Below are 51,362 nucleotides of genomic sequence, written 5' to 3' on the forward strand. Positions count from 1 at the left end.
TTGAGGCCAGTGCGAGGCTGTCGGGCGGGGTAAGCGGGCTGTCGGGCGGAGCCGTCAGGTCGAAGTCGTTAAGGTTGGACTTGAGCACGTCGAGACGTCGAAACGTGGCAGCGGCGGGGCTCCAAGTGAAGTTGATCCATAGCGCGCCGCCAACCGCCAGCACCCCGAGGCCCAGCAACAGCGGCGCGGCCCGGCGCCCGGCCAGCCACCACACTCCTGGTAGCGCCGCCGCCACTCCCAGCAGAGCCGCGCTGGGCCGAATCATCCAACTCAGCCCGAAAGCCAGCAGCCCAATGACCAGCGCCCGGCGGGACGGGGCGCGTTGGGCCGCAAACAAAACCCCTGTGCCGGCCAGCAGCACCGGTACGCGCACGTAGTTGAACCAGAAACCGTGTTCGAGCCAGGCCACCAGCCACAGCAGCACCAGCGCGGCCAGCACCAGCGCCGGCCGGCCGTGCGGCCGCAGCAGCGGCCAGAGCACAGCCGCCCCCAGCACGGTGGCGGCGTACAGCAGCGCATAAAGCGTGAGGCCATACCAGGGCACCAGCGGCAAGGCCGCATACAGGCGGCTCCACAAAATTGCGTATCCGTGGAAGTATAGGTACAGGTCGGCCACCGGGGCAGCCACCGACTGGCCCCGCAACAGGCCCACAATGGTCAGGTCGTCGTTGGTTTCAAAGTAGGTGCCCAGCAATACCCCACTGGCTAGCAGCAGCAGCAAGGGTAGCAGCAGCAGAAGAATCCGGGTCCGCATACGGCGCAAGGTAGGCAGGACGCAGGAACGAGGACCCGAATAAATCATTTGCCCGCTACCTTGCGGGCGTGAACCCACTGCCTACCCGCCTGCCAATCTGGACGCTGTTGTTCGTAACAGCTTTGACCGGGGCTTATTTTGTACTGACTCACGAAGGGCTGTACGCCATCGATGATTACTTCTACGCCCAGCATGCCTACCAGCTGTTGCACGGCACCCTGGAGCTAGGGCCCGATCCGCAGGAGCTGCTGCACGACCCGCTGCACGAGCGGTGGCTGATTTTCGGGCCGGTGGCGGTTTTCTTCGCGTTGTTTGGGGTCAATACCATCAGCGCCACCCTTTGGCCGCTGCTGGCCACGCTGGGCTGCGCGGGGCTGACTTACGCGTTGTACGGCCGGCGCGAGCCTGTGGTAGCGGCGGCGGCTATGCTACTGCTGGGCCTGCACTACTTCACACTCAACCTAACCATCTACCTCTACCCCGATAACATCCTCATGTTCTGGTGTCTGGCCGGAGCGGCGGCACTGCTACGGGGCCGCGAGCCGGGCCGCCGGGCCGGGTGGTGGGGACTGGGCTTTGCGCTGCTCAGCTTTGCGGCCCTGCTCAGTAAGGAAACCATTGCCTATTACCTGCCTTTTTATGTGGGTGTGCTGGCCCTTGATGCCATACGCCGGCGACACGGCCGGTTCTGGGTTGTGGCCCTGGCCGCGGGCACGCTACTGCTGGCCGCCTACGGAGCGTTTTACTACGTTGTTACCGATGATGCGCTGTACCGGGTACACCTCATCGAGCAGACCAACCGTTTTCTGAGTGAGGGAAACTATCTGGCCGGCAACCGGGCGGCGCTGCTGGGCCGCATTACGTGGCAGCCGCTGGGCTTTTTCGTGGGTATCGGACTAGGGTTGATGATTACACTAGCCGCCGCCGCCCTGGGCCGGCCAGCCGGTACCCTGGCTCCGGGCGAGGCCATCAGTGAAGCCCCCGACCGGCAGTTCTGGCTAGCTTTGGCGGCTAGCACGCTGGCTTTTTACTGGCTCGGCAGCACCTCTCTCAGCAGCTACAACCCCATCACCTTGCTGCCGCGCATGACTACGCCGCTGCTGCCGCCGCTGGCCCTGGCCGCCGGCTTCGGCCTGCAGCGGCTGGTACGGCAGGCCGGTTTGCGGGCCTTGGTGGTGGGCCTGGTGCTGGTGCTGCTTACCGCCTGGCTGCGCACGGCCGTGGCCGTAGTGTATCTGTTGCCGGGGCTGGCGTTGCTGGCCGTGGGGTTAAGCTCCTGGCTGCCCCGCTGGCCCGCTGCACTACGCCCTGGCCGGCCCGCCTTGGCGGCCGTGGTAGTAGCCGTGCTGGCCTTGGCGCTGGCCGTGCGACCAACATATTTCATGCGCAAGCCGCCTGTTTCGGCCCACGCGGCGCAGGTGCGGGTGCTACGACAGCTGGCCCGCCCGGCGGCACAGGGAACGGTGCTGGTCGATGATTTTCTGTTTGATAATTACGCTTTCAGCTACGGCTTCCGGGTGCCCGAAGACTTGCGCTTCCGCCGCTACTTCGCCCGCGACTCTATCCACATCAGCCCCACGCAACCCGCTTGGCTGCTGCTCAACCGCGCCACAATGGCCAACGATGAACTCACCCGCAAACTCATCCGTTACTCGCCCGATTCGGTGCTCAGCTGGTACCCCAACCGCCGCTTGGTAGCGCAGGATGGGCTGGTAGAGCTATACGAGGTGAGGAAGTGACTAATGGTCAGCGGTTATTGAAGGGACGTCATTCAGAGCGATGCGAAGAATCTCGCGTGAGGTCGATGCGCGGTTGTCGTTCAACGTCAGCACGCGAGATTCTTCGCTTCGCTCTGAATGACGTTTTATAACCAACTGCTACTGTCACCCCAGCACCTTAAACAGGCCCCAATCAACTACTCCAATAGCCCCCAATTCGCCCAGCAGCTGGTATAGTGCGCGGGCTTCTGGGCGGCTACGGTAGCGCAGGGCCTGGCGCAGTTCCCAGCGTACGCGCACGACCAGCGCGGCCCTCTCTTCGGGCGTGCGGCACAGGACCAGGGCCTTGCAGCATACTACGATGGTGGAGGCCAGGTGCGGGTCGTGGCGGCGGTAGCTTTTGGCCGATTTGGAGCGCGGATGCAGGTGTTTCTGGGTGCTGACGATGTCCAGGAACTGAAACTCCCAGTCGCGGCTGGCGCGCACCCAGAAATCGAAGTCTTCGTAGCTCAGGCTTTCATCGTAGCCGCCCAGCGCATCGAGCGTGGCGCGGCGCATGAGCATGGTGGGCGTACTGATGAAGTAGCGTTCCAGCACATCGGCAAACACGAGGCCCGAGGCGGGGCGTGGGTGCAGGCCGCGGGCGTCGCGGCGGTAGTAGTGGCGTACGAAACGGCCCGATTCGTCGAGCAGTTCGGCATCGGTGTACACCATACCGCAGCGCGGGCCAAACCGTTCGAAGGCTGCCACTTGCTGGGTTATGCGCTCGGGCAGTAGCACGTCGTCGGTGGCAAAATCAATGACGAACTCGCCCTTACTCAGCGCCAGGCCGCGGTTGAAGGCGCGGCAGTTGTTCTGGTTTTCGGGCAGTAGCAGCAGTTGCCAGCCAGGGTTTTGGGCGGCGTAGCGGCGCAGAATGTCGGCGCTGCCGTCGGTGCTGGCATCATCTACCAGCACTACCTCCAGGTGCGGGTACGTCTGGGCCAGAATGGAATCCAAGGCCGCCTCCAGAAACCGGGCGTGGTTGTAGCACAGCGCAATAATGGTAACAAGGGGCATCTGTTTCGTGCTTAGTTGATGGAGCTGCGTGCTTAGGCCGTTTCGTTCGTGCTTGGTTGATAGGGCCTGCTGATTGGGCTAGTTACTGGCAGATAGTGAACGGCCTAAACATGAAGCTATATCGACTAAACGCTAAGAAAACACCTCCCGCCGGAAATACCACAGGCTCCAGAGTAGCAGCAGGGCATAGTCGATGGCTAGGGCCCAGGGGGCGGCCAGCAGCCCTAAACGGGGCAATAGCACCACCAGCAACAGGGTATAGAAGGCCGTCGACACAGCCTGGAACGCCACGTAGCGGCCCACCTGGGCACGGGCCGTGAGCAAAAATAGTAGCGTCCAGGACAGAAATTTCAGCCAGTCGGCTAGCAGTTGGGGGCCGAGCAGGTAGCCGGCGGCGGCAAAGCGCGGCTCGAACAGCAGCGGCAGCAGCCAGTCGCGCAGCAGCCACAACAGCGCTAACCCTACGGCCAGCGCCGGGGCCAGCACCAGCAGCATCAGCCGCACAAAGCGCCCCTGCGCAACGGGCAAGCTGCCCAGCGCCGCCAGCCGCGGGTAGTACACGGTGCCCAGCACCGACGACACCACCATGCCATAATTGTCGGAGAGTTTGGCCACCGCCTGCCACAAGTCGGTGGCGGCCAGCCCGAACTGCTGCACCAGCACCTCGCGCAGCACAAAGCTGACGGCCTTGGTAAACAGCAGCGTGCTCAAGGCCATCAATAAAAACTTACCCAACCCCCGCAACGCCCCCCGGCTGATGCGGCCGCGGGGCCAGGGCAGCAGCCCCGCTTGGGCAGCCGCTATGACAGCGGGCAGCAGCAGCAGGCCCTGGGCCAGCAGATAAGCCAGCAGCGCCTGCGGCACTGGGCCACCATGCAGCAGCACGGCCGCCACGGCCAGCGGCCCGGCGGCGCTCAGCCCCACCGTCAGCCACACGTAGGTGCGGATGCGGCCCGCAGCCAGCAGCACTGCCACCGTCAGGGCATAGCCAATCAACAGCAGCAGGCCCAGACCGAGCAGCAGCATTTGGCCCGTTGCCAGCTGCAGCACGCCCACCAACGGACCGGGCATCAGCAGTAGCGCCAGCAGGGCCAGCGCGCCGGCCAGCATGTTCAGCAGCAGTGCGCCTCCCAGCCAGGCCCGGTAACGGCCCGAGCCGGGCCGCAGCGGCGCCAGATATTTTACCGCTCCCACGTGCGTGCCATCGTTGGGCAGCGTGGTGAACAGGGCCATCAGGTTCTGGAAATGGGCCAGCAGCGTGAGGCCGCCTGGCCCACCATACACGGCCAGCAGCTTGTTGAGCACCAGCGCCCCCGCCGTGCGGGCTACCACGGCCACCCCCGAGCCCGCCGCCCCACGCACAAAGCGTCCGATAAGTATGCGGCGGGGTTCGTTCATCAGCCCAGCTCCTTGCTAAACGTCAGCTTGAGGCCCGACACGGCCCCGAGGTGGCGCTTGAAGCGCAGCAGCGACTCATCGACGCCGGTGGGCAGGGCCGAAATGCCCAGATCGAGCAGGCGCATGCCGCTGGCCCGGCCAAAGGCGTGCAGGCCGGCATTGAGCAGCACCATGGGGCTGAGGTGGTTGTAGGCCAGCGGGCTGGCGGGCAGAAAGTGATACAGCACGTCGGGGCGCACCTCAATTACCACCGATACGGCCGCCCACTCGCCGGCCGCGTCACGTACCGAGAACAGAAGCACCTTCCCCGGCAGCGCCCGAAACAGGGCCTGCAGCTGCTCCAGACTCATGTTCAGCGGCTTGCCTTTTTCCTGGCGGCTGCGGGCAATCAGCTCGTAGGCCAGCGGCAGCAGCAGCGGCGGCTCCTGCTCGAAGCGTAGTCCGTGCCGTTCGCATTTGCGCAGCCGCCGCCGCTCCGAAGGGTGCAGACCGGCCTCGAAGTCGCGACTTAGGGGCAGGTAGCTATTCATTTCGATTGGGCCGATCTGGTAGCCCAGCCGGCCGAGCACGGTGGCGAGGCGGGCGCTGGCGGCGGGCTCGTAGGCAAAGGCGTGGGGGCGTAGCGTAAGCCGGCGCACGCCCTGCGCCCGCAGGCTGGTTTCCACGGCTTCCAGAAAGGCTTGCAGCACTGTTTCGGGCAGGTCGGGGGCAGTTTGGACGGCCCCAAACGGTGCCCGGCCGGGGCTGCGGGCGGCGTGGCCATCGGCGCTCAGATACACCGCCAGTTGGGCTACCGTATGGGTTTCGTTTTCCAGAAAGAAATGCAGTACCTCGCCTTCGGTCCAGTGTTGCAGAACCTGATGAGCGGGCCGCAGGTACAGCCAGGGCACATAGGACGGCGGCCGCACCGGCGCAGGCGCAGGCGCAAGGCCCGGCAGCCGCCGCAACGTGTAGCCTGCGCCGGCCAGAGCAGGCAGTGGCAGCAAATGGGCGGCCGCAGCAGAAATAAGGGAGGGCGAAGGCAAGGGCAAAACCGGAATCAGGAGGCGAAAGTACAACGATTTGCGACGGGCATCTGCCGGACAACGGCCAATGCCGCACCCACTTTCCCGGCAAAATCTCGTAAACTGTTTCCGTTCCGCACTTCTGCTTCCCTATGACCCCGCCGCCCACTGCCCGGCCTACCGCGCCCCTGCCCGCCAAGCCGCTTCTTACCACGCCCCCTGCTCATGAGTATGATGATGACAACGATGACGACCAGGAGATGTCGGCGGCCGCTATAGCGGAACTGGAAACAGCCCGCCGGTTGCGCGAGGAGCGCATCGGCCAGCGCCCCGGCACGCTCACCATCCGGCCCGACGCGATGACCCCGCGCCTGCTGCTGACCACGTACGACGAGGATTTTTTCCATGAACAGGAATACGCCAGCTACGACGAGCTGTACGCTTTTTTCGGGCAGCATCCGGATAAAAAGCACTGGCTCGATGTGCGCGGCTACAACGACCTGGCCCTGATAGAGCGGCTGCAGCAGGACTTCAACATTCATCCACTGCAGATGGAGGACGTGCTCAGCGACTACCAGCGGGCCAAGGTGGAGGAAACCGACGACGGCCTGTTCCTGGTGTCGCGCATGACCGAGTTCACCCGCCTGCTCACCATCGAAGACGACCAGCTCTCCATTTTCACCGGCGCCAACTACGTGCTCACGTTTCAGGACGACTACGACGACTGCCTGGAGCCAGTGCGCGTGCGGCTGCGCACGGGCCGCAGCAGCCTGCGCCGCCGCCCGCCACTGTACCTAGCCTACGCCCTCACCGATGTGGTGCTCGACCACTATTACCCCACGATGGCGGCCATCGGTGACTACCTCGAAACGCTGGAGGAGCGCATTTTCCAGGGCCGCGCTGACCGCCGGGTGCTCGCCCGCATTCTACATGTGAAGAAAGACATTGTGCGCTTTCGCCGCCTGGTGTACCCCGAACGCGAGAAAATCGCCGAGCTCCTGCGCATGCCCGACGACGAGGTGCCAGAGGACATCAAGGTGTTCTTCAAGGACTGCTACGACCACGCCATCCAGGCGCTGGATTTAGCCGACAGCTACCGCGAAACCGTCAGCAGCCTCATCGACCTGTACATGTCGGACCAGAGCAACCGGGCCAACGAGGTGATGAAAGTGCTGACCATTATCAGCAGCATTTTTATTCCGCTGAGCTTTGTGGTGGGCCTCTACGGCATGAATTTTCAGCGCGAGGCCCCCGACGGCAGCACCAACCCGCTCAATATGCCGGAGCTCTACAGCCCCTGGGGCTACCCAATACTGCTGGCCCTGCTGGCCCTCATCGTCATCTTCCAACTCATCTACTTCTACCGCAAAGGCTGGCTGACGAATAAGTAATGAAGGGAATGACGTTCTATCTCACTTCTCTGTACTCACCAAAATATCCGTTCTACGCAGCTCGTTGCCGTTCACGCGGAACAGGTGGAACGTGCTGGTGGCGGGGTTATAGGTGAGGTCGACGCGGGGTGTGGTGCTGTCGAAGGGCTTGCCGCCGATGAGGCGAAAGCGGGCGTCGTAGAGGTAGGCTTTGCCGGGGCCGGTTTCAGTGAGCACGTAGGCCTGGCGGCCGGGGCCGAAGTTGAAATACTGCACCGAGCGCGGGGCCGTAGTCAGGAACGACTGGCTAAGCAGCGATTTGCCCTCCGGATCGAAGAGCGTAAGCCGGCTACCATCTTCGCGGCTCACTACGTAGCCCGCCTGCTGCTGGTCGGCAATCAGGCGGAAGCGCGAGGTGCGGCTCCAGGTGGCTACCCGGCGGCGGGCCACCACGTCGCCACTCAAATTGAAGCTCACCCGCTCGCCGTGCTGGTTTACCACCGTCAGGCGCGTGCGGCGCAGGGTGGGGCCGGTTTCGACGAAGGCCGCGCTGGCCAGCCGCGCACCTACGCTCAGCGGAAAGCCCGGGTAGGCTCCGCCGGTTTGGTCGAAGGCATACACGTAGCCGTTTTCGAGCAGCACCAGCACTACGTCGCGCCCATCTACGGTCAGGTATTGCGGTGGGGCGGCCAGCCGGAACTCCAGTTGCTTGGGCTGCCAGCCGGCATAAATGCGGCCTTGGGTGTCATACAAAAACAGGTTGCTGCCGCCGCCGGCCACCAGCAGCTGGCGCGGCGTGCCCTCGCGTGTGGCCGGCGACACGCTCAGCGAGGTAGCCCGCACCGTATCGGGCAGGTTAAGCGGGAAATTGGGCTGGAGTTGACCGCGGTTGTTGTACTCGAACAGCTGCCGGGGCGTAGCCAGCAGAAATCCCGAGGCTCCCGGCAGCCGCACGGTCGGCCCCACCAGCGGGCCGGGCAGCGAATCGGACCAGGCCACCACGTTTTCGGGCGTTACGTAGTGTAGTACATGAGCCGTGTCCTGCACCAGCACGCCCGGCAGCTTGGCCCCCGCTACCAGCACAGCCTCGGGCGAGCTGCTTAGCGGCGTTTTGAAATCGAGCACGCTGCCCGTACCGTCGGCATTTTGGGGGCGGGCTTCGGCGGGGCCTTCGGCCGGGTGGCGCAAAATGAACTGGGTGAAATACTGCGCCCCAGCCTCCTGCTCATTATCGGCGGGCACCCAGTTGAGGGCCACTTGCGGGAAGCGTTTGAACAGGGTTTCGTTGCGCAGCAGCCCGGCCCGGCGCTGCTCCTGCAGGCCCCGCAGCAGCAGGTTCCAGCAGTTGCGCGTGTCGAGCAGCACCCGCAGGCGGGCCAGCGGCGGAGTGTCTTGCAAAAAGGCCACCTGCGTAGGCGAGCGGCTCCAGGTTTCGCCCGCGCCTACATCGGCCAGGTACTGGCGCAGGGCGGCCTCGTCGTCGGCAAATACCACGTAGTTGCCCACCTGCACCACTACCGGCCGCGCCCCAAACCCCGTGAACAGGTCGCCCAGTAACTGCTGGGGTAGCTCGGCTACGCCCGTTTGGTAAAGCTGATAGTTGCCTACTTTACCAAACGAGGGGCTGGTGCCCACCGCCCGCCGCAGCCGGCCTAATAGCGTAGTTACGCGGGCCGGGTTGGCGGTGTAGGCCAGCGCCAGCTTGCCCGGCCGCATCCGTGCCGAGCTTGTGCTCAGGTAGCACAGTGCCACTTCGCGGCCCAGCTGCCCGCGCAGGCTGTCGAGGAGTGGCGGTACGCCCGGAGCGAGCGAGTCGGTGGCGGCCCGGGGTCTGGCGCCGCGCAGGGCCGTTGCCGGTCCCAGGCCCAGATGAACGACCAGCGCTGCCCGTAGCGGCAGCACCTCGGCCATGTGCAGGCGCTGGGCGGGCTGGCCCCTTAGTTGCTGGTGCAGGCTGCCGCTGGCGGTTTCAGGATTAGCAAAGCCCTGGAAAACCACCTTGTTGCCAGCCAGCCGCATTTCGGTCAGCTCGTTGCGGGCCAGGCTGGCCACAGCCGCCATTTCAGACGTCAGTTCGGAGCGGAACAGTACGCCCAGCAGCTGCGGCAGCCGCCGCTGGTTGAGCAGCACCGTGGCATCTACAGCGCGCAGCCGGAAGTAATCGGTGCTTTGAAACTCGGCGGCTACGGTGGGGGCATCGGGGCGGGCCAGGCGGCGGGCCACGGCCTCTACTAGCTGCGGTGTGCTACTGAGCACAAGGTGGTTGCGGTAGTTGAGCAGCGTCAGGCCACCACTCTCCTCCCCTTCCGCGGCTACGCGGCGGCGCACGTCGGTGAGTACCTGGCCCTCATAGTCGCGGGTGGTTACCTTGAAGTCGGGGGCACGGCCCAGGTCTTCCAGCAGCCCACGCACCTGCCGGTATTCGCGCACGCTGCCAATAGGAACCTGAAACAGCAGCCCGAACTGCTGAGGCCCCGTTACGTGCACCGACGTGAGCACCCGCTTGCGCCCCAGAAAGCTCAGCAACACATCGCGCCCCCCCACCAGGCTGTCTACCAGCACCAGGTTTTCCTCGACCTGCTGAAAGTAGCGCACAGCCGTCAGGTTGTCCCAGACCTGGGTTTCCTTGAGGTGGCGCACCAGCGTGGGGTGGTCGCGCGTCATGGCCACCAGCACGGCATCGTCGGGCACCAGGGCCCAGGGGTCGACGGGCACACTGGCCACGGTGCGGCGGTAGTACACGTAGGAGCCCAGCGCCGTGAGCAGCAGCAACAGGGTAAGCCAGACGAGTACGCGGTTGGACATGCAGAAGGAAAGCGGGCCGCGGCAAGGGCGGGGCAGGCAAAAATAGGCAATCGGGCCGGAGCGGACGAGATTCAGCCATAAGCGACGCGAATAATGGAGGAACAATGCCAGAACGTGATGCCGAGCGCCGCAAGGAATGGCGCGTGCAGCCCGGATGGGGAACTGCTGCCACGTCAGCAAGCGCAATTCTTTGCGGTGCTCGGCATCACGTTATTTATTTACCCCCCTTCATTGCCCTTCATCCGCTATCTTCCGGCCCCAACTCCCTTTCTTCACTTTTTATATGTCCGAAAAGCAAGGCCATTTTCAGCGGGCCATTACGCTGTTTGATGCCGTTATGATTGTGTCCGGCAGCATGATTGGCTCCGGTATTTTCATCGTTTCCTCCGATATAAGCCGCAAAGTAGGCTCGACGGGCTGGCTGCTGGTGGTGTGGCTGCTGACGGGCGTGATAACGCTGGCCGGGGCCGTGAGCTACGGCGAGCTGTCGTCGATGTTTCCGAAGGTGGGCGGGCAGTACGTGTACCTGCGCGAGGCTTACAACAAGCTGGTGGCCTTCCTGTATGGCTGGTCGCTGTTTCTCGTCATCCAGACTGGCGTAATTGCGGCCGTGGCCGTGGCCTTTGCCCGGTTTGCCGGCGTACTTTTTCCTTGGTTTTCGGAAGCTAACGTATTGTTCGAGGTGAAGAATATGCTGTGGTTGGGCTCGTTTCGGTTCAGTACGGTGCAGTTGCTGGCCATTGCCATGCTGGTGTTTCTTACCTACATCAACTCGCGCGGCGTGCGGGGCGGCAAGTGGATTTCCAACGTGTTCGGCAGCACCAAGCTCGTGGCGCTGGCGCTGCTCATTCTGTCGGGCCTGTTCTTAGGCATCAAGCAGGAAGCCCTGAGCCAGAACTTCCAGAACGTGTGGCAGGCCGTGAGCTTCGACGCTACCGGCCAGGGTACACCCCTTACGGTAGCAGCTCTGGTTACGGCCATTGGCCTGGCCATGACGGGCTCGTTGTTCAGTTCCGACGCCTGGAACAACATCGGCTTTGCGGGCGACGAAATCGTGAAGCCCGAGCGCACCATTGTGCTGAGCATGGCCCTGGGTACGGGCATCGTAACGGGCCTGTACCTGCTGATAAACATAGTATATCTGCTGGTGCTGCCGCTGCAGGGCGACCCGGCCGCCACCGACGTACTGGGCCGGGGCATCCAGTACGCCACCGACGACCGCGTGGGTACGGCCGCCGCCGAGAGCATTATGGGCCCGGTGGGCGCCTACGTTATGGCCGTGCTGATTATGATCAGCACGTTTAGCGCCAACAACAGCATTCTGCTTTCGGGTGGGCGAGCGTACTACGCCATGGCCCAGGACGGCCTGTTTTTCCGGGGTATGGCCCGCCTGAATAAAGCGGGCGTGCCGGGCGTGGCTTTGTGGGGGCAGTGCGCCTGGGCCTGCCTGCTGTGCCTATCGGGCTCGTATGGCGAGCTACTCAACTACGTGATGTTCTCGGTGATTCTGTTTTACGTCATCACCATTATTGGCATTTTCGTGCTGCGCCGCACCCGCCCCGACGCGCCCCGCCCCTACCGGGCCTGGGGCTACCCGGTGGTGCCACTGCTCTACATCGCGCTGGCCTCCGCGTTCTGCTTCATCCTGCTCACCGACCCCGAAAACTCCAAGTTTGCCCAGCGCGGCCTGCTGCTTGTGGCCCTCGGCGTGCCGGTGTACTACCTGTTCCGCAGCCGGTTCAAGAAACTGGACAGCTGATACCCGCCGTTACGCGGTAACCGAAGCCGTTTAAGCAGAACTGACGCAATAGCGTGCTTTGTAAGCCAGCAGCTCGCGAAGCTGGAGCTTCGCGAGCTGCTGGACGAATACGCAAGGCGCGGCCATCAGCAACGAAAAGCGAAGCAGGAACCTTACGCTACAGCCATTCGGCGTAAGTTTTATTGGAAACGAAAAAAGCCCCTGATGTCAGGGGCTTTTTTCGTTTACTCACTTCTCAACCTACTTCTACCGGCGGCGGCGCTTGACGTCTTCCCGCGGTACGAGCGTAACATTTTGAGTTTTGGTGTTGCGCGAGCGAAGTACCTGGTCTTCGTAGCCGCCGTAACCGTAGAGCAGCGTATTGTCGGCACCGGCGGGCACTTCGAGCGCGTAGTTGCCGTTGGCATCGGTGCTGGTAGCGGCCTTCGAGCCTTTGAGCAGAATGGTGGCGCCAGCCAGCGGACGGCCGTTCTCATCAAGCACCCGGCCATTCAGCTTTAGAGTAGTGGGGGCCAGTTCGGCAGGCTCGGCTACGGCTACGGGGGTAGCGGGCACAACCGGCGCCAGCGCCAGTTCACGCGGCTCATCGGCCTCGGGAGTAGCCGTTGTGGTAGTAGCGGTGGGACGGGTGGCGGCCGCAGTACGGGTGGCAGTTGGAGTCGGTTTGGCTTCCTTTGCGGCAGTGGTGGCGGCATCGGCGGCGGCCGGTGCCTCTTCATCGGGGGTGCGCGTGCCCGTAATCGAAGCCTCGCCCAGCATCATGGTTGGCGTGGGCAACTCGGGGGTACCACCGACGTTGGTTATGGCAGCTGGCAGCAGCAGGTAGCCCGCCAGTACGGCAGCTATAATGCCGCCGGCAATCAGGGCGAGTCGGCCGTTGCCCGACGAGAGTTCTTCCTCGTCCTGGGTCATGGGGGGCGAAAAGTCCTCGTTTTCGGGGGTGGCGGGAGTAAAAGGGTCCATAGGCGCGGCTTGGTAAAAGCAAAAAAAGACACTCGGCCGAGTCGACGAACCAAGACACCAGTTGTTCTACTGTCCTGATCCGATACTATCGGATCCTAAAGATATAGGATTACTGTTGTCTTTTTCAACCCTTTCTGCGGTATAAAAAACAATTTTATCCGAAAGAAGAGTTCTATCAGCTTAGTATTTGCAATAGCCCTCTCCAACAAGCCCATCAGCAAAAGCAGCGGCCCCGCAGGACGTCCGGCTTTCTCCAACCGAATCCGAGGATACGATTAAGAGTAGCCGACCATCCTGCGGGGCCGCTGCTTTTCTGGTTCGCGCTATGCTTTAGTCCTGGGCGGGCTGGGCGGGGCCGCTGGGGGCGTCTTCGCCGAACTTCTGCTCCTGGCTGCGGATGGCGTTGCCCATCTCGTAGCTGCCTTCTACATCGAAGCCCGGGCCGGTGTTGGGCTGGGCCGTGTCGGAGTGGTCGTTGCCACCCTGGGGCACCCCCTCGGCTCCGCCGATGGCCAGGTTTTCGAGCTGGTCCTTTTGGTCGGCGCGTTGGGTGTAGCCGCCGGCACCCACGTTGCGCTGGGCCGAGGGGTCGGAGGCTTCTTTACCGTTGCTCAGCAACTCGTCGTACTCTTTTTTCTGCTGCAGCTGCTCGTTATCGGGAATGGCACTTTGCTGAGCGTTTACCACTTCCTCGTTTGAATTCAGGTCGTTCTGGTTAGGGGTAGCCATGGGGGATAGAAAAGGGGATGAAAGAAGATGCTTGCTCTACGCGGGGTCGGCAGCCGGGGTTAAGCCAGAATTGAGGCTACATTCGTAACTGCACCGTTGTAACTCAACTTTAAAATACCTTGCGGCTGCAAGCAAGGCCGGCGGCCGGCACCTATCGGGCATATAACCACCCAGCCCCGGTTTCGTTTTCATTTGATTGACGCTATGCATCTCGTACTTATCGGCAACGGCATCACCGGCGTAACGTGCGCCCTCACGGCGCGGCAGCTACAACCCGAGGCCCGCATTACGCTCGTATCGGCCGAAAGCGCCCACCACTTCTCGCGGCCTGCCCTGATGTACGTGTACCTGGGTCACATGCGCTACCAGGATATCAAGCCCTACGAGGACTGGTTCTGGGCCGAAAACCGCCTGGAACTGGTGCACGCCACCGCCACCGGCCTCGATACGGACCGCAAAACCGTGCAGCTCGACAACGGCTCAGTCCTGACTTACGACAAGCTGCTGCTGGCCACTGGCTCGCGGGGCCGCCGCGGTTCCTGGCCAGGCTCGGAGCTGGCTGGCGTGCAGACGTTCGTGACGCTGCCCGACCTGGAGCTGCTCACCCGCGATACTCGCCAGGGCGTGCGCGAGGCCGTAATTGTGGGCGGCGGACTGATTGGGGTGGAACTGGCCGAGATGCTGGCCGCCAAGGGTATGGCCGTTACCATGCTCATTCGCGACGCCCGTTACTGGGGGGCCATTCTGCCGGCCGAAGAAGCCGCCCTGGTACAGCGCCAGCTCGATGCCCACCACATCGTTACGCGCTACGAAACCGAGCTAAAGGAAATTCTGGCCGACGAGAACGGCCGGGTGCGGGCCGTGCGCACTACTTCCGACGAGAAGTTGCCCTGCCAGTGGCTGGGCCTGGCTATCGGGGTTGAGCCCAACCTGGATCTGGCCAAGGCCGGGGGCCTCGACACCGATAAAGGCGTACTCGTGAACGAGCATCTGCAAACCAGTGCCCCTGAGGTGTACGCCGCCGGCGACTGCGCCCAGTTGCGCGAATTTGCCAAGGGCGAGCTAGCCGTCGAGCAGCTTTGGTACACTGGCCGTCAGCAGGGCGAAACCGTAGCCTACACCCTCTGCAACGCTACTACGCCCCGCTCCTACCGCCGCGGCCAGTGGTTCAACTCGGCTAAGTTCTTCGACCTCGAATACCAGACTTACGGCCGCGTGCCCGCCGAACCGGCCGCGGGCGAGCACAGCTTCTGCTGGCAGCACCCCACCCGCGACGCCCTGCTGCGCATCAACTTCCGAACGGACACCCTGGCCGTAACGGGCCTAAACGTGTTGGGCCTGCGCCAGCGCCACGACACCTGGGCTGCCTGGCTGCAGGCCGGTACGCCCGTAACCGAGGTGCTGGCCAACCTGGGCGCGGCCAACTTCGACCCCGAGTTTTTCCGCCAGTACGAAAAGGTTATTGTGGCCCAGTTCAACCAGCAGTTTCCGCAGCACACGGTGCAGCTACGCCGCCGAAAGGGGCTGTTCAGCATATAGCCCAGCGGCCTTATCGGCCTTTATCTTCTTTCCTGCATGGATTTCAGCAAACTCTACCATCCCAGCGCCCTCAACAGCTTCCAGTACATTGCCGTGGTGGGCGCCATTATGAGCGGCGGCGCGCAGCTCATCATCCACCTGCTCGACTACCCCCGCCCCGAGGGTTACCTGTACCTGTACTGGTGCTGGCTGGGCCTCTACATTTTCGGCTCCCTGCTCAACCTGTTCGGTAAACCGCCCGAGGGCCATCACCACCATCATTAGTAGTAAGCGTTAGCCAGAACGTCATTCTGAGCGCAGTGGAGTCGAAGAATCTCTACTGCAAATGCTAATCCTAACATTGGGGTTTACTGTAGCGGCAGAGATTCTTCGACTCTGCTACGCTGCGCTCAGAATGACAGTTCTTTTTCATCACCATCCAGCGTTACCAAATGAATTCTGCCCAAACCCTGACTGCTGAAGTGCCCCTGCCTGAGGTGGCGGGCACCGAAAAGCTGCTGCTGACTCTGGTGGCGCTGGGGCTGCTGCTGCTGCTGCCGGCCACCTTCGATGCCGATGCACAGCGGGCCCACTGGTGCTTTTTTGCCGCGCTGGGATTGATTAGTGTGGGTACGTTGGGCTGGGCCGGCTGGAAATACGGCCGCAAGCCGCCCGGCGTGCATCACCACAACCTGTGGCTGCGAGCCAGCACCAGCCGCGGGGCCGTGGCCTGGATTACGGGCATCGTGCTCACGGGCTTCTACGTTATCCTGTACTGGTTCAGCAGCCCCGACGACCAGGGCAATTACGGGCCGCTCAACCAGCTCGTGCACGCCCTCGACCCGTTCAGCCAGTGGCTGCGGAATAAGCCTTCTGACCAATGGTTTTTGTACGGTACCTTCTACACGCTGGCCATTCTGGTGATGGGCGTGCGGGGGCTGCTGAAGTATCGCCACTCGCCTTACCACCTCATCCGCACCGGCTCGCTGATGTTCTTTCAGTTGGGGTTTGCCTTCCTGCTGCCGGGGCTGCTGCTGGCCTTTCAGCGGCCCGAATTCTACTTCAGCTACTTCTGGCCCCTCAAGCAGGACTACCTGTTTCCCGACACCGTGGGCTACCTGCTAAAGGATGGCGGGCCGGCGCTGGGCGTGTTCATGGTGTTCTGGACGGCCGTTATTTCCTTCGTGGGGGTGCCGATGCTCACCTACTTTTTCGGCAAGCGCTGGTACTGCTCGTGGGTGTGCGGCTGTGGCGGGCTGGCCGAAACGGCCGGCGACCCCTACCGCCACCTCTCTGACAAAAGCCGCACCGCCTGGAAATGGGAAGTGCGCATCATCTACACCGTACTGGTGGTAATTGTGCTGCTCACTGCATTGCTTTGGGTGGGCGCCTCGGGCGCGGTGCCAGCCTTGCAGGGCATCACGCAGCCCCTAAGCAAAGCCTATGGGTTTGTTATCGGGGCCTTGTTTGCGGGCGTGATTGGGGTAGGCTTTTACCCTTTAATGGGGGCGCGGGTGTGGTGCCGGTTTGGCTGCCCCATGGCCGCTTACCTGGGTTTGCTTCAAAAGCATTTCTCGCGCTTCCGCATCACCACCAACGGCGCCCAGTGCATTAGTTGCGGCAATTGCTCCAACGTCTGCGAAATGGGCATCGATGTGAAGCAGTACGCCCAGCGCGGCGAGCCCATCATCCGGGCCTCCTGCGTGGGCTGCGGCATGTGCTCCACGGCCTGCCCCCGCGGCGTGCTCAACCTCGAAAACGGCCCCCGCGAAGGCCGCTACCAGGGCTCCCAGCTCATCCACGCCGACTCACTGCGGATATTGAGCTGAGCTATTAGCTTAGCACCATGAAGTTACGGTTTCACGCATTCGCGTTCTACATGCTCATTGCGTGTATCCTGTGGCTCGGCGCCTGTGCCAGCGTAAGGCCCAGTAGCGCACTTCCTGGTGGATATAGTCAGTACACGGGTCTACCTATCATAGGCGCCGTACTATCTTGGCCGAACGAGAATTTTCCTAACGTCCGCTGGGAAAAAATCGGTGTATTAATTGACACAGAAAAGCCGAAGCGGCCAGTTTATCAGGGATTTCACGATAATGAGGTCCTCCGTATGGAGCCTTGCGCTGTGCTCCCCGAGACGCCACTTGCTCGACTGGTCGATCAAACCCAAGCCATTACCGAACAAACGCTCCGGTTCCCCGCCAACCTTGTGCTACCCAACGTCAGCTACCGCCCCGATGAGGCCGAAATTTCCAACATGGAATGGCAGCAATTCATCCGCCGTTTGCAATCTGAAGGAGATTCCGCAATGGCGGCCCGCATGTGGCCTGAGCGAGCCGCGCTACCCGAGCCCAACTACTTCACTGCCCCTTTCTACTTCCTGTATCCGGTAGTCGGCGTCAGCTACGAGCAAGTACAGGCCTACTGCCGCTGGCGCGGCCAGCGCGTGACGGCTTCCTACAACCAAGGACAACCTGGCCGAATTAGCTTACCCCTCGACACGCTACATCCTGATTTCGTGCGTGTCGTTTACCGACTCCCCACGGAAGCCGAGTGGGAATACATGGCTACAGCTGGCACCAGCCAAACCTATTCTATGCCTTGCCTTGAACAACCTGCCCGTGTGAACCCGGCAGCAGCAGCGTACCTAAAACGGCGTTCTGGCACCCCCCAAACTGAGCAGCAGGTCAAGCAGGCCATTGTTGCTTTCAACAGCACTAAGACACCGTTACCAACCATTCGCTACCGCTGGACGAAACCAGATTTTCTTGTTCTCAATACCCCCGATTACGTGTATGGCCTCACGCCTACTCCTTTCGGCCTTTACCATCTAGCTGGTAACGTAGCCGAAATGGTGCAGGAGCGCGGCATTACGAAGGGCGGCAGCTACCTCGACCCACTCGAAGCCTGCACCATAACCTCCCGCGGCACTTACGCCGGCCCTGCCCCGAACGTAGGCTTTCGGTGCGTGAGCCAAGCTTCGTATCCAAACCGCAAGTAACTTAATGGCTTTACCTCAGCTTTTGGCCAGCTTAGCCAGCACCTCCTTGGTCTTACTCACGTGGTCGGCGGCGTTGCTCAGCGAGTTGAAGATGTACTGGATGATGCCCTCCTTATCGATGACAAATGTGACGCGGCCGGGCAGCAGGCCCAGCAGGGCGCGGGGCACCTCGTAGAGCTTGCGCACCTTGCCGTCGGTGTCAGCGAGCAACGGGAAGGGCAGGCGGTGCTTGTCGGCGAACTGCTGGTGCGAGGCTTCCGAGTCGGAGCTGACGCCGACTACTTCGGCCCCGAGGTCCTGGAAATCCTGGTATTCGTCGCGGAACGAGCAGGCCTGGGTGGTGCAGCCGGGCGTATTGTCGCGGGGGTAGAAATAAAGCACTACACTACGCTGGCCGCGCAAATCGCTCAGGCGGAAGGTGCTGCCGGTAGCGGTGGGTAGGGTGAAATCGGGGGCTTGGTCGCCAATCTGAAGCATGGGATGGGGGCGGCTTGGGGGCCGGTAGCAGGGCGCGGAGTTGCGCGGGTGCAGCCCAACAGTGGGCCGGCGCAAAAGTAGCCCCAAACCACCGATGCACTCCGCAGCCCGGCTTTCCTGCCGCAAGCCCGGCCGTAAGCCCAACAGAAGCCGGGGCATCTGTGCATCTTTGCACCGCTTTTGGTGCCGGCGGCAGTTAGCCAGCGCCGGCCAGCCCCCTCAACCGGGTCGGCCGCCCCCCTCCTCCCCGCTCCCCGCATGGTCATCGACGTTATCATTCCCGCCTTCAACGAGGAGCAGTCCATCGGCCGGGTACTGGCCGAAATTCCGGCCGGGCTGGTGCGCGAGGTTATCGTGGTGGATAACAACTCCAGCGACCAGACGGGGGCCGTGGCCGCCGCGGCCGGCGCCACTGTGCTGCGCGAGCCCCGCCCCGGCTACGGCCACGCCTGCCTGGCTGGTATGGCCCACTCCTTCGCCCACGCCGCCGTCGAACAGGCCGACATTATCGTGTTTCTCGACGGCGACTACTCCGATTATCCCGCCGACATGACGGTCCTGGTGCAGCCCATCATCCGCGGCGAGGCCGATATGGTGATTGGCTCGCGGGCGTTGGGCGAGCGGGAAAACGGCTCGATGATGCCCCAGCAGCTGTTCGGCAACTGGCTGGCCACTACCTTGCTGCGCTGGTTCTACGGCGCCCGGTTCACCGACCTTGGTCCGTTCCGGGCAATCCGGCGCGAGGCCTTGCAACGTATCGGCATGCAGGATACTACCTATGGCTGGACGGTGGAAATGCAACTCAAGGCCGCCAAGCTCGGGCTGCGCTCCGTGGAAGTGCCCGTGCGCTACCGCCGCCGCATTGGCGTGAGCAAGGTGTCGGGCACTGTGAGAGGTACGCTGGGCGCGGGCTACAAGATTCTGTGGACGATTTTTCGGTATTTGTGAGGGGGACGCGCCGCTTGTCATCCCATCACCTCCATCACCCGCTTACCACCTGAATGCTCGCTCTTCAAGTTCTATTAATAACGGTGTACGGCCTGTGCCTGCTGCTGCTGCTGGGGTTCAGCCTCACGCAGTGGCACCTGACGCGGCTGGCCCGCCGGATGTACGCCACGCCCCCGCTGCCCGCGCCGGCGTCTCCCACCGAGTGGCCCCTGCTAACGGTGCAGCTCCCGCTCTATAACGAGCCGTTTGTGGTCGAGCGCCTTATTGATGCCTGCGCCGCCCTTAACTACCCGGCCGGCCGCCTGCATGTGCAGGTGCTCGACGATTCGACCGACGAAACCGTGGACCTGGCTGCGGCCCGCGTGCAGTACCACGCCGCTCGGGGTCTGCACATCACCCACGAGCGGCGCACCGTGCGCACCGGCTACAAAGCCGGCGCCCTGGCCCACGGCCTGAGCTGCACCAAGGGCGAGTTGGTAGCTATTTTCGACGCCGACTTTCTGCCCGAGCCCAACTTTCTGCGCCAGACGGTACCGCACTTTTTCGGTCCCGACAGCGCCCGCACCGGCGTGGTGCAAACCCGCTGGGGTCACTTGAATGAAGACTATTCGCTGCTGACGGAATTGCAGGCCTTCGGGCTGAACGCGCACTTTTTTGTGGAGCAGGTGGGCCGGCAGGCGGGCAGGCACTTCCTGAACTTCAACGGCACAGGCGGCATCTGGCGGCGCGTCTGCATCGAGGATGCCGGCGGCTGGCACGCCGATACGCTCACCGAGGACCTCGACCTGAGCTACCGGGCCCAGCTGCGGGGCTGGCACTTCCACTACCTAACCCAGGTGGCGGCCCCCGCCGAACTGCCCATCACCATGGATGCGCTTAAGTCGCAGCAGTTTCGCTGGACCAAGGGCGCGGCGGAAGTGGCCCGCAAGCACCTGATGCAGGTGTGGCGCTCAAACCAGTCATTCGGCACCCGCCTGCACGCCACGTTTCACCTGCTCAACAGCGCCGTATTTGTGGCGATTTTACTGATGGCCGTACTAAGCGTGCCCCTGGTATTTGTGCGGGCGCTGGGCGCGGAACAGTTGCGGCCGGTGTTCCATTTGGCCGCGTTTTTTCTGGTGGCCCTATTTCCGCTCACATTCTATTTCCGCACGTCCTGGCGGCAGGCGGCCCGGCGGCGGCCGGCTCCGGCGGGCTTTGTGGGCCAGTTGCTGCTGTTTTTGGCGTTTTCGATGGGCCTTAGCCTGCACAACTCCCGGGCGGTACTGCTGGGGCTGATGGGCCAGCGCAGCGCCTTTATTCGTACGCCCAAGCTGGGCGCCGGGGCCAGCAAAGCGGCTGGCCCGAGCAGCTGGCGCGGCCGGCGTTACCGCACCAGCCGGCTGTTGGGCGGCCTCACGCTGCTTGAAGGCCTGCTAGCCGCCTACTTCCTGTTCGGCATCGGGGCTGGTATTTATCTGCAGGAATACGGCCTGCTGCCCACTCACCTACTACTGGCCACCGGCTACGGGCTGGTGTTCTACTATTCGCTTAAGCACGCCTGACAAAGGGTTGGGAGCGTGGGAAATACACGTCCAGAACCCAGCTACAGCCGACCATAGAATGCGGTTCGGTAGGTATCGCCCACTGGAATTACGGTGGGGTTACCGGCGGCCGACTGAATAAAAATTCGGCTCCGCTCCACGGTGTGCGTGTGGGCTAACGCAACAATAAACGACTTATGCACGCGCACAAACTCTGCGGCGGGTAGACTATCTTCCAAGCTATTAAGCGTTTGGCGGGCTATAACCTTCTCCGTCAGTGTATGGATAATTACGTAGTTCTGTAAGCCTTCCAGATAGAGTACCTCGGCCAGATCAATGCGCTGCATCCGGTGTTCGGTTTTGACGAAAAGGTAGGGACGGGGTGGTTCTGCCGGCTCTGGAACCGGAGCCGGGCGCAACCGCCGCTGCGCCTTCTGCACGGCCTGATAGAACCGCTCGAAAGGGATGGGTTTAAGCAGATAATCAATCACATCGTGTTCGAAACCGGCCAGCGCATACTCGGCGTAAGCGGTAGTCAGCACCACCTGCGCACGCCGGTCCAGGGCCTGCAGGAATTGTAGGCCCGTTAGCTGCGGCATCTGGATATCGAGAAATATCAGGTCGACGCGCCGCTCTCCCACCCAATTCAGGGCCTCTACCGGGTTCTGGCTGCTCCCGGCCAGCTGCAGAAAGGGCACCTTGGCCACGTAGTCGGTCAGGATGTCGAGCGCCAGCGGCTTGTCATCTACCAGCAGGCAATGAATTGGGTCGGTCATAAATCGAGGTGGAGCGTAACCTGAAAATCGGTGGGCGTATCGGCAATAGTCAGCGTATGCCGGGCCGGGTAGAGTAGCGCCAGCCGCCGCCGCACGTTGGCCAGCCCGATGCCGCCAACTTGGTCTTTCTGCTGCTCGTTTTTGGTGTTGCGCAGGCAGAAGTCCAGCGTTGTAGCGCTTAGATCGAGCTGAAGCGTAACCGGCTGAGTAGCGTCAGTTAGGACTCCGTGCTTGAACGCGTTTTCCACGAACGACACCAGCAGCATGGGCGCAATCAGTTGCCCATTCAGCGGCCCCCGGAGCTGATAATCCAGGTGCAGGTTGTCTTTCGTGCCGATGCGTTGCAGCTCCATCAACCCGTTCAGATAGTCCAGTTCGCGGCTCAGTAGCACTTGGTCGTGGTGGGCATCGTGCAGCATGTAGCGCAGCAGCTCCGACAGTTTCAGCAAGGCTCCCGGCGCGGCATCCGACTTCTGGTACACCAGCGCGTAAATATCGTTGATGGTGTTGAACAGGAAGTGCGGATTCAGTTGGGAGCGAAGAAACGTCAGCTCGGCCGTGGTGTGGGTTTGTTGGGTTTCGCGCCGCCGTCGCTCCGCCAGCAGGCTGTGCCGAATAACGGCGTACAGCAGCCCATACAGCACGTCGTCGAAATGAAACCGGACGCTGTTTTCAATGAACCACTGCGCCGTAAAATTCGTGTTCCGCTCGTAGTTATCGAAGCCGAGCAGCGGCTTGAACACGTAAAATTCCAGCCCGTACCGCAGCCCCGTAATGAGTAGCAAAGTCAGCAGTAACCCAGCCGCCGCCCGCCCGAAAGGCTGCCAGCCGAGCGTACTCGCCAGCAGCGGCCGGGCCACCAGCCACACGGGCAGGTAGAACGCCGCCGCCTTAATCAGCAGATAGCCCAGGTTTAGCAGCCAGTACGTTACCTCTGTCATTCCGGGCGGCATGGCGGCCGGCGCGTCGTACATCGCCACCACATCTTTTACCAGCAACAGTGCCCAGATGAGCAGGTGAACGGGCCATTCGGGCAAGGCACGCAGCCGGGCAGTACTCATTGATTGGTCGATTCGGCGGTAGGGTATTTCTGGGTCAAGTACGCCAGAATTTCGGGGAAGAACTGCTCAAAATCCGAGTAGGTGTGCTGGCCGCTGTACCGAGTCGCAAGCACATCGGCAATATCGCCGGCGTACTGGAAATCATCGACCACCTCCTGCGCGCCCTGTTTGCGGGCTTCTTTGGGCGACTGGTACTGCCGGAGCAGGGCAATAGTCACGCCGCGCACCAGGTTCTCATCAAAGCAGTGCGCCCAGTCGTGAATATTGTTGTGCTTCATGCCCGCGTCGGTTTTGTTGAACAGGTACGCCAGCTTGTTGACATCGACCTTATAGCGCTGCTGAATGGCTTTGGTATAGATATGACTCCCTTCGTGCCAGACGGTTATTACCGATTCGGAACCAAGGCTGAAGACGGGCACGCTGGCGGCGGCTGATTCGCGGTCGAGAAACCCCACGTTGTACACAATCCGGTTGGCATAGCGTGGATTGAGGGTTTTGGGCATAATGGCGTGCGCCCCCCAACTGTTGAGCGGGTCGAGGCAGATAGTCCACTCGGGAGCCTTAGTCCGGAAGCGGTACAGCGAGTCGAGCTTGCCAATGAGGTTTTCGCTGACGATCCGGGCCCGTACGGGTTGGGCCCAGGCGACGTAATCGGCCTGGTGCTGCTGGTAAAAGGTCCAGAAGTTGCTGTCGTCGAAAAACTGCTTACAGAGCCGCATATACGTCTGTATCGAATCCTTACCGTTTAGGGTGTACCAATCGGTTTGCGCCGGATAATGAATGCGCACGGCCGGAAAATTATCGAGGCAGTACCCCAGTTCGGGCAGGTCGGGGTACACGCCCTTCAGCTGCCGGGCATACTGCACCGCCGGATGGTTGGCAAAAGGGGTGAAGTAAGCCTCGGCTTCTTTGGCATAAGCCGATTTGTTTGGCATTGGGTACTTGCCGGCCAGCATCTGCACCACCGTGAACAGCTCAATTCCGGGATGAACTATCACCGTAAGTTGGTCGGCCGGGGGCTGAGCAGCCGTAGTGCGGGGCTGGGCAACAAGGATGCTGCCGGATAAGAGGACAAGCAAAAACGTGAATAGGGTTTTCATAACGGGGCGCTTGGTAGTTGAGTGGTCTGAGGTGCGTCAGTTGACAGGTTGATGCCTCAAAAGAAGCGGCCGTCCTGTACTCGCCAGACCCGGATTGACCAACCGCCCTTTTTCGTTGACCAACGCCCTGTTCGCGGGCCGCCTTACTTACTGCGCCAGCAGAAATCTAAGGTCACCATCACTGCTATCAAATCCTAGAGAAAGTAGCCGGATATTGACCGCGTTTCATCTGCGGCGCCTAGAGCGAAACGCTCCTCCAATTAGCGCGCGCAGGTTAGCCAGCGCAACAGGCCCTGGCAGTTCACGCAGAAGCGGCCGGCTTGCATACGTGCTAAGAAACGAAACGCGATTTTTGCACCAGCCCCTCAATCAAGTTGATAGTGGCGCTACCTCACTTCCGAATGCCTCTCCGAATGAAGCCCGCTCACCTCGTCGCTTTGCTGGTCAACGCCGCCGCCTACGAGCTGCTGGCCTACGCCGTGCCCCGGCCGGCGTTTGGGCTGCTGGCGGTGCTAATGGCACTGGCCTTCGGGCTGTACTGGTGGCTGCTGAAAACAGGCCTGCCGTTGCGCCAGGGGCTGCTGGCAGCGCTGATGCTGCGCCTGCTGTGGCTGCCGGCCCTGCCGGCCCTCTCCGACGATTACCACCGTTTCCGCTGGGACGGCCTGCTGCTGAGTGAGGGCCACAACCCCTACCGCTACCGCCCCGACGAGTTGGCCGACCCCGATGCATCATCAGAAACAAACAACCAAGAGCTAACAACTATCTACCCCCGGCTTAACTCGCCCCACTACTACTCAGTGTATCCCCCAGTCGACCAGGCGGTGTTCGCGCTGGCGGCGTGGGTGGCTCCGGCGTCGGAGCGCGGCTTTGTGGTGGCGTTGCGGGTGCTGCTGCTGCTGGCCGAAGCGGCTACGGCCGGGCTGCTGCTGGCATTATTGCGGCAGTTCAGGCAGCCTCCCGAGCGGGCACTATGGTACCTGCTGAACCCGCTGGTTATCGTCGAGCTGACCGGCAACCTGCACTTTGAGGGGCTGGTGGGCTGCTTTTTACTTTTGATGCTCTGGCTGCTGGCGCGGGGACGGGCGGCGGGTGGCGGGGCACTGGCGCTGGCCGTAGCCACCAAACTGCTGCCACTGCTGGTGCTGCCACTGCTACTGCGCCGCCTGGCGTGGCCGCAACTGGTGCGCTTCGGGCTGGCGCTGGTGGCAGTACTGGCGGCGCTGTTCGGGCCGTTTTTGAGTCTAGAGCTGGTGGAGAATATCGGCCGCAGCCTCAATCTGTACTTCCGCTCGTTCGAGTTCAATGCCAGTGTGTACTACCTAGTGCGGGCCGCTGGGAAATGGCTGACGGGCTACAACCAGATTGCCCTGCTGGGGCCGGCGCTGGCATTGATGACGGCCGTGGGCGGGCTACTGCTGGCCGCCACCGAGCGACGTCCTACCTGGGCCACGCTGCCGCGGGCGCTACTGCTGCTGCTCACGCTCTATTTTCTACTGGCCACCACCGTGCACCCCTGGTACCTCGCGCCACTGGTGATGCTGAGTTGTTTCACGCGGGCCCGCTATGCGCTGGTGTGGTCGGGTATGGCCGTGCTGTCGTACGCCGCCTACCGCACCACGGCCTACACTGAAAACCTGTGGCTGGTGACGCTAGAGTACACCGTTGTACTGGCCGTACTCCTGCTCGACTTCCGCCAAGGCCGGCTCAGCGGGCCGCACCCCGAAGTTCAGCTTAGTTCACCGCAGGACGCTTAAGCGCGGGGTAGCGCAGGGCCAGTGGCCGAAGCCGGGTTTTGCTGCCAGGCGCGCAGGTCATCCACAGTGTCAAGGTCCTGCAATTCGGGCAATAGATGTACCTGCAGGCCCAGCCGGGCGGCATCGGCCAGCGTATCGGCCAGTACGGAGGCCGTACTCCAGGCTTTCCCAGTAAAGAACAAGGGGTGCAACCGTTTCATGCCCAGCAGATAATAGCCACCGTCGGCAGCTGGCCCCAGCACCACATCGTGCGTACGCAGGGCCGCGAAGGCGGCTGTTAGATGTCCGGTCGTCAGGCCCGGGCAGTCGGTACCGATAATTACGGCTGCCTCAACGGGGCGGGTGAAATCGTAAGCAAAAGCGGCCTGCATCTTCTGGCCCAGGTCGCCGGCTGGCTGGGGCCGCTGCTCGAAGCCCGCCCATTCGGCGGCGGTGGCCGAAGCATTGTCACCTACCAGCCAAGCCGTTTTATGTACGGCCAGCGGGGCCACTACCGCCCGCGTGTGGGCGAGTAGCGCCCGGTAGGCTGCCAGAGCGGCTTCGTTGCCGATGCCGGCCGCCAGCCGGGTTTTCACACGACCTAATTCGGGATGCCGGGCAAAGATGATGAGCGAATGCAAATAGCGAAGGGCTAAGTTGAAGAGTCTGCTGAGCCATCAGCTCGGCCGTAAATGTAGGCGAACGAGCGTTAAACTCACTATTCAACTCTCCTGCTCTTATTATTTTGCCTCGTATACCGGGTTACCGGTTTTCAGCCAAGGGCGCCAGAGTACTGAGTACGGGTGTACGTCGGTGGTGGGTCCTTGAGCATTTACAATGGCGTGGCCGTCGTTCATCCACTGGAAAATACCGCCGTACAGGTTGCGCACGTCGCGGAAGCCCTGTTCGCGCAGCCAGCTGCCCACCTGCTCGCTACGGGCCCCCACGGTGCAGTACACCACCACGGGCCGGGTACGGGCCACATCCTTCAGGTCCAGCTTGCGGAAGTTGTCGTAATCCACGAAGCGCGCCCCGCGCAGGTGGCTGACCTGATACTCGGCCGGGGTGCGAGTATCGAGCAGCAGCACATTGCCACGGCCACTTGCCGGCTCCTCGCGCAGCAGCGTGGCCAAGGCCTTGGGCTGAATTGTGGGCACGGTGTTTTTGTAAAGCAGGCCCAGCATCCGGTCGTAAGCCGTCATGGTGCGGTCGGGGATGGCGGGGCGCTGCTGGCCGCAGGCGCTGGTGCCGGCCAGTAGCACCAGCAGCCCAAGCGCCGGCAGCCGGCGGCCCCAGAGCAGTTTTTCAATCAGTAAAATAAGTCGTTTCATCAGGATGCAGTAGGTGCTGGATAGCCAATGGCCAGTAGCAGAACAGGCGGCCGGGGCCGGACAGTTCACTTCCCAACTCCGGCTGCTCGCCCGGGCGTTAGGTGGTGACTTCGCCGCAGCTGGAACCGACACCGGCCGGGTCCGCACCCTCAGGCAGCACGGCGGCGCACCCAAATGCGCACGTGTTCCCCGTTTTCGCTGGTCGTTGGCTCCACTTCTATGCGGTCGGCTTCGTTGTAGTAGCTCGCTAAGCCGCGCACCATGCCCACGGCCAGCGCCCCCATCCGCCGCGCCGAAACGTAGTCGATAAACAGCTCGTCGGCCGACAAGCGGGTGACGCTGAGCACGGGCGGGTTGTTTTCGGCGTGCTCGGCCCGCACCTGCCGGTGCATGGTGCTTTCGGTGTGCTCCAGCATGTCGAGCGTCGTCCAGTTGGGGTCGAGCAGCTTCTGGTACATATACATCAGATCGGGCACCAGATACTCGCCGAACTTCTCGTGCAGCTCGTCGGCCGAGAGGCCGGTCATGGTCGCGGCCTCCCCGATGAGGCGGTACATATGCTCGTCGGGATACACGCTTTTGTGGTCGAAATCGGCCGACGACAGGTTGGCGGCCTCCAGCAGCCGCACCCAGCTACTGTGGTCGTACTGCGTCTGAACGTACCGCTTAAGCAGCGTAAAAATGGTACCGTGCAAGGCAAAAACAGCTTAATGAGGAAATAGAAAAGGCCGAAGCTGCTTCACAGCGTCTGATTACTGACAAGTAACAAACAAACTGCGAAAATCAGCTTCGGCCTTCTTTTTCTTCTATTGGGCTTATAGAAGATCTAATCAGATATTGCCAATCACCGTGAGCGTGCTCATGGTGGGGGCAGGCTTGCCACCGATGTCTTCCACCGTCATGGCGAAGGCCTGGGCGCTGGCAATATTCTTCATCTGCTGGATGCTGTCGCCGGTGGCCGTAGCCGTGTCCAGCATGCCGGCATCCACTGGCTGGCCATTGTCGAGGGCCCACAACTGATACTGCTTTCCTTCGGGCAGCTCGGGCAGGTTGCGCACATCTACATACACAGCCTTGGTGGTGGCATTGTAGTACACGCGAGCTAATGCTTCGGGCGCTTTTGGCGTACCCTTGAGCTCAACGCTCCGGAAAGCCTGGTTACGCAGAATGGCCAGTTGCTGGTCGCGCTCATTTAAGGCCGCCTGCTGGGTCGCGGCGTAGCGCGACTGCTCGGCCTGCGCCAGCTCCAGCGAGCTTTCAGTTTGCCGAAGCCGGTTGTAGAGCAGATAGTTACCCAATCCACTGATCAGCAGCAGGGCAATGGAAGCCGCAACCAGCCAACGGGTGCGCCCCGCACTGGCGGCGGCAGGCATCTGCCGTATTACGGCACCTCCTTCGGCGTCGGCAGACACCGCGGTGGCCGTTGCCGGCTCGGCGGGCGCTACTGCCATACGTGGCGTGGGGGCTTGCGCCGCCATAACCGGTGCCGCTGGTGGCGCGGTCGGACTAGTTGTATCAGTTTCGCGAATGGAATCTTCCCAGGCCTGCAGAACCCGTTCGCGCATGGCGCTGGACGGGGCTACGGCATGCGCCGCGGCGTAGGAGTTGAGGGCGTTGGTGATGGCCACCAACTCGCGTGCTACGGCCGGCTCCTGCTGGGCCACGCGCTCAACTCCGGCGCGTTCATCGGCGCTGAGTACGCCCAAGGCGTATTCTTCGAGGATGCCCGATTCGATGTATTGCTGCATGTCCATCATTACCGGACTAATTTAGAGAGTACTTTGATGGCCGCCCGGGCACGTGTTTTCACCGTTCCCAGGGGCAGGTTGAGTTCTTCTGCCACTTCGCTTTGCGTAAATCCGCCGAAATAAAGCAGATCCACAATCTGGCGCTGATCTGGGTTCAGCTGCCTCGTCATCTCCTGCAAGCCAATGTGTTCGGGCCGGAATGTTGTATCGGCGGCCAGACGCATAGCCGCGGAGCTATCCTCCAGCGGTTGCGTGCGACTACCTACGCGGTACTGCTTGGAGCGGATTTTATCGATAGCCAGATTCCGGCTCACATTCATCACCCAAGTAAATAAACGGCCCTTGCTGGCGTCGTAGGAGGCGAAAGAGTGCCATATTTTTACCATCGCCTCCTGCAGCACGTCTTCGGCGGTTTCTTCTTTCTTGACAATGCGCAGAATAACGCCGTAAAGGGCGGCCGCGTATTTATCGTAGAAGATGGTCATGGCCCCTTCGTCACGGTCGCGCAGACGTTGCACGAGCATCAGTTCGGTTTCCAGGGCAACAGTATCGGGGGAGGATGCAGACACAAGCAGCAACTAAGGGAGATAGAAAGGCGTAGCACAGCCTATCTGGCGGATAAAGCGAAAGTACGGTATAAACCGTTACCTCAACAGGCAGCAGGCGCAAAAAGCACTATACCGATACCGGTTAGATTTGTTTTGAGGGTAGTACGCCTGGGCCGCCAACGAATTTCTCGGGCCACCTGGGCCGTTGCGGCCATAGGGCCGCAACCAATATACAGCAATAACAACATAGAATACAACACCTTACGCAGCCCAATTCCTCACCTGCCGACTGGTGCGTTTTGCGGCAGCCAGCCTTTCTCAACTCCCCCCTACTGTTCTGCTTTCATGCCTATAGAATCTGTAAATCCCTACACCGGCCGCACCGAGCGGACGTTCGACGCCTTCAGCTGGGCCGAAACCGAGCGTATCCTGGCTGAAGCGCACACGGCCTTTGCCGCCTGGCGCACCACCGACTTCGCTCACCGGAGCAAGCTGATGCGCCGCGCCGCCGAGCTGCTGCGCGAGCGGGCCGACGAGCTGGCCCGCCTCATGGCCGTGGAAATGGGCAAGCCCCTGGCCGACGGCCGCGCCGAAGCCAACAAGTGTGCCCTGTGCTGCGACTTCTACGCCGACCGGGCTGCCGAATTTCTGGCTGACGAGTTAATTGAAACAGAGGCGCAGCGCAGCTTTATTGCCTATGAGCCGCTGGGCGCGGTGCTGGCCGTGATGCCCTGGAACTTCCCGTTCTGGCAGGTGGTGCGTTTTGCCGCCCCGGCCCTTATGGCTGGTAATGTAGGCCTGCTCAAGCATGCGTCCAATGTGCCGCAGTGCGCGCTGGCCCTCGAAAAAATCTTCCATGATGCGGGCTTCCCGCCCGCCACTTTCCGCACGCTGCTCATCGGCTCCGACTTGGTGGAAAAGCTGATTGCCGACGACCGGGTGGTAGCCGTAACGCTGACCGGCTCTGAACCAGCCGGCGCGGCCGTGGCCGCCACCGCGGGCCACTACATCAAGAAAACCGTGCTGGAGCTGGGTGGCTCCGACGCCTTTATCGTGTTGGCCGATGCCGACCTGCCGCTGGCTGCTAAAACCGCTGCCCAGGCCCGCATGATAAACTCCGGCCAGAGCTGCATTGCCGCCAAGCGCTTCATCATCGAGAAGCCGGTTATCAAGGAGTTCATCGCGCAGCTAAAAGAGCACCTGCAGGCCCTGCGCTACGGCGACCCACTGGCCGAAGGCACCGACTACGGCCCCCTGGCCCGCCCCGACCTGGCCGACGAACTTACTGAACAGGTAGAGGATTCGGTGAAGCAGGGCGCGAAAATTGAGCTGAAAGGCGGACAACCCGATTCCGGCAGCGCCCAGTTCGCACCCGTTATCCTGAGCAATGTGCAGCCCGGCCAGCGTGCCTACACCGAGGAGTTCTTTGGCCCCGTGGCTCTGGTGCTCGAAGCCCAAGACGCCGACGATGCCATCCGGCTGGCCAACGACTCGCGCTTTGGCTTGGGCGGCTCCGTCTGGACCCGCGACGTGAAGCGCGGCGAGCAGCTGGCCCGCCAGGTGCAGGCCGGGACCGTGTTCGTGAACAGCCTCGTGAAGTCAGCCCCCGAAGTACCTTTCGGCGGCATCAAAAAATCGGGCTACGGCCGCGAATTATCGCACCTGGGCATCCGCGAATTCGTTAACCAGAAGACTATTTGGGTGGCACAGGAGGAAAAAGCAGAGGAGAAGAAAGTGGAGTAGGTAAAGTAACGTACGCCTCATAAACTGTCATACTGAGCGCCGCCGAAGCATCTCTACTACAATAGTAATCCTGACGTTGGGTTAGCATTGCGGTAGAGATGCTTCGGCGGCGCTCAGCATGACGCGTTCTATGTCAGCACGTTCACACATTCCCCTGTTCACTCACAAATACCCCAGCACTTTATACACCACGTAGCCGGCCATTTCGTGCAGGAGCACACCCCATAGGCGCAGGGGCTCTTCGGAAGGCAACAGCAGCGAGGCGGGCGTATAGCGCCGGTCGACGGAATAGTAGGCAGCCGGGAAGAGTGTCGGTTGCAGGCCAACTTTGGCGAAGCAACCGGCCGCCCGGCGCATGTGGAAAGCCGAAGTAATAAGCACCGTGCGCTTTATTGCGGGATGCTGTGCCAGCAATTCCTTCGTGAATAAGGCATTTTCGTGGGTGTTGCGGCTGCGGGTTTCCAGCAGAATAGCCTGGCGCGGCACGCCGGCCAGGCGCAGCAGAATCTGGAGGTCGGCGGCCTCGGTGCGGGCTACCGAATCGAAGGCCGCACCCGAGCCGCCTGAGATGATGATGCGGCGGATGCGGCCGGCCCGGTAAAGCCAGAGCGTGTGCAGCAGCCGGTCGGCGCCCGCGCCCAGGTACACCCGGTCGTGGGGCGACTTATGCACGTCGGTAATGCCCGTGAGTAGGATGCCGGCATCATAGCCAGTGCCCAGTTGTTGGAGCGTTACCGGTGGCCGCTCCCAGGCCAGCAGCGCCTCATTGGCCAGAAACGAATTGGTGAAAAACAGTAGCAGCGCCGTAGCGGCCCACAGCAACCGGCGGCGGCGCCACAGCAAACCCGCCAGCAACAGCCCTACTATCCAGAGGGCCGGCGAAAGCAGGAAATCGAGAAGTTTGGAGAGGAGGAAAAACATACGCTTCGCCCCTACTCGGGGGTGTCAACGCAGACTTGCAGCTCTTGCAACATGGCTTTCACTTGCTCCTCGGTGAAAAGCGTGTCGCACTCGGAGAGCTTACCACGGCAATACGCCACAAAAAACGGCGCTACGCGAGTATCCATCAGCTTGCGGGCCACCGGATTCTCACTCACATCGAGGCGCAAAAACAACGTATCCTGGTACTGTTCTTCGAGCGCAAATTTACTGAACGGCGGAGCCAGCTGGTCGCATATAAGGCAGTCGTCGGCCGTAAACATGGCCAGCACCCGCGGGTGATCATGAATAAGCGTGCGCAGTCCTTCGTCGTTCGTGTCAGTTACCATCATTCGGTAAAGGTAACACGGTAGCGGGGTGAAGAGGTGAACGTCATTCAAAGAATGCTGCTCTCACGCATCTCATAAAAACCAAATAGTAAATGCCGTGCGGCCATTTGCGCCGGTTTCCAGGCTGAAGCGGAAGCCGTGCTGGAGCAGGATGTCGCGGGTGAGCAGCAGGCCGATGCCCTGGCCGTCGCGCTTGGTGCTGAAGAAGGGCGTGAACAGGCGGCGCTGCACTTCGGGGCTCAAGCCGGGGCCGTCGTTTTCGATGACGAGCCGAGGCGGCTGCAACTGCGTGCTCACCCACACGTTGCCATTTTCGGGGCAGGCTTCGAGGGCATTTTTGCCGATGTTGAGCAACACCTGCTCCAGCTGCTGGGCATCTAAATTCACCATGAAAGGCCCCTCGGCTAGGCCAGTGTGCCAGCTGATGCGGCGGGCCTGGGCTGGCAGGTGCAACAGCCGAGCCAAGTGGCGCAACAGCTCGTGTACATCGGTGGGCTGGGGGCGCGGGGGCGGCAGGCGCACGAGGTGGGCGAAACCGGCCGTGAACTCGACCAGGTTGGTGTTGCGCTGAATGGCGACATCGAGCGCCTCGCGGAAATCGGGCTGGTCGGCGGCTGTAAGCTGGGGCGCGTAGTGATGGAAGCTGTGCAGCAGTGAGTTGATGGCCCCGATGGAGTTGTTGACCTCATGCGACATCATGCGGATGAGCTGCTCGTAGGCTTGTTTTTCCTGCTGCATTAGCTCGCGGGTCAGCTCTTCGAGCACAATAAACTGCCGCGAGAAACCCCTATCCAGGAAGTGCGAGCAGCTGGCGCGGTAGGTGTGCAGGCCCGATAGGCGCACCACTTGGGGCTCGGTTTCGCGCAGGCGGCCCAGCGCCGCGCCCCACTCGCCGGGCAGCGCAGCGGGGCGCTGGCCCAGCAGCTCGGCGGCGGGCCGGCCCAGCAGCCGCTCGGCCGCCGGGTTCACGCCCACCATCTCGCCCTCAAACGAAAGCAGCAGCACCCCCGCCGGCGAGGCTTCAATCAGGCTTTCGAGCAGGTGGCTTTTTTCGTGCTGGCTCACCCGCTCGCGGCGCAATGCGTCCAGCATCTGGTTGTACACGGCTATTAGCTGGTCCATCTCGCGCTGGCCCACGGGCACGAATTTGAGCGAGAAATCCTGGGCCTGCATGGCCGCCGTACCGGCCGCAATCAGCTCGAATGGCCGCACGAAGCCCCGGTACAGCTGCACCGTGAGCACTACGCTGACGAGCAGCAGCCCCTCCAGGCCGACAAACAGCGGCGCGTTGGTGCGCATGAACTGGGCCGCCAGCACAATCAGTACCGTGTGAATGAGAACAACGAACAGCAGGAATTTCAGACGTAGAGACATGGGCAGAAGCGGAGGCTACCAAGCAGTTATTTCAGCAGCAACAGCGGCCGTTTCGCATCCAGGTGCCCCTGTTGCTTTAGTAGTTCGGCCACGGCACTCAGCTGCTTTTCATCGTGCGTATTCACGAGAATAACCGGGCCATTCGGACCCATAGTACTCAGCACAAAATTCTGCTCCGGCCGCAGACGTACCGCCTGCAGCGCCGGCAGTTGTTGGCGCAGGTACTTGAGCGTGGCCTTATTTTCCCGCGTTACGATAATGAGGGGGAGGCATTCGCCGCTTTGGGCAATTTCTACGCCTTTAGATGAGGCCAGAATTGGGGTCAGGGTACGGGTGTAATTGCTCCTGAACTGGTCGCGAAATGCTAAAACGGCGGCGTTGTAATCCGCGGTATTGGTCCAGTAAAGCACGTTGCGAAACAGGTTGACGTATTCGGTTGCCGCCCGCGGAAAAACCTGATCAAACGTGCTGATGGCCTGACGCACGAAGAGGCTGTCGATGGGCTGGCCGCGCTCCACGTAGCCCGTCATCAGCGGATAAAGGGCGTGGGCGTAGCGGTTGATATAGTCGTCGTGGTACCATTCGCCGGTTTCGGGCTGGCCGGTTTGCTGGGCATAAATCCACTCGCCGGCTACCGTGGCCAGCGCTTCCTCCATCAGGTTATAGGCGTAGCGGCGGTTGGGCGATGCACTCCCCAAGTACCAGCGCTCCAGTTGCTGCTGCAAGCCCCGCTGCTGTTGCGCCGAGAGCGAGTGGCTCATTTCGTGAAACACGACGGCCGAGCCCCCCACAAAGTCGCGCGAAGTCGGGTGGCAGTCGAGCAGCACCACATTACCGCTCACCCAGGCGTGGTTGGTGAAGTCCTTGCCAGCATCTAATTGAGGATTGAGTTGAATGCGGTAAGGCAGGGCATCGGGCCACACGCTACCATAGAAAGTGCGGAGCTGGCCAAACTTGCGCATCAGCTGCTGCTGGCCTAAGTACTGCGCATAAACAGTGCGCAACTGCCGTAGCTCGGCGGCGTGGGGCTGCCAGGCCAATGTATCGAAAGTGGGCAGGAAGTAACGGTACACGCTATCGAGGCTCACCAGCACTTCGTTGGGCAGCAGGCCTACGGTGCGGCGCTGCAAATCGGCCAGATCCTGGGCGTCGGCGCTGGCGGCCAGGTAGGCCGGCATGGTGGAGCCCACGCTGCCCAGCCAGCCCGTTGGGTAGCCCTCCCGGTCGAAGCTGGGCTCGTAGTCGAGGCTTTGGTAGCGGCGCAGCCAGCGGCGGGCAGCGGGCGTATTAAACCGGCTTTTCTCAAAAGCCCGCCGGGAGCCCGCATGTCCACCGCTGCCTCCCGCCAGCGTCTCCACGAACCGCACCAGGCTATGCACCTGGCTAACTTCGACGCTAACGGCCGGGCCGGAGCCGGAAACAGCCGGGCCAACGGCGGGGGCCTGCGCCCAGGCAGACCCGGCCACGAGCAGGCACCAGAGAAACTGCAGGCACTTCATGGGGCTAAGAAATAATGGGAGTTGGTGTGCATTCCGGCAGGGAAGCTTTAGGCATCGAAAGGAATACTATACTTCTCCAGTCGCCGGTACAGCGCCCCGCGGCTCAGGCCCAGTGCCCGGGCCACGCGGCTGATGTTGCCCTCGTAGTGCGCCAGGCTCTGCCGAATCATCTGCTCCTCCAGCTCCTCCAGGGTCATGGTGCCGGGGGCGGGCAGCTCGTTGGCCGCTGCAAATGAAGCGGCTGGCGTGAACGTCTGGGCTCGGAAATCGTCGGGGGCCAGCTCGTCGTGGCCCGATACCAGCACGGCGCGCTCCACCACGTTTTTCAGCTCGCGGATGTTGCCCGGCAGCGGCTGCTCCTGCAGCCAGTGCAGCGCGCGGGTGCCCACCTGCAGCGCTGGGCGCTGGTAAGTGGCGCGCAGCTGCTCCACGAAATGGCGCACCAGCAGGCCGATATCGTGGGGCCTCTCGCGCAGGGCAGGCAGGCGCACAGTTATCAGGTTGATGCGGTAGAACAGGTCTTCGCGGAAACGGCCGGCCCGCACCTCCTCGGCCAGCCGACGGTTGGTGGCGCACACCACCCGGATATCGAGGCGGCGGGGCTTGCTGTCGCCGAGCACCTCGTAGGTGCGGTCCTGGAGTACGCGCAGCAGCTTTACCTGCGAAGACAGGTCCAGCTCCCCGATTTCATCCAGAAAAATGGTGCCGCCCTGGGCCAGCTCGAAGCGGCCCACCCGGTCGGTTTTGGCATCGGTGAAGGCCCCGCGGCGGTGGCCGAACAGCTCGCTCTCAAATAAGGAAGCCGAAATACCGCCCAGGTTCACCTTCACGAAGGGCTGGCGGCGGCGTGGGCTGTTGCGGTGTAGCGCCTCGGCAATCAGCTCCTTGCCCGTACCCGATTCGCCCTCAATGAGCACGGCCGCATCGGTGGCCGCCACCTGGCCCACTTGGCGCAGCACATCGAGCAGGCCCGCATCCTGGCCCACAATCCGTTCAAAATCGTAGCGGGCATCGAGCTGGCGGCGGGTGAGGGCGGGGCCAGCCAGCGGCTCGGGCGCGTGCAGCGCCAGCACGGTGGCAATGGTGCTCAGCAGGTGCTCGTTGTTCCAGGGCTTGGTCAGAAACTCGGCGGCCCCGGCCTTCATGCCCTCCACGGCCAGCGCAATGCTGCCCCAGCCCGTCAGCAGCACTACGGGCAGCGCGGGCCACTTTTGCTTGAATTCGGTTAGCAGCCGCAGCCCATCCGCCCCACTGGTTTCGAGCGCGAAGTTCATGTCCAGCAGCACCAGCCGGGGCGGCGTGGCTTCGGCAGCGGCCAGGGCCTCGGCGGCCCCGGGCACGGCCTGGGTTTGGTAGCCGGCTTGCTTCAGCAGCAAGCCCAGCGAGGTGCGCACGGCCACATCGTCGTCGACAAGTAGAATCATAAATAGGGAAAGCAGCCTTAAAGAACGTCATGCAGAGCGCAGCGAAGCATCTCGCGTGCTGACGTTGTCATAGTAACCCAACGTCAGCACGCGAGATGCTTCGCTGCGCTCTGCATGACGTTCTTTAAATTATCTCGCTCAGAATTATCGGCTTCGTACGCTGCCGCCGCTGCTGGTGCGCTTGTTTACTTTAGCCGAGCCGCTGTAGCTGACGCCGCCGCCGCTGCTGGCGTTGGCCATTAGGTTGTCCTGCACGTTCACGGCAATAATGCCACCGCTGCTGGCGCTGGCCTCGCAGGCAGCCGCCTCCAGGGTGCGGCCTTTGAACACGGCTCCGCTCGAAACGTCTACTTTCAGCTGTTTCACTTTCCCGGTAAGCGTGGCCACGGCCCCGCTGCTCAGGTCGAGGTCGAGCGAAGCGGCCCGGAAATCAGCCACCAGCACCGCGCCCGACGAGAGGTCGACGGCTAGCTTATTGGTGGCATAAGGTCCGGGCACGGTCAGCTGGGCGCCGCTGCTGCCGCCAAGCTTGCTGATGACGGGGGCCCCCACCTCTACCCGCAGGTTCCGGACCTGGTTCTTGCGGCCGAACTGTTCATCCTTATCGCGCTCGAAGGAAACGATGAGTACGCCGTTGCGGACTTCGGTTTTGAGGCGGGCCAGCAGCGCGGCCGTTTCGGCGCGGGCCTCCACGCGCTGGGTGCCGGTGGTCAGGTTCAGCTCGATGCCGTTGCTGACTTCGATGGCGGTAAAGGGTGCCAGCGTGCGGGTTTCGGCGGCCGATTGGGCCAGAGCGGGCACCAGGGCCAGCAGCCAAAGCAGGGCGAGAGTCGTTAGATTTTTCATAGAAGAGAGGAAGTAGAAGTGGATGATATGGCGGCAGATGCAGAGCGCCGGGGTTTGGTTGCCTGCCGAGCTTCCGATTGTTTTCTCGCAGCGGTTCGCGGAGGCCTACCCAGAGGTAAAAGGAGGACCGAAAAGCTACCTACGTCCTTCTTCATCCAGCCGCAGGAATTTCGTTTTTCTGGTTTTCAGATACTGCGCAGCATGCACCACGTCATAGGCCGGATTCACAGCCAGCAGTTCTTCCAGCACCCCCACGTGGGCCACACCGAACAGTGCCAGCACGCGCTTGGACTGGGTTTGCTGCTGCGCCCGCAGGATATTCGAATAGATTTTGAGGTTGCGGTTGTAGAACAAGGTGATAAAATGAGCCCCGATGTACTCGGTGTCTACCTTGCCTAAATCGACCGTGTTGGTACCGCCCGCCGCGAAACTGCCGTTCATTACCAGGGCCGGAGTATTGAACTGCATCCGGTGCAGCAGGTCAATCACGGCGGGCTGATTGACCAGCGCCAGGTAATCGTTCAGCGACAGGCTATCCTTCTGCACCAAAGCCCTCAGTGGCCGGGCAACGCTCTGTACCCGCCGGAGTTCCTGCGTAAAGGCGTCGATGTTGGTGCCGCTGCTCAGCAGGCTTTGCGACGTGGCGGCGTAATAGTCTACCCCTTTGGGGCTGGGCAGCCCGAGTTGCCGGGCCAGCGCGAAACCAATCTGGTACCGCTCACTACGCCCGGTCGGCAGGTCTTCCAGTCGCAGAGTCCCTTGCTGATACAGCGCGTACAGGCTGTCTATCTGCGGCTGCTCTTTGGGTTCGGCTTCCACCAGAATAACGTCGGGCCGAAACTTGGCCAACTGCGCCCGTACTCTGGCCAGCTCCGCCTGTTTTTTGGGGCTAAAGACATCGGACTCGGGCTGCTTGTTGTAGAGCTGCTGGAGGTGGTCGGAGCCAACTATCATGGCCTGAACCCTAATGGACCGGGCACTTTGCGCCACGCCTACCAGCGGCAGACTCAGCGCGAGCAGGATCAGTAAAAGGCGAAGAAAGTAATTCTGAGGCATCAGATATTTTATAGTTGATGGGATGGAGCGACTAAATAGCTTGGCCTGCTTCCGGCAAACAGCGCATGCTATCATCGTTTTCAAAGCCGGCCACCGCGTTGGAAGTGCAGCTTATTCTTCGCGTAGTGCCACGGCGGGCTGAATACCGGCTGCCAGCCGGCTCGGGTATAGTGCGCAGACGGTAGCCAGCAGATACAGCGCCCCGGCCGCCAGCAGCATGGCCGTGAAGTAGATGTCGGGCCGCACATTCTGCACGCCCAGCAGCGGAAACTGCACCGCCACCAGCAGCCCCAGCGCCAGCCCGAAGGTAGTAATGACCAGGATTTCGCCCAGCACCTGCCCGCTGATGCCGCCGGCCGTAGCGCCCATCGCCCGACGTACACCAATTTCGCCCCGCCGCCGACTGATGTTCAGCCATAGCACCCCAAACAGCCCCAGCGCCACATTCAGCAGCAAAAACACGCTCATGGCCCCTAGCAGCAGCGGCTTGGTCAGGAGTTGCTTCATCTGCACGGTGTGCATCTCAGGCAAGGTGCGGATAGTGCCCGACCAGCCGGGCCCGATGCGGCGCACGTCGTCGGTGAGTTGCTTTTCGAGGGCCGCGCCGCTCCCCGGCTTCACTCGCAGCAGTACCGCGTCGGCAAAAAAGGTGGTGTCTTCGGGGAACAGGGCCTGCACAATAGACGGCTGAGGCTCCTGCAATTCCCCGTCGGTGCGATAAGCGCTGATTACGCCAATAATGCGCTGGGGCGCTTCGTCGCGGCCCCATAGCAGGCTGCCCAGCGCCGAGCGGCCATCAGGGTACATGGCCCGCTGCATTCCCTCGTCGATTACCACCGGCACGTTGGCCCCCGGCACCGCATCGGCCGGCTCGAACCAGCGGCCGGCCACCAGTTCCAAGCCTAATACCTCGCGCAATTCCGGTCCCACTATAAAGGCATTGATAGAACCAATATGCCGTTTCGTCGAGTCGCGCGGGTCGGTAAAATCCAGTCCGCGTTGGCTGTTATTAAAAGAGAAGGGCGTGTTAGAAGCCGTTAGGGCCGCGCTCTGCACTTGGGCGTTAGCCCGCATTTCGGCCAGCACCTGACGCATGGCACCAATCTTCTCAGCCTTAGATTGTGAGCCGGTGGTAACGTTCAGCTGCCAAGCCTGCTCATACCCAAAGCCCAGCGGCTGCCGGTAGTTGTCCCACAGGTTGGCCCCCATAGTGCCCACGGCAAACAGTACCACAAAGGCCAGAAATATTTCGACTACCAGCAGGGCATTGGCCCGGCGGCGGTTCCACATCAACAGAAACAGGTGGCGAATCATAGGGCAATTCCTCCTTTAAGGGCCTGGTTGGCCGGTAGCTTCGACATTTTATAAGCTGGGTACACCCCCGACAGCAGCCCAAACAGCAACGCCAGCAGTAGCCCCCCCGCAAACACGCGCCCATTTAGCCCCAGTTGAGCATAGGGGATGAAGTGGCTCTCGTTGAGCAGGTACAGCACCCCAGCCGCTAGCCCCAGCCCCAGCAGTCCGCCGATCAGTGTCAGGAGCACGTTTTCAAGCAGAAATTGCCCCACCAACGTACCGGCTGTGGCCCCGAAAGCTTTGCGCACCCCAATCTCAGCGGCCCGCTCCAGGGTGCGGCTCACGTTGATGTTGACCAGGTTGATAGCCGGCAGCAGCATAAACAGCAGCCCTAGCCCCAGCCACTGCCGCCAGAATTTGGCCGCGTCGCCGTCCTGGCCGGCGGTGTTGCTGTGGTCGGACATATAATGGGCCAGCAGCGTGCGGGCGTAAGAGCGGATTTCCCTGTGCTGCTCGGGGTCCGGGATGGGCAGGCGGGCCAGCACCCGCTGGTACTCGGCTTGAACAGCCGGCACATCGGCCGCCCGGCGGACCAGCAGAATAGCCTGGAAGTCGCCCATGTAATTAGCATTGCGCAAATCGGCGGTGGTAGTGGTTACGGGCAGCCAGCATTCGGCGTAGGTTAGCTCCCGCGAAGTGGGCACGTCGCGCACCACGCCCAGCACCCGGTAAGCCTGGCCATTGAGCTGCATAGTCTGGTTGAGGGCGGCAGCCACCGACCCGAAGCCACGGCGGGCGGTGGTTTCGTTAAGCACCAGCACGTGGGCTGCGTCGCGCACCTCGGCCAGGTTGTAGGGCCGCCCGGCCATAAAGTCGAAATCCAGCACCGACCAGTAATTGCCATCGGTGTAGCGCCGGTCCACTTTCACCACCTGCTTGCCTACGTAGAGCGTGACATTGATGGGGTAACTCTCGCTCACGGCTACCTTTTCGGGTGTGCTTAACGGCCGGATGTAGCGATTGATAAAGTCATAGCCCACGCTGGAAGAGTTCGTAGACTCGGGCCCACGCAACACCATGCGGTTGATGAATAGCAGCCGATCGGCCCGCACCTCAGGTCGCGCCGGCCCCACAGCATCGTCGAACAGCGCCCCCATCACTACCAGTGTCATCAGCGTGAACGAGATGCCGAATAGGCTGATGAAGGTGAAGAACTTGCGCCGCAGCAGCACCTTCCAAGCAATTTTCAGGTAGGAAAGAAACATGTTATTTTTTAATTAAAAACCAGAAGCAAAAATTAAAAATTGTATCACAAAATATAATTATGTATTTCATTGATAATTAAAATTTTGACCGAGATGAATTTTTAAATATTTCCTCTTGATTTTTAATTCTCTTCTTATTCCTCGCGCAGGGCCACGGCGGGCTGAATGCGGGCGGCCAGCCAGCTGGGCTGCAGCGTGCAGAGCAGCGTGAAGACATACAGCACCACCAGCGCCAGCAGCATCCCCAGCAAATACACGTGGGTGCTCACGCCCAGCACGCCCAGTAGCGGAAACTGGGCCGCAATGAACAGCCCCGGCAGTAGTGCCAGCGTCGTGAGCACCAGCGTTTCGCCCACGAACTGCCGGCCGATATCGGCGGCCGTGGCGCCTAGGGCCCGGCGCAATCCTATTTCGTCGCGGCGCTGGCTGATGGCCTGCCACAGCATTCCGAACAGCCCCAGCGCCACGTTCAGCAGCAAAAAGGCACTCACGATGCCCATGGCCAGCAGCGGAGCCAGGCTGGTTTGCAGCGCCAGGGCGCGGCTGTCGGAAAGCGGGGTGGCGCTCACCGTCCAGGTTTTGGTAATGGCCGTTACGGTGCGCACCAGCTGCTGCTCCAAGGCGGCGCCGGCACCGGGCTTCACCTTCACCAGCAGCGTGTAGGCAAACATGCGCGTACCATCGCCCGGCGGTACCCGGCGGCGGAAAACCACCGGCTGAGGCGGGCCCAGGTCGCCGCCCGGGCGGTACGAGCCCACCACGCCCACCACCCGGCCTTCCGCCTTCTCGTTCTCGTTCAGAGCATGCTGCAGCTTGATGCGCTGGCCCAGCGCCGGCCGATTACCGAAAAATGCCTCCCGCATCTCGCGGTTGATGATGATAGGGGGCAACCCAGCCACCTCATCGCGACGGTCGAACCAGCGGCCTTCCAACACCGCCATCTCCAGCAGCGCCGCAAACTGGTCGTCGGTTTCTACCTCCGTCACTGCCAGCGGCGGCTGGCCGGCGACAGTGGCGGTGCTGTTCATAACGTATTCGCTGAATGGGGTGCTGTACATGGCCAGGCTAACTGCCTCCACTCCTGGCTGCTGCCCGAGCTGCCGCTGCAAGCGCAGTAGCGTAGGCTCCTGGGGGAGCGTATCGTTGTTGGTGGCCAGGCGCAGCGTCCAGATCTGCTCGTAGGAGAAGCCGGGCGGCTGGCGGAAGGCCAGACCCACCACGGCCACCAAACAGCCCAGCCCGAAGAGCACCAGAAACGTGAGCAGCAGCTCCAGGGCGAGCAGACCATTGGCGGCTTTACGGCGCCAAATAAGTTTGAGAAGATGCCGAATCATGTGCGGGCGTGTTTAAGGGCTTCCACGGCCGAAAGCCGGGCCATGCGCCAGGCCGGGTAGGCCCCCGACAGCAGGCCAAAAACCAGTGTGGCCGCCAGCGCCCAGCCAAATACTATTAAGCTGGGCTGGAAATCACCGTAGGCGGCCAGATAACTGCCACTCAGCCCGCGTAGCAGCGTAGCGGCCAGCAGCAGGCCCAACAGTCCACCGAGCAGCGTCAGAACCAAGGTTTCGACCACAAATTGCCCGGCCAGCGTACCGGCCGTGGCGCCAAAGGCCTTGCGGATGCCAATTTCGGAGGCCCGCTCCCGCATCCGGCTCACGTTCATACTAATCAGGTTGAGGGCCGGCAGTAGCAGCAACAGCGCCACCGCCCCGCCGCTCAGCGCCTGAAACAGCTGCACGGGCTTGCTCGTCCAGTTATAGCGTGCCAGCAGCCGGTCGGCCACCGACTCGCCCAGCGTGCTGGGCAAGAAGGCAATTCGGCTGTCATCATCCATCGGAATGGCGGCCACGGCCCGGCGCAACGCGGCCCGCATATCCGGCACGGCTGCCGCCGATGAAGCCAGCATTAGCAGCTCGCTTTCCCCAAAAGGCACCTCCGGCTGGCGTTCCAGCGCGCTTGGTTCGTAAGGGGCCCAGAGGTCGGCGTAGGCATGAAAACGCATGGTAGGCACATCGGCCACCACGCCCACCACCCGGTAGCGCTTCTCGTTGGCTTCCAGCACCTGCCCCACTGCCGGCTGGCCGGCCCCGAAATACTGTCGGGCCGTGCGGGCGCTGATTACGGTTACGGCCTCGCCGCTGCGGGCCTGCTGCTCGGAGTAGGGCCGGCCGGCCAGAAAGCGAAACTGCAGCACCTGCCAGAAACCGCCATCGGTAGGTTTGAGGGCCAGCGCCAGCTTGCGCCCGCCCACATAGGCGGCCACCGCCTGTACCTCACCGCTGATACCTACTTGCGTGCCCGGGCCCAGCTTCCGCAGATACTGATTGATCAACCAGTAGCTGGGCCGCACTTTCATTTCGCCGTTGCCGGACATTTTCAGCTGCATGTAGCTGCCAAACAACAACCGATCGGGGTGCTGCTCGGGCGCATAGGCACCCGCTGCCCGGTCGTAGAGCGCCACCCCCACCAGCAGAATCATCAGCGTAAAACTGATGCCCACCAGACTGATCAGCGTAAAAAACTTACGCCGCAGCAACACCTTCCAGGCTATTTTCAGGTAAGAAAAAAACATTATTTTCAATTAAAAATTGAGAATTAATACCCAAAAATCATCTTAGCAATAGATGCAACAGTGTCGATTTTTAATTTTTAATTCCTTTTCAACTCACTTGGCTGCCGTCGAAAAAGCGGATGAGGCGCTGGGTTTTCAGGGCCTGCTGCTCATCGTGGGTCACCATGACGATGGTGGTGCCCTGCTCGCGGTTGAGCGTCAGCAGCAGGTCCATAATTTCCTCGCCCATCACCGAGTCGAGGTTGCCGGTGGGCTCATCGGCCAGAATGATTTCGGGCTCGCCAGCCAGGGCGCGGGCAATGGCTACGCGCTGGCGCTGTCCGCCCGAAAGCTGGCTCGGGAAGTGGCCGGTGCGCGCCCCGAGGCCCACTTTTTCGAGGGCCGCGTAGGCGCGCTGGCGGCGCTCCTTGCCGCCCACCCCGGCCCGGTATAGCAGCGGCAGCTCCACATTGTCGAGCACCGAGAGGTCGTTTATCAGGTGGTAGCTCTGGAAAACAAAACCGATTTTGTGGTTGCGCAGCCGGGCCAGCTCCTTGTCGGAGTAGCTCTGCACGGGCCGGCCATCGAGTTCGAGCGTGCCGCTGGTGGGCTCGTCGAGCAGGCCCATAATGCTGAGCAGCGTGGACTTACCACAGCCCGAAGGCCCCATCACCGACACGAATTCGCCTTGGTGAATAGTGAGGTTGACGTGGTTGAGAGCCACCGTTTCGATAGTGCGGGTCTGGTACACTTTCTCGATGCCGGTGAGCTGGAGCACGGCCCGGCCGGGGCCGGCTACCGGGGCAGCTACTGGCTGCGGCGAATCGGTGGCCGAGGCGAACAGGTTGGTCATAAGGCGGAAGTTGAAAAGGTGAGCTGTCCGGTTTCGAACAGGAGAAGCAGGCAGTTACAGGAGAGTAGCCAAGCACTGGGCCAAACTTTTACTAATTTGATTTACAGGTATTTACATTCAATGTCAAGGTTTGCCCTCTTGGAAATTGTGTCCGGTTTCGGACGGGTTGTTCGGTTGTAGCTCCTGCCAGCATGCGCAATATCAGCTACTCCGCCGCCAGCGCCTCGCCCCGCTCGAAATCATACAGCGTGAGGGTCCGCAGCCGGTAGTGGGCCACCCACGCGGCGCGCAATGCCTCGATGTAGGCGCGGCGGGCCTGGTCTTTCTCGGCGGTGGCAATGGTGAGGTCGGTGAGGCTGATGCGGCCTACCTGGTATGTAGCCTGGGCAATGGCGTAACGGCGGCGGGCCAGCGTATCGACGCGGGCGGCCAGCGCCAGTTGGGTGGCCAACGTGCCGAGCTGGGCAGCCTGCACCTGTACTTCCTGCGCAAATGTGGCCTGCTCCTGCTGCACCTCGGTCTGGGCCTGCCGGCGGGCCAGCTCGGCCGTTTTCACCAAGGCCTGCCGCCGTCCCCAGTCCACGAGCGGCACCGCGAAGCTCAGGCTCACCTGCTGCTGTTGCTGCAACGCCGCGTAGGTATCCCAGAGGTTAGGGGCTTGGTTAATGTAGCCCAGGTTGGCCGCGAGCGTGGCCTGGAAACCGGTGGTGCCGCGGGCGCGGGCCACTTCGCGCTCCGCTTCGAGCAGCCGACGCCGGAAGCCCAGCACCAGCGCCCGGTTCTGTTGCGCCTGGCTGAGGGCCAGCTCCGGTGGCACCGCGCCCAGCCGCGGGGTATCGGGCACCTGCAAGCGCAGGCTTTCAGCGGCCAGGCCGGTGTAGCGCTGCAGCTCAACGGCCGCGTTCCGGGCATCGAGGAGGGCCTGGGCTTCGGCCTGTTGGGCGGTTAGCAGGTTGAGTTCGAGCCGCAGCAGGTCGCTTTGTGAGAGGCGGCCGAGGCCGTACCGCTCCCGGCCCAGGCGCAGCAGCTCGGCATTGGCCTGCACGTTCTGACCGGCTACCTGGGCGCTTACCTGCTGGCCCAGCACGTCAAAATACAACTCCGTTACGCGTTGGGCAATGGTTTCGCGCTCCTCTACAAACTGCCGGCCGCTTTCCTGGTAGCGCAGCGGCTCCAGCCGCCGTGCCCAGCGTAGCTCATTAAACCGCCCCACCGGCTGCAGTAGGCCAATGACCACCGGCTGGTTGTTGTAGCGCCGGATGCTGCCATTGAAATCATCGAACCGCTGCACCTCGGAGGCCACGAATACCTGCCCGCCCGTCAGGCCGATGTTTTGGCTGAGCGTGAGGGCTACGTTGGAGTTGTTGAGCCGCACAGCCCGAAAATCGGTGGTGCCATCGGGCTGCACGACCGGCGTTACGGCCCGGCTGTAGCCCGGCAATGTACCCTGCAGGCCTAGCTGGGGGCGGTAGTTGGCCCGGTAACCCCGCCACTGCCAGTAGCTCTGGTCGCGGCTGGTACTCGCCCCACGCGCCACCGCCGACTGGCTCAGCGCCTGGTCGATAACTTCTTGCAAGCTGATAGCAGTTAGCTGATAGCTGTCAGCTTTCGTGCTTGTATCCTGCTTGGCAACGGCTGTCTGCTGGGCATTGGCTTTCAGACCGAAAAAGCTAACAGCTAACAGCTGACAGCTAATAGCTAAAATCTTCATTGGATAATGAGTTCGGGGGTGTCGAGGTGGTCCTTCATGTCGGAGACGATGATTTCCTCGCCGGGGCGCAGGCCGCCGGTTATCTGCACGTAGTCGAAGTTGGAGTCGCCGAACTGCACGGTGCGGCGCAAGGCGCGGCCGTTGCTCACCACAAACACCGGCTGCTCCTTGCCGCCCTGGTAAAAGGGGCCGTTGCGAACCCGCACAATATTGTGGTGGGCCTTCGTCACCACGAACACGTCGGTGCGCAGGTTGGGGCGCAGGGCCGGGTGGTGGTCTTCGGCCAGCGTGGCGTAGAATGTGACGGTGCCTTTATCCACGGCGGGGCTAATGGTGCTGATGGTGCCGCGCAAATCCTGGTCGTTGATGCGCACCACCACTGGGTCGCCGGGGCGCAGGGCATCGGCGTAGGTATCAGAAATGGTGGCCCGCACCCGGAACCGGGTCAGGTCGGCCACGCGGGCCAGCGCGTCGCCGGCCTGCACAGTGGTGCCCAGCGCGTCGTTTACCCACGTGAGCACGCCCGGCTGCCGACTGCTGATGTTGGCCTGAGTCAGCTTACCGGCCAGTTCGGCAATGCTGCGCTCCTGCATCTGCACCGTAAAACCCAACTCGCGGCGGTCGGCGGCGTTGGCGGCCCGCTGATTGGCTAGCTGCTGGGTCAGGCGCTGCTGCTCCAGCTGGGCCACGCGCAGATTCAGCTCGGCTTGGCGCACGCTTTCGGCCGTGCCCCCTCCTACTTTTAGCAGGTACTGCTCGTCGCGCAGGGCCGATTGCAGGCTGTTGATTTTCACGTCCTGCACCCGCTGCTGCGACTGTAAGTCGTGCAACGCTTTTTCGAGGGCCAGCTGCAACTGGCTGCCCCGGTTGCGGTTCTGCTGCTGGCCGTCTTCGAGCTTAGCCAGCGCCGAAGCGGTCAGCTCCCGGTCGAGCTCCACGATGGGCTGCCCTGCCTCCACCCGGCTGCCCACGGCCACCAGCACCTGCCGGATAGTGCTGGCAATGGGGCTGGTCAGCACGGCTTCATGGGCCGGAATTACTACACCGGCTGCCGTGAGCGAGGCTTCCACGTTACCGCGTTCCACGCGGGCCATCAGCAGGGCGTTGCGCTCTACACTGGGCTGCAGCACCGTGCGGAAGGCCAGCAGTGCCGCACCCAGGGCCAGCAGCAGCCCCACGCCCAGCACCCAACGGCGGCGGTGGCGGCGGTTCTGGGTGGAAGAAGAAATGGCTCTGTCCATTTTCGTACAGGTAGAAGAAGGTTTCTACCAGATGTATCCAACGGCCGTGCCATTTGCACAAATTATTATCTATCAATTAATTAACCCATCAATCAATTGATTAAGAGTTGATAAAGCTGTCCGCTTCCGGACAGCTTGTTCGGTTGTGGTAGTATGCCCTCCTCTGTTACCGCCTGCCAGCACCAAAAAAACCGACCACTCCAGGCAGCGGCAGCGGCGTTGGCTCCATCTAACCAGCTAACACAATACTTCTGCTATATACAAATTGCTCATACAGCGCAGAATCTCAGCATTTCATTGAAATCTGAAATTATTATCAACAGTACCTTGCGTTACATAGTACCTTTACTTACCTTTGATTCGTTGATTAGATAACATCCTGGCCGCGCGGCTGCTCCTTCAGCGGAGCCCGGCGCGGCCCCCACCGAACACCGCCTTCGCGCCAAACGGGCCGGGTGGTGGGTGGCGGTTGGAAGCCTGGCTTCCCTGCCGTCGCCCCGCGTGTTTCGGTTTCCCGGCACCCGCCTTTTTCGGCGGTTTGTGCCCCTGTTTCTCACGTCTGAAGTACTGGCCACCAGGCCCATCCGGCGGAACCGCGGCCACCGGAAACGGCCCCTGCTTGCCTTTTATTTCCGGCTCAACCTTCCTTCTCCATGACTTCCTTTACCACTTCCAGCCAGTCCCCACGGGGCCTGGGGTTCCTCTCTGCGCCCTTTCTGGGCCTCACTTTCGGTCTGTTTTCGCTGACTGCCGCCGCCCAGGGTCCGGCCCCCGCCGGCCGCGTAACCGGCACCTTGCTGGAGCAGGGCACCGGCCAGCCCCTGCCCTTTGCCAGCGTAGTGCTGCTGCGGGCCCAGGATTCGAGCTTTGTAGCCGGGGCGGAAACCCTGGAAAACGGCTCGTTCCGGCTCGACCAGCTGGGTTTGGGCTCCTACCTGCTCAAATCGTCGGCGGTGGGCTACCAGAGCCTGCGGCGACGCGTTACGCTGACGGCCGCCGCGCCGGAGCTGGCGCTGGGCACCTTGCGGCTGGCTTCCATCACAACGCAACTGAAGGGCGTAACGGTGACGGGTGAGCGGGCCGTGGTGGAAAATGAGCCCGGCAAGCGCGTTATCAACGTGGAGAAAGACCTGGCCAGCGTGGGCGGCATGGCCACCGATGTGCTGCGCAACGTGCCCTCGGTGGCCGTAGATGCCGGCGGCAGCGTGAGTTTGCGCGGCTCGTCCAACCTGACTATCCTTATTGATGGCAAGCCCAGCGGCGGCTCCAACGGCGGCCCCGGCCTGCGCCTCGACCAGATTCCGGCCTCCCGCATTGCCCGCATTGAGGTGATGACCAACCCCTCGGCCAAGTACGATGCCCAGGGCACCGGCGTCATCAACATCATCCTGAAAAAGCAAACCAAAAACGGCGTAAACGGCACGGCCAGCATGCTGGGCGGCACCGGCGACAAGTACAACGCCAGCCTGAGCCTCAACCGCAAGCAGGGCCCCGCCAACCTGAGCCTGAGCTACGACCGCCAGGACGAAACCTACCGTGAACGAACCCGCAATGCCCAAACCAGCGGCTTGATAACCACCCGCCAGGATGGCACCGGCGCCGAGCGCAACTTCTCGCACAGCCTCAACCTGGGCCTCAATCTCGACCTGAAAAAAGAGCAGAGCCTGAGCCTGAGCTTCAACCCAACCTGGCAGCAGGAAGCCAACCGGGCCGAGCAGCTGCTAAGCACCGCCCGGCCCGGCGAGCCCACCACCACCCAGCGGGGCGTGCAGCAGCTCGATGTGGATGTGAAAGTGTATGAAAACGTGGCCAGCTACCGCCGCGGCTGGGAAAAACACCCCGGCCGCGAACTGACGGCCGTGGGCGGGGCCGTGCTCATCCGGGCCGATGTTCCGGTAACCCAAACCCTGGAAAGCGGCGCCCTCACCAGCTGGCGGCAGCAAATGGATGTGGATGCCAACATCTACTTCGCCCAGGCCGACTACACGCTGCCACTGCCCGGCAATAAAGGTAAGCTGGAAACCGGCTTCAAAATCGAGCAACAGCGCAGCAACGGCACGGCCGATTTGTTCAGCCAGCGGCCCGACGTGCCCGGCGGCTACGTGCGCGACCCGGCCCGCTCACTGGCCTACAATTTCCGCCAAACGGTGCCCGCCGCTTATGCTACCTACCAGCGCGGCTGGGGCAAAAACTGGAACGCCCAGGCCGGTCTGCGCTCCGAGTACACCCGCGTAACCGGGGCCGTAGCGGGCGGCCAGGGGCAATTCGACCTCGATTACCTGGGTCTGTTTCCAACGGCCAGCCTCAGCCGCCGCTTCGGCCAGCGCGACACGACCAAAACGGCCGAGCAGCCCCAGCAGCTGACGTTCAGCTACGCCCGACGCCTCAACCGGCCCAATTTTATGCAGCAGCTGGCCGTGCCGCTTTACATGGACCCGCGCTTCTACCGCCTTGGCAACCCCGGGCTGCGGGCCGAATTCAGCCACAACCTGGAGCTGGGCCACCAGCTGAGTTTGCCTGGCGGAGCCGAAATCACGACGACGCTGTTCGGGCGCTTCACCTCTGATGCCATCCAACGGCTGCGCGACGTGGACACGGTGGCCACCAACCGTAACCCCGCCGCCGGCCTAGTGCTGGTAGAAACCTACCGCAACCTGGGCACTACCACCAACGCCGGCCTGGAATTAACCTGGAGCCAGCCAATTACGGCCTGGTGGCGGGTGCAGGCCAATGGTTCGCTGTTTGTGGCCCAGCTGAACACCAACGCCTCCGACGCCGCCTCTCGCCGTGCCCTCACTGGCACGGCCCGCCTTAACCAAAACTTCAGCCCCACCCCCGCCCTCGACGTGCAGCTAACTGGCTCTTACCGCTCGGCTACCCTCACGGCCCAAGGGCGCCAGCTGGCTACCGGCGGCCTCGATATTGCTCTGCGTCAGCGCCTGTGGCAGAACCGCGCCGCCCTCACGCTCCGCGTATCCGACCTGCTGAACACCCAGGTGCGCCGGGCCGAAATCAACTCGCCCGAGCTGCAATCCACGCTCTACACCAAGCCCGAAACCCGGGTTGCCTGGCTGGGCTTCACCTGGTACGTGGGCGCCAGTAAAGCCAAAGCCGGCCGCATCGAGGCCGCCCCAAGTGGCGGTGGTGGGTTTGGGGGGTAAACAGTCAGTTATTGTGTGTAGCGCGACGCTTTTTTAAGCACAAATCCCCTGACGTTCGTGCTGACGTCAGGGGATTTGCAGTTTGAAATTGATATTCTCGGGCTTTGCGTTCGGGCGGGTTCCAGAACACAAAATTTTAATTCATTGCCAATGTTCATTAGAAGTACTCAACTTCAACTTTGCACATAAGCCCGACTGATGCAAAACCCGTGATAGTGGCAGTTATTTTATTCCAAGTTTATCATGCCACTCATATAGCCCGCCGTTTTCAAACACATTTCCTGTCAGAAATATTTGTAAAAATTCTTTCAAAGAGCTTGTCATTGTTTTATCTGGATAGCTTCCATTAAAAATTTCAAATTGACCGGACACAGTTCTTCTAAGACCCCACATATCTGAATAAATCATATACTCCGCAAAATAAAACCAGTTGTATCCGTAGTCCTGTGGATGTTGTTTAATGCTTTGAAGTGGAATTATATTAAAAATATCCTCATCACAACTAAAACCGTTGCAAGTCAAGAAAAAATCTCTAAAATCATCAGGTAATTCAAAACCGATTTGACTTTCAAAAGTAGTTATATCTGAAATAGTAGCAGCAATATTAACATCAATGCCACTATCTTTATGTTTATTCCTTATTAAGCCGACTAATTCTTTCATGCTGATTTTTATCTGATTTATTTCCAATTAAATAACATTCAGGTTGCCGAAACGCTGTGTAGCAGCGAGTTTCGGGAAGCGGCAC

At 61.8% G+C, this 51,362-nt stretch carries 43 protein-coding genes; 12 read left to right on the top strand and 31 right to left on the bottom strand.

Annotated elements, in window-relative coordinates:
• A partial coding sequence (locus tag HW556_RS09700; protein WP_218136894.1) for a hypothetical protein occupies positions 1–754 on the bottom strand: 754 nt, incomplete at its 3' end.
• A 68-nt stretch (positions 755–822) separates the two neighbouring features.
• Between HW556_RS09700 and HW556_RS09705 the strand changes: the two genes are divergently transcribed.
• Positions 823–2,493 (top strand): ArnT family glycosyltransferase, encoded by a 1,671-nt coding sequence (locus tag HW556_RS09705; RefSeq protein WP_176899826.1) that lies wholly within the window; start codon positions 823–825, stop codon positions 2,491–2,493.
• A gap of 144 nt (positions 2,494–2,637) precedes the next feature.
• Here HW556_RS09705 and HW556_RS09710 read toward each other — a convergent pair whose 3' ends face one another.
• The 3 genes from HW556_RS09710 to HW556_RS09720 all read right to left on the bottom strand — a co-directional run bounded on the left by HW556_RS09710 (position 2,638) and on the right by HW556_RS09720 (position 5,954).
• Complete coding sequence (locus HW556_RS09710; RefSeq protein WP_176899827.1) at positions 2,638–3,531, bottom strand: glycosyltransferase family 2 protein; 894 nt, start codon at positions 3,529–3,531, stop codon at positions 2,638–2,640.
• A 132-nt stretch (positions 3,532–3,663) separates the two neighbouring features.
• A complete protein-coding gene (locus HW556_RS09715) occupies positions 3,664–4,929 on the bottom strand; it encodes an MATE family efflux transporter (RefSeq protein ID WP_176899828.1) in 1,266 nt (421 codons plus the stop codon).
• Positions 4,929–5,954: a GNAT family N-acetyltransferase gene (locus tag HW556_RS09720; RefSeq protein ID WP_176899829.1), complete on the bottom strand. Its 1,026-nt coding sequence runs from the start codon at positions 5,952–5,954 to the stop codon at positions 4,929–4,931. The genes HW556_RS09715 and HW556_RS09720 overlap by 1 nt, the downstream gene beginning before the upstream one ends.
• 131 nt (positions 5,955–6,085) lie before the next feature.
• Here HW556_RS09720 and corA point away from each other — a divergent pair, with 131 nt between their 5' ends.
• Positions 6,086–7,324 carry a magnesium/cobalt transporter CorA gene (gene corA, locus HW556_RS09725; RefSeq protein ID WP_176899830.1) on the top strand — a complete coding sequence of 413 codons (1,239 nt, stop codon included), beginning with the start codon at positions 6,086–6,088 and terminating at the stop codon, positions 7,322–7,324.
• A 21-nt stretch (positions 7,325–7,345) separates the two neighbouring features.
• On the opposite strand, the gene HW556_RS09730 is transcribed toward corA, so the two are convergent.
• On the bottom strand, positions 7,346–10,108 hold the full coding sequence (locus HW556_RS09730; RefSeq protein WP_176899831.1) for a hypothetical protein: 2,763 nt from the start codon (positions 10,106–10,108) through the stop codon (positions 7,346–7,348).
• A gap of 283 nt (positions 10,109–10,391) precedes the next feature.
• On the opposite strand from HW556_RS09730, the gene HW556_RS09735 reads away from it, so the two are divergent.
• Positions 10,392–11,867, top strand: a complete 1,476-nt coding sequence (locus tag HW556_RS09735; RefSeq protein ID WP_176899832.1) for an APC family permease — start codon at positions 10,392–10,394, stop codon at positions 11,865–11,867.
• A 246-nt stretch (positions 11,868–12,113) separates the two neighbouring features.
• Here the strand turns inward: HW556_RS09735 and HW556_RS09740 are convergent, their stop codons facing one another.
• Positions 12,114–12,830, bottom strand: coding sequence for a carboxypeptidase-like regulatory domain-containing protein (locus HW556_RS09740; protein WP_176899833.1), 717 nt, complete (start codon positions 12,828–12,830; stop codon positions 12,114–12,116).
• A 330-nt stretch (positions 12,831–13,160) separates the two neighbouring features.
• Positions 13,161–13,559: a hypothetical protein gene (locus tag HW556_RS09745; RefSeq protein ID WP_176899834.1), complete on the bottom strand. Its 399-nt coding sequence runs from the start codon at positions 13,557–13,559 to the stop codon at positions 13,161–13,163.
• Between the two features lie 204 nt (positions 13,560–13,763).
• On the opposite strand from HW556_RS09745, the gene HW556_RS09750 reads away from it, so the two are divergent.
• The 4 genes from HW556_RS09750 to HW556_RS09765 all read left to right on the top strand — a co-directional run bounded on the left by HW556_RS09750 (position 13,764) and on the right by HW556_RS09765 (position 18,078).
• On the top strand, positions 13,764–15,098 hold the full coding sequence (locus HW556_RS09750; protein ID WP_176899835.1) for an NAD(P)/FAD-dependent oxidoreductase: 1,335 nt from the start codon (positions 13,764–13,766) through the stop codon (positions 15,096–15,098).
• Between the two features lie 36 nt (positions 15,099–15,134).
• Positions 15,135–15,362: a hypothetical protein gene (locus HW556_RS09755; protein ID WP_092737528.1), complete on the top strand. Its 228-nt coding sequence runs from the start codon at positions 15,135–15,137 to the stop codon at positions 15,360–15,362.
• A 167-nt stretch (positions 15,363–15,529) separates the two neighbouring features.
• Entirely contained in the window at positions 15,530–16,906 is a 1,377-nt protein-coding gene (locus HW556_RS09760) for a 4Fe-4S binding protein (protein WP_176899836.1), read from the top strand.
• A gap of 281 nt (positions 16,907–17,187) precedes the next feature.
• Positions 17,188–18,078 (top strand): formylglycine-generating enzyme family protein, encoded by an 891-nt coding sequence (locus HW556_RS09765; RefSeq protein ID WP_176899837.1) that lies wholly within the window; start codon positions 17,188–17,190, stop codon positions 18,076–18,078.
• A 15-nt stretch (positions 18,079–18,093) separates the two neighbouring features.
• Here HW556_RS09765 and HW556_RS09770 read toward each other — a convergent pair whose 3' ends face one another.
• Entirely contained in the window at positions 18,094–18,555 is a 462-nt protein-coding gene (locus tag HW556_RS09770; RefSeq protein ID WP_176899838.1) for a peroxiredoxin, read from the bottom strand.
• 258 nt (positions 18,556–18,813) lie between these two features.
• On the opposite strand from HW556_RS09770, the gene HW556_RS09775 reads away from it, so the two are divergent.
• Positions 18,814–19,503: a glycosyltransferase family 2 protein gene (locus tag HW556_RS09775; protein WP_176899839.1), complete on the top strand. Its 690-nt coding sequence runs from the start codon at positions 18,814–18,816 to the stop codon at positions 19,501–19,503.
• A gap of 53 nt (positions 19,504–19,556) precedes the next feature.
• The gene (locus HW556_RS09780; protein WP_176899840.1) at positions 19,557–21,047 is read left to right on the top strand and encodes a cellulose synthase family protein; all 1,491 of its coding nucleotides are present in this window, start codon (positions 19,557–19,559) and stop codon (positions 21,045–21,047) included.
• Positions 21,048–21,088: 41 nt separating this feature from the next.
• Here the strand turns inward: HW556_RS09780 and HW556_RS09785 are convergent, their stop codons facing one another.
• The 3 genes from HW556_RS09785 to HW556_RS09795 are packed head-to-tail and all read right to left on the bottom strand — an operon-like array spanning position 21,089 to position 23,963.
• Positions 21,089–21,802 carry a LytR/AlgR family response regulator transcription factor gene (locus tag HW556_RS09785; protein ID WP_176899841.1) on the bottom strand — a complete coding sequence of 238 codons (714 nt, stop codon included), beginning with the start codon at positions 21,800–21,802 and terminating at the stop codon, positions 21,089–21,091.
• The gene (locus HW556_RS09790; protein WP_176899842.1) at positions 21,799–22,863 is read right to left on the bottom strand and encodes a sensor histidine kinase; all 1,065 of its coding nucleotides are present in this window, start codon (positions 22,861–22,863) and stop codon (positions 21,799–21,801) included. The genes HW556_RS09785 and HW556_RS09790 overlap by 4 nt, the downstream gene beginning before the upstream one ends.
• Positions 22,860–23,963 (bottom strand): DUF4932 domain-containing protein, encoded by a 1,104-nt coding sequence (locus HW556_RS09795; protein WP_176899843.1) that lies wholly within the window; start codon positions 23,961–23,963, stop codon positions 22,860–22,862. The genes HW556_RS09790 and HW556_RS09795 overlap by 4 nt, the downstream gene beginning before the upstream one ends.
• 401 nt (positions 23,964–24,364) lie before the next feature.
• Between HW556_RS09795 and HW556_RS09800 the strand changes: the two genes are divergently transcribed.
• Positions 24,365–25,720 (top strand): hypothetical protein, encoded by a 1,356-nt coding sequence (locus HW556_RS09800; RefSeq protein ID WP_176899844.1) that lies wholly within the window; start codon positions 24,365–24,367, stop codon positions 25,718–25,720.
• Here the strand turns inward: HW556_RS09800 and HW556_RS09805 are convergent.
• The 5 genes from HW556_RS09805 to HW556_RS09825 form a co-directional block, all read right to left on the bottom strand.
• Positions 25,717–26,340, bottom strand: coding sequence for a TIGR04282 family arsenosugar biosynthesis glycosyltransferase (locus HW556_RS09805; protein WP_176899845.1), 624 nt, complete (start codon positions 26,338–26,340; stop codon positions 25,717–25,719). The two genes, HW556_RS09800 and HW556_RS09805, sit on opposite strands and share 4 nt — an antisense overlap.
• Before the next feature lie 99 nt (positions 26,341–26,439).
• Positions 26,440–27,030, bottom strand: a complete 591-nt coding sequence (locus tag HW556_RS09810; protein WP_176899846.1) for a rhodanese-like domain-containing protein — start codon at positions 27,028–27,030, stop codon at positions 26,440–26,442.
• Between the two features lie 149 nt (positions 27,031–27,179).
• A complete protein-coding gene (locus HW556_RS09815; protein ID WP_176899847.1) occupies positions 27,180–27,725 on the bottom strand; it encodes a heme NO-binding domain-containing protein in 546 nt (181 codons plus the stop codon).
• Between the two features lie 135 nt (positions 27,726–27,860).
• Positions 27,861–28,787 carry an anti-sigma factor gene (locus HW556_RS09820; RefSeq protein ID WP_176899848.1) on the bottom strand — a complete coding sequence of 309 codons (927 nt, stop codon included), beginning with the start codon at positions 28,785–28,787 and terminating at the stop codon, positions 27,861–27,863.
• Positions 28,787–29,347, bottom strand: coding sequence for an RNA polymerase sigma factor (locus HW556_RS09825; protein ID WP_317170506.1), 561 nt, complete (start codon positions 29,345–29,347; stop codon positions 28,787–28,789). The genes HW556_RS09820 and HW556_RS09825 overlap by 1 nt, the downstream gene beginning before the upstream one ends.
• A gap of 324 nt (positions 29,348–29,671) precedes the next feature.
• On the opposite strand from HW556_RS09825, the gene HW556_RS09830 reads away from it, so the two are divergent.
• The gene (locus HW556_RS09830; protein WP_176899850.1) at positions 29,672–31,069 is read left to right on the top strand and encodes an NAD-dependent succinate-semialdehyde dehydrogenase; all 1,398 of its coding nucleotides are present in this window, start codon (positions 29,672–29,674) and stop codon (positions 31,067–31,069) included.
• A 162-nt stretch (positions 31,070–31,231) separates the two neighbouring features.
• On the opposite strand, the gene HW556_RS09835 is transcribed toward HW556_RS09830, so the two are convergent.
• The 14 genes from HW556_RS09835 to HW556_RS09900 form a co-directional block, all read right to left on the bottom strand.
• Positions 31,232–31,990, bottom strand: coding sequence for a YdcF family protein (locus HW556_RS09835; protein ID WP_176899851.1), 759 nt, complete (start codon positions 31,988–31,990; stop codon positions 31,232–31,234).
• 11 nt (positions 31,991–32,001) lie between these two features.
• Entirely contained in the window at positions 32,002–32,340 is a 339-nt protein-coding gene (locus HW556_RS09840) for a thioredoxin family protein (RefSeq protein ID WP_176899852.1), read from the bottom strand.
• 69 nt (positions 32,341–32,409) lie between these two features.
• On the bottom strand, positions 32,410–33,711 hold the full coding sequence (locus HW556_RS09845; RefSeq protein WP_176899853.1) for a sensor histidine kinase: 1,302 nt from the start codon (positions 33,709–33,711) through the stop codon (positions 32,410–32,412).
• Positions 33,712–33,737: 26 nt separating this feature from the next.
• On the bottom strand, positions 33,738–35,210 hold the full coding sequence (locus tag HW556_RS09850) for a hypothetical protein (protein WP_176899854.1): 1,473 nt from the start codon (positions 35,208–35,210) through the stop codon (positions 33,738–33,740).
• A gap of 47 nt (positions 35,211–35,257) precedes the next feature.
• Positions 35,258–36,634: a sigma-54-dependent transcriptional regulator gene (locus HW556_RS09855; RefSeq protein ID WP_176899855.1), complete on the bottom strand. Its 1,377-nt coding sequence runs from the start codon at positions 36,632–36,634 to the stop codon at positions 35,258–35,260.
• 144 nt (positions 36,635–36,778) lie between these two features.
• Positions 36,779–37,480: a GIN domain-containing protein gene (locus HW556_RS09860; protein ID WP_176899856.1), complete on the bottom strand. Its 702-nt coding sequence runs from the start codon at positions 37,478–37,480 to the stop codon at positions 36,779–36,781.
• A 135-nt stretch (positions 37,481–37,615) separates the two neighbouring features.
• Complete coding sequence (locus HW556_RS09865; protein ID WP_246289598.1) at positions 37,616–38,536, bottom strand: DUF5694 domain-containing protein; 921 nt, start codon at positions 38,534–38,536, stop codon at positions 37,616–37,618.
• 111 nt (positions 38,537–38,647) lie between these two features.
• A complete protein-coding gene (locus tag HW556_RS09870; protein WP_176899857.1) occupies positions 38,648–39,850 on the bottom strand; it encodes an FtsX-like permease family protein in 1,203 nt (400 codons plus the stop codon).
• Positions 39,847–41,097: an ABC transporter permease gene (locus HW556_RS09875; protein WP_176899858.1), complete on the bottom strand. Its 1,251-nt coding sequence runs from the start codon at positions 41,095–41,097 to the stop codon at positions 39,847–39,849. Before HW556_RS09875 ends, HW556_RS09870 begins: the two co-directional genes overlap by 4 nt.
• Positions 41,098–41,231: 134 nt before the next feature.
• Positions 41,232–42,431, bottom strand: coding sequence for an FtsX-like permease family protein (locus tag HW556_RS09880; RefSeq protein ID WP_176899859.1), 1,200 nt, complete (start codon positions 42,429–42,431; stop codon positions 41,232–41,234).
• Complete coding sequence (locus tag HW556_RS09885; RefSeq protein WP_176899860.1) at positions 42,428–43,669, bottom strand: ABC transporter permease; 1,242 nt, start codon at positions 43,667–43,669, stop codon at positions 42,428–42,430. Before HW556_RS09885 ends, HW556_RS09880 begins: the two co-directional genes overlap by 4 nt.
• 88 nt (positions 43,670–43,757) lie before the next feature.
• Positions 43,758–44,426, bottom strand: coding sequence for an ABC transporter ATP-binding protein (locus HW556_RS09890; protein ID WP_176899866.1), 669 nt, complete (start codon positions 44,424–44,426; stop codon positions 43,758–43,760).
• Positions 44,427–44,706: 280 nt separating this feature from the next.
• Positions 44,707–46,077 carry a TolC family protein gene (locus HW556_RS09895; protein ID WP_176899861.1) on the bottom strand — a complete coding sequence of 457 codons (1,371 nt, stop codon included), beginning with the start codon at positions 46,075–46,077 and terminating at the stop codon, positions 44,707–44,709.
• Positions 46,078–46,208: 131 nt separating this feature from the next.
• Entirely contained in the window at positions 46,209–47,453 is a 1,245-nt protein-coding gene (locus tag HW556_RS09900) for an efflux RND transporter periplasmic adaptor subunit (RefSeq protein ID WP_176899862.1), read from the bottom strand.
• 653 nt (positions 47,454–48,106) lie between these two features.
• Here HW556_RS09900 and HW556_RS09905 point away from each other — a divergent pair.
• Complete coding sequence (locus HW556_RS09905; protein ID WP_176899863.1) at positions 48,107–50,614, top strand: outer membrane beta-barrel protein; 2,508 nt, start codon at positions 48,107–48,109, stop codon at positions 50,612–50,614.
• A 222-nt stretch (positions 50,615–50,836) separates the two neighbouring features.
• Here the strand turns inward: HW556_RS09905 and HW556_RS09910 are convergent, their stop codons facing one another.
• Positions 50,837–51,277: an SMI1/KNR4 family protein gene (locus HW556_RS09910; protein ID WP_176899864.1), complete on the bottom strand. Its 441-nt coding sequence runs from the start codon at positions 51,275–51,277 to the stop codon at positions 50,837–50,839.
• Positions 51,278–51,362: the final 85 nt, after the last annotated feature.

It is taken from the genome of Hymenobacter terrestris (genome assembly GCF_013377905.1).
In the GTDB taxonomy this organism is placed as follows: Bacteria; Bacteroidota; Bacteroidia; order Cytophagales; family Hymenobacteraceae; genus Hymenobacter; species Hymenobacter terrestris.

What these genes read in the sequence shown, in the direction of transcription:
- HW556_RS09910 (WP_176899864.1), bottom strand. Translation starts at nt 51,277, where the DNA reads ATGAAAGAATTAGTCGGCTTAATAAGGAATAAACATAAAGATAGTGGC.
- HW556_RS09795 (WP_176899843.1), bottom strand. Translation starts at nt 23,963, where the DNA reads ATGAAAACCCTATTCACGTTTTTGCTTGTCCTCTTATCCGGCAGCATC.
- HW556_RS09820 (WP_176899848.1), bottom strand. Translation starts at nt 28,787, where the DNA reads ATGATGGACATGCAGCAATACATCGAATCGGGCATCCTCGAAGAATAC.
- HW556_RS09785 (WP_176899841.1), bottom strand. Translation starts at nt 21,802, where the DNA reads ATGACCGACCCAATTCATTGCCTGCTGGTAGATGACAAGCCGCTGGCG.
- HW556_RS09835 (WP_176899851.1), bottom strand. Translation starts at nt 31,990, where the DNA reads ATGTTTTTCCTCCTCTCCAAACTTCTCGATTTCCTGCTTTCGCCGGCC.
- HW556_RS09730 (WP_176899831.1), bottom strand. Translation starts at nt 10,108, where the DNA reads ATGTCCAACCGCGTACTCGTCTGGCTTACCCTGTTGCTGCTGCTCACG.
- HW556_RS09715 (WP_176899828.1), bottom strand. Translation starts at nt 4,929, where the DNA reads ATGAACGAACCCCGCCGCATACTTATCGGACGCTTTGTGCGTGGGGCG.
- HW556_RS09790 (WP_176899842.1), bottom strand. Translation starts at nt 22,863, where the DNA reads ATGAGTACTGCCCGGCTGCGTGCCTTGCCCGAATGGCCCGTTCACCTG.
- HW556_RS09855 (WP_176899855.1), bottom strand. Translation starts at nt 36,634, where the DNA reads ATGATTCTACTTGTCGACGACGATGTGGCCGTGCGCACCTCGCTGGGC.
- HW556_RS09750 (WP_176899835.1), top strand. Translation starts at nt 13,764, where the DNA reads ATGCATCTCGTACTTATCGGCAACGGCATCACCGGCGTAACGTGCGCC.
- HW556_RS09760 (WP_176899836.1), top strand. Translation starts at nt 15,530, where the DNA reads ATGAATTCTGCCCAAACCCTGACTGCTGAAGTGCCCCTGCCTGAGGTG.
- HW556_RS09845 (WP_176899853.1), bottom strand. Translation starts at nt 33,711, where the DNA reads ATGTCTCTACGTCTGAAATTCCTGCTGTTCGTTGTTCTCATTCACACG.
- HW556_RS09710 (WP_176899827.1), bottom strand. Translation starts at nt 3,531, where the DNA reads ATGCCCCTTGTTACCATTATTGCGCTGTGCTACAACCACGCCCGGTTT.
- HW556_RS09870 (WP_176899857.1), bottom strand. Translation starts at nt 39,850, where the DNA reads ATGATTCGCCACCTGTTTCTGTTGATGTGGAACCGCCGCCGGGCCAAT.
- HW556_RS09860 (WP_176899856.1), bottom strand. Translation starts at nt 37,480, where the DNA reads ATGAAAAATCTAACGACTCTCGCCCTGCTTTGGCTGCTGGCCCTGGTG.
- HW556_RS09880 (WP_176899859.1), bottom strand. Translation starts at nt 42,431, where the DNA reads ATGATTCGGCATCTTCTCAAACTTATTTGGCGCCGTAAAGCCGCCAAT.
- HW556_RS09830 (WP_176899850.1), top strand. Translation starts at nt 29,672, where the DNA reads ATGCCTATAGAATCTGTAAATCCCTACACCGGCCGCACCGAGCGGACG.
- HW556_RS09875 (WP_176899858.1), bottom strand. Translation starts at nt 41,097, where the DNA reads ATGTTTCTTTCCTACCTGAAAATTGCTTGGAAGGTGCTGCTGCGGCGC.
- HW556_RS09765 (WP_176899837.1), top strand. Translation starts at nt 17,188, where the DNA reads ATGGAGCCTTGCGCTGTGCTCCCCGAGACGCCACTTGCTCGACTGGTC.
- HW556_RS09900 (WP_176899862.1), bottom strand. Translation starts at nt 47,453, where the DNA reads ATGGACAGAGCCATTTCTTCTTCCACCCAGAACCGCCGCCACCGCCGC.
- HW556_RS09885 (WP_176899860.1), bottom strand. Translation starts at nt 43,669, where the DNA reads ATGTTTTTTTCTTACCTGAAAATAGCCTGGAAGGTGTTGCTGCGGCGT.
- HW556_RS09755 (WP_092737528.1), top strand. Translation starts at nt 15,135, where the DNA reads ATGGATTTCAGCAAACTCTACCATCCCAGCGCCCTCAACAGCTTCCAG.
- HW556_RS09780 (WP_176899840.1), top strand. Translation starts at nt 19,557, where the DNA reads ATGCTCGCTCTTCAAGTTCTATTAATAACGGTGTACGGCCTGTGCCTG.
- HW556_RS09740 (WP_176899833.1), bottom strand. Translation starts at nt 12,830, where the DNA reads ATGGACCCTTTTACTCCCGCCACCCCCGAAAACGAGGACTTTTCGCCC.
- HW556_RS09800 (WP_176899844.1), top strand. Translation starts at nt 24,365, where the DNA reads ATGCCTCTCCGAATGAAGCCCGCTCACCTCGTCGCTTTGCTGGTCAAC.
- HW556_RS09850 (WP_176899854.1), bottom strand. Translation starts at nt 35,210, where the DNA reads ATGAAGTGCCTGCAGTTTCTCTGGTGCCTGCTCGTGGCCGGGTCTGCC.
- HW556_RS09775 (WP_176899839.1), top strand. Translation starts at nt 18,814, where the DNA reads ATGGTCATCGACGTTATCATTCCCGCCTTCAACGAGGAGCAGTCCATC.
- corA (WP_176899830.1), top strand. Translation starts at nt 6,086, where the DNA reads ATGACCCCGCCGCCCACTGCCCGGCCTACCGCGCCCCTGCCCGCCAAG.
- HW556_RS09770 (WP_176899838.1), bottom strand. Translation starts at nt 18,555, where the DNA reads ATGCTTCAGATTGGCGACCAAGCCCCCGATTTCACCCTACCCACCGCT.
- HW556_RS09810 (WP_176899846.1), bottom strand. Translation starts at nt 27,030, where the DNA reads ATGAAACGACTTATTTTACTGATTGAAAAACTGCTCTGGGGCCGCCGG.
- HW556_RS09735 (WP_176899832.1), top strand. Translation starts at nt 10,392, where the DNA reads ATGTCCGAAAAGCAAGGCCATTTTCAGCGGGCCATTACGCTGTTTGAT.
- HW556_RS09840 (WP_176899852.1), bottom strand. Translation starts at nt 32,340, where the DNA reads ATGATGGTAACTGACACGAACGACGAAGGACTGCGCACGCTTATTCAT.
- HW556_RS09905 (WP_176899863.1), top strand. Translation starts at nt 48,107, where the DNA reads ATGACTTCCTTTACCACTTCCAGCCAGTCCCCACGGGGCCTGGGGTTC.
- HW556_RS09745 (WP_176899834.1), bottom strand. Translation starts at nt 13,559, where the DNA reads ATGGCTACCCCTAACCAGAACGACCTGAATTCAAACGAGGAAGTGGTA.
- HW556_RS09865 (WP_246289598.1), bottom strand. Translation starts at nt 38,536, where the DNA reads ATGCCTCAGAATTACTTTCTTCGCCTTTTACTGATCCTGCTCGCGCTG.